This is a genomic window from Cyanothece sp. BG0011 (genome assembly GCF_003013815.1).
Classification (GTDB): Bacteria; Cyanobacteriota; Cyanobacteriia; order Cyanobacteriales; family Microcystaceae; genus Crocosphaera.
The window spans coordinates 57,672-109,119 of the sequence record NZ_PRLH01000046.1; the positions used below are offsets into that span (position 1 = coordinate 57,672).

Annotated in this window: 50 protein-coding genes, 2 pseudogenes and 1 CRISPR repeat array (1 of these 53 running past the window's edge); of the genes and pseudogenes, 25 read left to right on the plus strand and 27 right to left on the minus strand. The window is 38.0% G+C overall.

The genetic code is table 11. The features are described 5' to 3' along the window. The 7 genes from fba to C4E06_RS05775 all read right to left on the minus strand — a co-directional run. Positions 1-830 carry the 5' portion of a class II fructose-bisphosphate aldolase gene (gene fba / locus C4E06_RS05750; RefSeq protein ID WP_107667182.1) on the minus strand. 250 nt of this gene lie to the left of the window's left edge, so the window shows 830 of its 1,080 coding nt (coding positions 1-830); it begins with the start codon at positions 828-830; its stop codon lies off the left edge, out of view. A 269-nt stretch (positions 831-1,099) separates the two neighbouring features. Beyond that, a complete protein-coding gene (locus tag C4E06_RS28635) occupies positions 1,100-1,195 on the minus strand; it encodes a DUF29 domain-containing protein (RefSeq protein ID WP_232826169.1) in 96 nt (31 codons plus the stop codon). Positions 1,196-1,250: 55 nt separating this feature from the next. Continuing rightward, the gene (locus C4E06_RS05755) at positions 1,251-1,448 is read right to left on the minus strand and encodes a hypothetical protein (RefSeq protein ID WP_107667183.1); all 198 of its coding nucleotides are present in this window, start codon (positions 1,446-1,448) and stop codon (positions 1,251-1,253) included. A gap of 197 nt (positions 1,449-1,645) precedes the next feature. Further along, positions 1,646-2,374 carry an SIMPL domain-containing protein gene (locus C4E06_RS05760; protein WP_107667184.1) on the minus strand — a complete coding sequence of 243 codons (729 nt, stop codon included), beginning with the start codon at positions 2,372-2,374 and terminating at the stop codon, positions 1,646-1,648. Between the two features lie 80 nt (positions 2,375-2,454). Next, on the minus strand, positions 2,455-3,882 hold the full coding sequence (locus tag C4E06_RS05765; RefSeq protein WP_107667185.1) for an NAD(P)/FAD-dependent oxidoreductase: 1,428 nt from the start codon (positions 3,880-3,882) through the stop codon (positions 2,455-2,457). Positions 3,883-3,929: 47 nt separating this feature from the next. Continuing rightward, positions 3,930-4,397, minus strand: a complete 468-nt coding sequence (locus C4E06_RS05770) for a hypothetical protein (protein WP_107667230.1) — start codon at positions 4,395-4,397, stop codon at positions 3,930-3,932. A gap of 46 nt (positions 4,398-4,443) precedes the next feature. Further along, positions 4,444-4,770: a hypothetical protein gene (locus tag C4E06_RS05775; RefSeq protein ID WP_107667186.1), complete on the minus strand. Its 327-nt coding sequence runs from the start codon at positions 4,768-4,770 to the stop codon at positions 4,444-4,446. Between the two features lie 175 nt (positions 4,771-4,945). Here C4E06_RS05775 and C4E06_RS27665 point away from each other — a divergent pair, with 175 nt between their 5' ends. The 11 genes and pseudogenes from C4E06_RS27665 (at position 4,946) to C4E06_RS05830 (ending at position 13,085) form a co-directional block, all read left to right on the plus strand. Next, a complete protein-coding gene (locus C4E06_RS27665) occupies positions 4,946-5,188 on the plus strand; it encodes a hypothetical protein (protein WP_198648359.1) in 243 nt (80 codons plus the stop codon). A gap of 240 nt (positions 5,189-5,428) precedes the next feature. Beyond that, positions 5,429-5,737 carry a hypothetical protein gene (locus C4E06_RS05780; RefSeq protein ID WP_107667187.1) on the plus strand — a complete coding sequence of 103 codons (309 nt, stop codon included), beginning with the start codon at positions 5,429-5,431 and terminating at the stop codon, positions 5,735-5,737. Between the two features lie 151 nt (positions 5,738-5,888). Beyond that, entirely contained in the window at positions 5,889-6,083 is a 195-nt protein-coding gene (gene psbH, locus C4E06_RS05785) for a photosystem II reaction center phosphoprotein PsbH (RefSeq protein ID WP_008275802.1), read from the plus strand. A 193-nt stretch (positions 6,084-6,276) separates the two neighbouring features. Next, positions 6,277-6,546: a TatA/E family twin arginine-targeting protein translocase gene (locus C4E06_RS05790; RefSeq protein ID WP_107667188.1), complete on the plus strand. Its 270-nt coding sequence runs from the start codon at positions 6,277-6,279 to the stop codon at positions 6,544-6,546. Between the two features lie 207 nt (positions 6,547-6,753). Continuing rightward, the gene (locus C4E06_RS05795; protein ID WP_107667189.1) at positions 6,754-7,374 is read left to right on the plus strand and encodes a CPP1-like family protein; all 621 of its coding nucleotides are present in this window, start codon (positions 6,754-6,756) and stop codon (positions 7,372-7,374) included. Positions 7,375-7,378: 4 nt separating this feature from the next. Then, positions 7,379-8,788 carry a sodium:alanine symporter family protein gene (locus tag C4E06_RS05800; RefSeq protein WP_107667190.1) on the plus strand — a complete coding sequence of 470 codons (1,410 nt, stop codon included), beginning with the start codon at positions 7,379-7,381 and terminating at the stop codon, positions 8,786-8,788. A gap of 58 nt (positions 8,789-8,846) precedes the next feature. Continuing rightward, entirely contained in the window at positions 8,847-9,101 is a 255-nt protein-coding gene (locus tag C4E06_RS05805; protein ID WP_107667191.1) for a hypothetical protein, read from the plus strand. A 395-nt stretch (positions 9,102-9,496) separates the two neighbouring features. Further along, positions 9,497-10,054: a PEP-CTERM sorting domain-containing protein gene (locus C4E06_RS05815; RefSeq protein ID WP_107667192.1), complete on the plus strand. Its 558-nt coding sequence runs from the start codon at positions 9,497-9,499 to the stop codon at positions 10,052-10,054. A gap of 111 nt (positions 10,055-10,165) precedes the next feature. Then, complete coding sequence (locus C4E06_RS05820; protein WP_107667193.1) at positions 10,166-10,738, plus strand: Uma2 family endonuclease; 573 nt, start codon at positions 10,166-10,168, stop codon at positions 10,736-10,738. A gap of 255 nt (positions 10,739-10,993) precedes the next feature. Next, positions 10,994-11,605 (plus strand): hypothetical protein, encoded by a 612-nt coding sequence (locus tag C4E06_RS05825; RefSeq protein WP_107667194.1) that lies wholly within the window; start codon positions 10,994-10,996, stop codon positions 11,603-11,605. Positions 11,606-11,832: 227 nt separating this feature from the next. Then, positions 11,833-13,085, plus strand: a pseudogene (locus tag C4E06_RS05830) (efflux RND transporter periplasmic adaptor subunit). A 582-nt stretch (positions 13,086-13,667) separates the two neighbouring features. Here the strand turns inward: C4E06_RS05830 and C4E06_RS05835 are convergent. From C4E06_RS05835 to C4E06_RS05845, 3 genes are all read right to left on the minus strand, one after another. Continuing rightward, a complete protein-coding gene (locus C4E06_RS05835) occupies positions 13,668-13,982 on the minus strand; it encodes a hypothetical protein (RefSeq protein ID WP_107667195.1) in 315 nt (104 codons plus the stop codon). A gap of 117 nt (positions 13,983-14,099) precedes the next feature. Then, positions 14,100-14,966: a DUF6671 family protein gene (locus C4E06_RS05840; RefSeq protein ID WP_107667196.1), complete on the minus strand. Its 867-nt coding sequence runs from the start codon at positions 14,964-14,966 to the stop codon at positions 14,100-14,102. Between the two features lie 167 nt (positions 14,967-15,133). Then, on the minus strand, positions 15,134-18,403 hold the full coding sequence (locus tag C4E06_RS05845) for an efflux RND transporter permease subunit (RefSeq protein ID WP_107667197.1): 3,270 nt from the start codon (positions 18,401-18,403) through the stop codon (positions 15,134-15,136). A 157-nt stretch (positions 18,404-18,560) separates the two neighbouring features. On the opposite strand from C4E06_RS05845, the pseudogene C4E06_RS05850 reads away from it, so the two are divergent. Together C4E06_RS05850 and C4E06_RS05855 are read left to right on the plus strand one after the other, a co-directional pair. Continuing rightward, positions 18,561-19,129, plus strand: a pseudogene (locus tag C4E06_RS05850) (Uma2 family endonuclease). Positions 19,130-19,689: 560 nt separating this feature from the next. Continuing rightward, positions 19,690-21,576, plus strand: a complete 1,887-nt coding sequence (locus tag C4E06_RS05855; RefSeq protein WP_107667198.1) for a DNA-directed RNA polymerase subunit gamma — start codon at positions 19,690-19,692, stop codon at positions 21,574-21,576. A gap of 120 nt (positions 21,577-21,696) precedes the next feature. Here the strand turns inward: C4E06_RS05855 and C4E06_RS05860 are convergent, their stop codons facing one another. Genes C4E06_RS05860 through C4E06_RS05895 form a run of 8 tightly spaced genes read right to left on the minus strand, consistent with a single transcriptional unit; the run spans position 21,697 to position 31,747 of the window. Then, entirely contained in the window at positions 21,697-23,169 is a 1,473-nt protein-coding gene (locus tag C4E06_RS05860) for a hypothetical protein (RefSeq protein ID WP_107667199.1), read from the minus strand. 18 nt (positions 23,170-23,187) lie between these two features. Continuing rightward, positions 23,188-25,113, minus strand: coding sequence for an RAMP superfamily CRISPR-associated protein (locus tag C4E06_RS05865; RefSeq protein ID WP_107667200.1), 1,926 nt, complete (start codon positions 25,111-25,113; stop codon positions 23,188-23,190). After that, positions 25,110-25,508, minus strand: coding sequence for a hypothetical protein (locus C4E06_RS05870; protein ID WP_107667201.1), 399 nt, complete (start codon positions 25,506-25,508; stop codon positions 25,110-25,112). Before C4E06_RS05870 ends, C4E06_RS05865 begins: the two co-directional genes overlap by 4 nt. Before the next feature lie 6 nt (positions 25,509-25,514). After that, positions 25,515-26,375, minus strand: a complete 861-nt coding sequence (cmr4, locus tag C4E06_RS05875; RefSeq protein ID WP_107667202.1) for a type III-B CRISPR module RAMP protein Cmr4 — start codon at positions 26,373-26,375, stop codon at positions 25,515-25,517. 22 nt (positions 26,376-26,397) lie between these two features. After that, positions 26,398-27,606: a type III-B CRISPR module-associated protein Cmr3 gene (locus tag C4E06_RS05880; protein WP_107667203.1), complete on the minus strand. Its 1,209-nt coding sequence runs from the start codon at positions 27,604-27,606 to the stop codon at positions 26,398-26,400. A gap of 2 nt (positions 27,607-27,608) precedes the next feature. Beyond that, positions 27,609-28,157, minus strand: a complete 549-nt coding sequence (locus C4E06_RS05885; protein WP_107667204.1) for a Uma2 family endonuclease — start codon at positions 28,155-28,157, stop codon at positions 27,609-27,611. A gap of 6 nt (positions 28,158-28,163) precedes the next feature. Continuing rightward, positions 28,164-30,509, minus strand: a complete 2,346-nt coding sequence (cas10, locus tag C4E06_RS05890) for a type III-B CRISPR-associated protein Cas10/Cmr2 (RefSeq protein ID WP_232826173.1) — start codon at positions 30,507-30,509, stop codon at positions 28,164-28,166. Next, complete coding sequence (locus C4E06_RS05895; protein WP_232826171.1) at positions 30,413-31,747, minus strand: YafY family protein; 1,335 nt, start codon at positions 31,745-31,747, stop codon at positions 30,413-30,415. The genes cas10 and C4E06_RS05895 overlap by 97 nt, the downstream gene beginning before the upstream one ends. Before the next feature lie 170 nt (positions 31,748-31,917). Here C4E06_RS05895 and csx18 point away from each other — a divergent pair, with 170 nt between their 5' ends. The 4 genes from csx18 (at position 31,918) to C4E06_RS05915 (ending at position 35,498) form a co-directional block, all read left to right on the plus strand. Then, positions 31,918-32,205, plus strand: coding sequence for a CRISPR-associated protein Csx18 (csx18, locus tag C4E06_RS05900; protein WP_107667205.1), 288 nt, complete (start codon positions 31,918-31,920; stop codon positions 32,203-32,205). Then, positions 32,202-33,194, plus strand: coding sequence for a CRISPR-associated endonuclease Cas1 (gene cas1 / locus C4E06_RS05905; RefSeq protein WP_107667206.1), 993 nt, complete (start codon positions 32,202-32,204; stop codon positions 33,192-33,194). Before csx18 ends, cas1 begins: the two co-directional genes overlap by 4 nt. Further along, positions 33,191-33,469: a CRISPR-associated endonuclease Cas2 gene (cas2, locus tag C4E06_RS05910; RefSeq protein ID WP_107667207.1), complete on the plus strand. Its 279-nt coding sequence runs from the start codon at positions 33,191-33,193 to the stop codon at positions 33,467-33,469. Before cas1 ends, cas2 begins: the two co-directional genes overlap by 4 nt. Before the next feature lie 263 nt (positions 33,470-33,732). Further along, positions 33,733-34,789: direct repeats of the CRISPR family, unit length 36 nt; unit sequence CTCTCTTTTTATAAGAGAACTTAGTTGAATGGAAAC. 355 nt (positions 34,790-35,144) lie between these two features. Further along, positions 35,145-35,498: a hypothetical protein gene (locus tag C4E06_RS05915; RefSeq protein ID WP_107667208.1), complete on the plus strand. Its 354-nt coding sequence runs from the start codon at positions 35,145-35,147 to the stop codon at positions 35,496-35,498. Positions 35,499-35,538: 40 nt separating this feature from the next. Here C4E06_RS05915 and C4E06_RS05920 read toward each other — a convergent pair whose 3' ends face one another. Together C4E06_RS05920 and C4E06_RS05925 are read right to left on the minus strand one after the other, a co-directional pair. Next, positions 35,539-36,198 carry an energy-coupling factor ABC transporter ATP-binding protein gene (locus tag C4E06_RS05920; protein WP_107667209.1) on the minus strand — a complete coding sequence of 220 codons (660 nt, stop codon included), beginning with the start codon at positions 36,196-36,198 and terminating at the stop codon, positions 35,539-35,541. 88 nt (positions 36,199-36,286) lie between these two features. Next, on the minus strand, positions 36,287-37,132 hold the full coding sequence (locus tag C4E06_RS05925) for a prohibitin family protein (protein ID WP_107667210.1): 846 nt from the start codon (positions 37,130-37,132) through the stop codon (positions 36,287-36,289). Positions 37,133-37,225: 93 nt separating this feature from the next. On the opposite strand from C4E06_RS05925, the gene C4E06_RS05930 reads away from it, so the two are divergent. Further along, on the plus strand, positions 37,226-37,690 hold the full coding sequence (locus C4E06_RS05930; protein ID WP_107667211.1) for a helix-turn-helix domain-containing protein: 465 nt from the start codon (positions 37,226-37,228) through the stop codon (positions 37,688-37,690). Between the two features lie 145 nt (positions 37,691-37,835). Here C4E06_RS05930 and C4E06_RS05935 read toward each other — a convergent pair whose 3' ends face one another. Both C4E06_RS05935 and C4E06_RS05940 read right to left on the minus strand, forming a co-directional pair. Continuing rightward, positions 37,836-39,119, minus strand: a complete 1,284-nt coding sequence (locus C4E06_RS05935; RefSeq protein WP_107667212.1) for a glycoside hydrolase family 10 protein — start codon at positions 39,117-39,119, stop codon at positions 37,836-37,838. 182 nt (positions 39,120-39,301) lie between these two features. Continuing rightward, positions 39,302-39,721: a secondary thiamine-phosphate synthase enzyme YjbQ gene (locus tag C4E06_RS05940; RefSeq protein ID WP_107667213.1), complete on the minus strand. Its 420-nt coding sequence runs from the start codon at positions 39,719-39,721 to the stop codon at positions 39,302-39,304. 148 nt (positions 39,722-39,869) lie between these two features. Here C4E06_RS05940 and C4E06_RS05945 point away from each other — a divergent pair, with 148 nt between their 5' ends. Both C4E06_RS05945 and C4E06_RS05950 read left to right on the plus strand, forming a co-directional pair. Continuing rightward, positions 39,870-40,544, plus strand: coding sequence for a cytidylyltransferase domain-containing protein (locus C4E06_RS05945; protein ID WP_107667231.1), 675 nt, complete (start codon positions 39,870-39,872; stop codon positions 40,542-40,544). A 17-nt stretch (positions 40,545-40,561) separates the two neighbouring features. Next, on the plus strand, positions 40,562-41,809 hold the full coding sequence (locus tag C4E06_RS05950) for a lipid-A-disaccharide synthase-related protein (RefSeq protein WP_107667214.1): 1,248 nt from the start codon (positions 40,562-40,564) through the stop codon (positions 41,807-41,809). Here the strand turns inward: C4E06_RS05950 and C4E06_RS05955 are convergent. The 3 genes from C4E06_RS05955 to C4E06_RS05965 all read right to left on the minus strand — a co-directional run bounded on the left by C4E06_RS05955 (position 41,793) and on the right by C4E06_RS05965 (position 44,322). Beyond that, positions 41,793-42,956 carry a sugar phosphate nucleotidyltransferase gene (locus tag C4E06_RS05955; RefSeq protein WP_107667215.1) on the minus strand — a complete coding sequence of 388 codons (1,164 nt, stop codon included), beginning with the start codon at positions 42,954-42,956 and terminating at the stop codon, positions 41,793-41,795. The two genes, C4E06_RS05950 and C4E06_RS05955, sit on opposite strands and share 17 nt — an antisense overlap. A gap of 170 nt (positions 42,957-43,126) precedes the next feature. Next, the gene (locus C4E06_RS05960) at positions 43,127-43,936 is read right to left on the minus strand and encodes a segregation/condensation protein A (protein ID WP_107667216.1); all 810 of its coding nucleotides are present in this window, start codon (positions 43,934-43,936) and stop codon (positions 43,127-43,129) included. A gap of 5 nt (positions 43,937-43,941) precedes the next feature. After that, positions 43,942-44,322, minus strand: a complete 381-nt coding sequence (locus C4E06_RS05965; RefSeq protein WP_107667217.1) for a DUF4359 domain-containing protein — start codon at positions 44,320-44,322, stop codon at positions 43,942-43,944. Between the two features lie 119 nt (positions 44,323-44,441). On the opposite strand from C4E06_RS05965, the gene C4E06_RS05970 reads away from it, so the two are divergent. Genes C4E06_RS05970 through C4E06_RS05980 form a run of 3 tightly spaced genes read left to right on the plus strand, consistent with a single transcriptional unit; the run spans position 44,442 to position 47,042 of the window. Further along, positions 44,442-45,116, plus strand: coding sequence for a TIGR00266 family protein (locus C4E06_RS05970; RefSeq protein WP_107667218.1), 675 nt, complete (start codon positions 44,442-44,444; stop codon positions 45,114-45,116). A gap of 8 nt (positions 45,117-45,124) precedes the next feature. Further along, entirely contained in the window at positions 45,125-45,817 is a 693-nt protein-coding gene (locus C4E06_RS05975; RefSeq protein WP_107667219.1) for a TIGR00266 family protein, read from the plus strand. A gap of 28 nt (positions 45,818-45,845) precedes the next feature. Next, the gene (locus C4E06_RS05980; protein ID WP_107667220.1) at positions 45,846-47,042 is read left to right on the plus strand and encodes a DNA double-strand break repair nuclease NurA; all 1,197 of its coding nucleotides are present in this window, start codon (positions 45,846-45,848) and stop codon (positions 47,040-47,042) included. Positions 47,043-47,197: 155 nt separating this feature from the next. Here C4E06_RS05980 and C4E06_RS05985 read toward each other — a convergent pair whose 3' ends face one another. Further along, positions 47,198-47,416, minus strand: a complete 219-nt coding sequence (locus C4E06_RS05985; protein ID WP_107667232.1) for a cold shock domain-containing protein — start codon at positions 47,414-47,416, stop codon at positions 47,198-47,200. 433 nt (positions 47,417-47,849) lie between these two features. Next, positions 47,850-49,325, minus strand: a complete 1,476-nt coding sequence (locus C4E06_RS05990; RefSeq protein WP_107667233.1) for a leucyl aminopeptidase — start codon at positions 49,323-49,325, stop codon at positions 47,850-47,852. A gap of 320 nt (positions 49,326-49,645) precedes the next feature. On the opposite strand from C4E06_RS05990, the gene petC reads away from it, so the two are divergent. Both petC and petA read left to right on the plus strand, forming a co-directional pair. Continuing rightward, positions 49,646-50,188 (plus strand): cytochrome b6-f complex iron-sulfur subunit, encoded by a 543-nt coding sequence (gene petC, locus C4E06_RS05995; RefSeq protein ID WP_107667221.1) that lies wholly within the window; start codon positions 49,646-49,648, stop codon positions 50,186-50,188. A 120-nt stretch (positions 50,189-50,308) separates the two neighbouring features. Further along, on the plus strand, positions 50,309-51,283 hold the full coding sequence (gene petA / locus C4E06_RS06000) for a cytochrome f (RefSeq protein ID WP_107667222.1): 975 nt from the start codon (positions 50,309-50,311) through the stop codon (positions 51,281-51,283). The last annotated feature ends 165 nt before the right edge of the window (positions 51,284-51,448 follow it).

Consider the following 51,448-nt stretch of genomic DNA (forward strand, 5'->3'; position numbering starts at 1 on the left):
TCAATATTAACCTTACGAACCCCACTCTTAATACCTTTTTGAATTTCTTCAACAGGTACACCATAGGTTTCGGGAATTTGACCACCGTATTGGTTGATCATATCTAACCATTCTTGAGGGACGGAAGAAGAACCGTGCATCACAATATGAGTGTTGGGAAGACGGTTATGAATTTCTTCAATACGACTAATGGCTAAGATTTCCCCGGTCGGTTTACGGGTAAATTTATAAGCACCGTGGCTGGTTCCAATGGCAACGGCTAAAGCGTCAACTTGAGTGCGTTCTACGAATTCTACTGCTTCATCGGGGTCGGTGAGCAGTTGTTCTTTACTGAGGGTTCCTTCAAATCCGTGGCCGTCTTCTTTGTCTCCTTTTCCGGTTTCAAGAGACCCTAAACAACCTAATTCACCTTCTACACTAGCACCCACAGAGTGAGCAACTTTAACCACTTCAGCCGTTACATTAACGTTATACTCGAAGCTTGCAGGAGTCTTCGCATCTTCTTCTAAAGAGCCATCCATCATAACACTGGTGAAACCGTTGCGGATAGCACTGTAGCAGGTTGCAGGACTGTTACCATGATCTTGGTGCATGGCAATGGGAATATGAGGATAACTTTCTACTGCACCTAAAATTAAATGACGGAGAAAGTTTTCTCCAGCATATTTACGCGCACCACGAGAGGCTTGCAAAATTACAGGACTATCTGTTTCATCTGCTGCCTGCATAATGGCTATGATCTGTTCCATATTATTTACGTTAAATGCAGGAATAGCATAACCATTTTCTGCTGCGTGGTCTAAGAGCAGCCGCATAGGTACGAGCGCCATAGATGTCCTCCTAGTCTATTTCTTTTATTTTGTGAGCGAGTTGTCAAGAAAATTAATTCTCTTATTCGTTAATCTTAAGATAGATTTCACGATTTGACTAATCCTTTTTTATTTTTTTTCAAAGCATACTTTTATATTTTTGTCAAGATGCTCTCCCTGATTTTTTGGGAAATTAAAGGATGTTTAACTTAGTTTTTCTTTCAACAGAGTCCCTAGGATCATCATCAATAGCATCTAGGTTTTTGTAAATATTGATACAATTTACTGGTTCAATATTTTTTTAGTTGATTGCGAAAACTAATAATTTCTGCTTGCCAATGATTTGCATTAACTGTCATTTTTAAAATCAGTAAACTATTATCCATAAAATAGAGGTAATTAAGCCACTACCTCTATGAATACTATCAACCTAATCATCAATTAAGCAGCGGATACTTTATGTTGTTGATGACGGTGAACTTTTCCAGTTTCTTCGCATATCGGACAAGAAACCATATTTTCCTTTCCTTCTATGCTTAATTTTCCCTGACCTTGACATTGTTGACAAGTGATTTTTTCTTGCCACCAATAGTTTTTCAAAAAGTTGTCATCAGTGATATAATTAAAATCTTCGTACATTCAAAATACCTCAGCTATTATTGTTATTTTGGTAATTATTCTCTAATCCCATTGCTTTATTAAACTACTATACCAATAACATTCCTTTCTGTTCTTGACTAGCCAAATTAATATTTTTTAAAGATGTCTAAAAAATCATAAAAAACCTCAATTTTGTATTAATTAATACAGAAAATAACTAAATAATGCTTTTTTTATTAATAACGCATTTGTAAAGTTACCATCGCTTCTATGGTTTGTTCTCCTCCAATGACAGGAGTGCTATCAGCAACCGCACTAGCGGTTCTGAAGTTTTCTGGTGTCTGTCTAACTAAAGGTTGAGGTTCATTAGCACCATTAATGGAAATACTAATAATTTCTTGAGATTGAAAGTTTAAGGTAGATAAAACCGCTTCTGCTTGTGCTTGTGCGTCTGAAGTGGCTAATTTTAAGGCTTCTTTTTGTGCTTCTGAAATAGCTGTTTCTGTTGCGCTAAAACTCACTCTATCAATACGAGTTGCTCCTGCTTTGACTGCATCATCTAATAAACTACCAACTTCCTCCGTTTTCACCCGAAAACTAACGATATTAGTCCCAAGATAACCCACTAAACGTCGTTGATTGTTATCATATTGATAATTAGGTTGTAGACGAATTCCTGTGGTTTCTAGTCTTTCTACTTGACGTGATCGCAAAAAATCCACTAGGGATGAGGTTCTTTGAGCCACATTTTGTTGAACTTCTGCTGCGGTTTTTCCTTGTATTTCTACTCCTAAACTGACATCAGTTAAACTAGTCGGAATTCTTACTGTTCCTTTTCCTGTCACGGTTAAGGTTCTTAAAACTTGTTCTTGTGCCATTACTGGAGTCATGAAAGGTATATTGATAACTGGATAGGTAACTAACGTCAAGATAACGGGTAATAAAGGAAATACTAATTTTTTCATTTTTTATTATTTTATTTTTTTAGTATAACAAATCTTTTCTGATGAATTATGGATTTGATGGAGTTTACTATTCTTTTAATTTAACCCAGCGATCGCCTAATAGCAAAAAACTTACTTAAAATATTTTGTAATCCTTTATTTTGAGAAAATTTTCGTTTCCTCAGTAACAAAGCAGCTTTACTATTCACTTCGGATAAAGTTGGGTAAACATGAATACCCGATAAAGCAGAAACCTTCAAGTTATTCGACATGGCTAAAACAATTTCATGAATTAATTCCCCTGCGGATTTTCCTACCAAATGCGCCCCTAAAATTTCACCATTCTCTTTAACAATAATCTTAGCAAATCCTTGGGTTGCTCCTTCTGCTTGGGCGCGATCTACTTCAGAAAAGTCTTGTTTCAAAACATAAATATTATTCCCATACTTTTCTTTTGCTTGTGCTTCTGTTAATCCCACTCTTGCTAACTCAGGATCGGTAAATGTTGTCCAAGGAATGACATCATAACTGACCTTATTAATAGGCAAAAATAAAGCATTGGTTATAATTGTAACTGCTTCATGGGAGGCTACATGAGTAAACTGATAACCGCCAATAACATCACCACAAGCATAAATCTTAGAATTGGTTGTTGTTTGGAGTTTATCGTTAATGTTAATGCCTTTTTTGTCGTATTCAACCCCTGCTGCTTCTAAGTTAAGAGATTCTACATTAGGCGATCGCCCAGTACAAACTAAAATTTCATCAACAATAATTTCTTGTTCATTAGCCCATAAATGTTTTTTGTTTCCAATTTTTTCTACTTTATTGGCTCTGGCATTTTTAATAATTTCTATTCCTTCTTCTAAAAACTGTTTTTCTATCACGTCTGCTGCTTCGGGATCTTCTTTAGGAAGTAAATGAGAACCACTATTAATCAAGGTCACTTTAGTTCCTAAACGATGAAAAGATTGACCTAACTCACAGCCAATGGGTCCAGCCCCAATAATAGCCAAAGATTCGGGATTATTGGTTAAAGAAAATACCTCTTCGTTGGTTAAATATCCCGTTTCTTTTAACCCAGAAATGTTAGGAATATTAGGACGAGAACCTGTAGCAATAACAAATGCTCTTGCTTTTAATTTTTGGCCATTAACTTCAAAAACATCAGAATTTATAAATTTTCCTGATCCAAAAATAACTTCAACGCCTAACCCTTCAAACCGTTGAGGAGAATCATGGGGTTCAATGGCTGCAATAACATTTTTAACATGATCCATTGCTTGAGAAAAGTTAATACTATAATTATTAGTATGAACCCCAAACCGTTGACTATTTTTTACTTCATAAGCTACTCTTGAAGCATGAATTAATGACTTACTGGGGACACATCCATACCATAAACAATCCCCTCCTAAACGGTCTTTTTCTACTAAAGCAACTTTAGCATTTAATTGGGCGGCAGCCCCAGCAACCACTAATCCTCCCGAACCGCCACCAATGACTACAATATCATAGTCAACTCCCATGATTTTATCTCCCTATTGTTATATAGAATTTTATGAAACGATATTATTTATTGACTTGTTGCTTTTAATGTTTTTTGCTTTCTTTGATTTAAGTAAGTTTGATGATCTAACCATTTTCCTTGTTTAATAAATCCCCAATTTTTTATTCTCGGGCCGCATAAAAATAGACTCCAAGATCCTTGAGAATGAGGAGAAATTTCAATACGATGAAGAGACTGAGGGGAACGAATGCGAAAATGTCCAGGGCCTCGCCAAAATTTACCCTCTGGGGTAATTTCCCAATAACCACCTTTTAAAATTAGGGTGGCATACCACCAAGGATGATCGTGTAAATCATCAGGATCACTTAAACCAATGTAGTGTAACATGAGATTAAAGGGAAGAGATCGCGCGTTTTCGGTTTCAGTTAACTTATCTTTAAACAGTAAATAATAACGGATTAAATAAGGTTGGACACCATTGCGATCATAAATAATCCGTTTACGGCCGAGTTTTTCTAAAAGTGTTAGTAGCATTTTTTCTAATTGATCAATAACGATGAAACCCAATTAATTATAAACCCTAATTTTTATCAATTTTACAACTTGAGTGTCTTTGATCATAACCGCATTGAAGATTGATGATGTCTTTATTGTTGTCTTCTGCACGACATTGAATCCATCCATCATTATTATTATCTTGTGAGTTACATTCAATAGGAGTTAGACCATTTTTTTCGCTAAACAAGATTAAATTTTCTTTAACAACTTTATCAATAACTGGACTATTTTGCCGTTTAATAAATTGGGGTAAAATAAAAGAGGAGACTATTCCAGAGAAAACAATAATAAGAAGTAGCTGCCAAACAGCTAGACCAGCATTTTCGGTTTTTGAGTCTTTTCTATTCATTTTTAGTAAAAATAAGACTTTTTCGTAACCAGTAGCACCATAATTGTAAAATTTTTATTAAGTTTAACTGACAGTGTGACACTTTGCAGGGTTTCACCCAGTCATAGTCATCAGCAAGAAACTCGTAATACAGTAAAAGAGTAATTAGACCCGCTAGTCTAGTTTAACGAGTGTGATGATGATCATCAGGTGGTGTGAGATGTTCGGAAGATTTATCGAAGCGTGTACAATTACGCTAGGACTGTATATCTGTTTACAATTAAGCAGTGTCTCTATTCCTTCTTCTAGTGTTTTATGGTTTAAACTATCTAGATTGAATGAGTTTTCTCTATCTAATCTGCAAGAAACCGTTGAATCTGATAGATGGTTAAGCTGGAGAAATCAGAAAAACTTTAATCCCAGAGTAAATAGATATTAAACCTTCGTTGGCCATGACGAATAAAAGTTTAGGAATACTCACAGAAGTATAGAGGTTTTTGTCGTCTTTTATCAATAAAATTACGGAGTGAATGGGACAAAATTATGGGAATTCCTGAAAAACACTCAAGAATATTACCCAATTTTTGTTTAAATTAACATCAATATCCCTGTTCTTTCCCCTCACCTCACCTATCATCAAATCCGTATTAACTGTTTTATTTGCTTAAGAGTTTAAGTTATGAAAAATTCCCAACCCATCGAAATTCTTTTAACCCATATTAAATTGCAAGCTATTCTCTATCAAGTCGAAGAAACCATTGCCGTCGATTACACCTTACTAAACTTGTATCGAAACACAGGGGAAATTACCAAGCAGGAGTATTATGAAACCCTTTGGGAAATAACGGCAGAAATTGCCCCAACCGAAGCAGTTTGGGATAAGTACATTAATTTTGCTGAATTTGTTACCACCCTAACCAACGAATACTTTGTCGAATACTGGTTTGAGTTAGAAAACTTTCTCAGTCTCTTTCCTTTAAATGAGTAGACAGATATACTTGAACTCGAAAAACCCCAGATAAATGTCAGATTAACTCTTGCTAGAATGCCTGTTGCCTGTTGCCTTAAAATATAAATCTACCATCGGGGGTGCTTCTTTGATAAACTGTAAGTCTTAGATAGATACCGATTAAAAACATATGGCACAACGCACTCGATTAGGAGATTTACTCAGACCCCTTAATTCTGAATACGGGAAGGTTGTCCCTGGATGGGGAACCACTCCTTTAATGGGAGTTTTCATGGGCTTATTTTTAGTCTTCTTGTTAATCATCCTCCAAATTTACAACTCTTCTCTAATTCTTAATGGATTTACCGTCACTTGGGGAGGTTAATCCCTAAGGTGGTGATCCCGAACCAACGGTGATCAAATTTCAGACAATTCTAGAAAAAATATCACCGTCATCCTAAGTTAAATGTTCCCCGACTTTTCGGGGTTTTTTTATCGGTAATGAGTCCGAATAACCCTTACCCTTCAATTCTTCCTGGTATAGGATAGACTGAAAAAAGAATAGATAGGAGAAACTTATGAATGTTTTTGGCATTGGACTGCCGGAAATGGCTTTGATTTTAGTCATTGCCTTATTGGTATTTGGTCCGAAAAAACTCCCCGAAATTGGTCGAAGTCTAGGTAAGGCTATTCGTGGGTTTCAAGATGCGTCTAAAGAGTTTGAAAATGAATTCAAACGAGAGGCCCAGCAACTTGAAGAATCTGTCACCATGAACGCAGAACTTGAAGAAAACAAAATGGCTAATCCCACCCCAACGGATAAGGATAAGACCCAAATGAACACCTAAACACAATTAAACGTGAAACTATTATGGGGAAATATTGTGAAATCTTTTAAAGGTTGTACAACCATCATCTGTTGAGAAAGGATATAATCGATGACAAAATCCCTGTCAACGGTTGAGTCCCCTTAAGGAGCAACTATTTTGACAAACAAAAGCATAACTCTAATAATTTCAGTGGTTTGATGAGGGAAATATGGAAGGAGGTTCTAGATGAGTCAACAAACACCCTATGAAAAGCTTGGTGTCAGTGAAACAGCCTCTTTTGAGGAGATCCAAGCAGCTAAAAATCGTTTAACACAAGAATATAGTAATGACGTGAAAACCGTCGAAGACATTGAAGCGGCCTATGATTCTATCATTATGGAACGCCTCAAACTGCGTCAAGAAGGGAGAATTAAAGTCCCCGATCGCATTCGTTTTGCTGAACGTCAGCGAGAAACGCCCCCAACCCCTCCGTCCCTTTCTTTAAATAATTCTCCCCCCTGGTTACAACAGTTTATTGATACCCCTTCTACTAACGATATTCTCTGGCCCACGGGAATTTTCCTGGTTTTAGCCCTAATCGCTGGCTTTTCTAGTGCAGATTCTTCTTCTATTTCTGTCCTTTTAGCCTTAGGGGTGTTTGCTAATCTTTATTTTCTCAACCGCAAAGAAAATAAGTTCGGTCGCGCCTTATTGATTACCTTCGCCGGATTAGTCTTAGGAATCGTTTTAGGATGGGGAATTAGCCAATTATTACAAGGGGCAAATCTTCCTGGAGAAATCAGTCAATCTGTCATCGGTATCGCTATCTTTTTTATTTTTTGGCTGAGTAGTAGCTTTTTACGTTAAGTCTGTGAATCAATTTCTAGATAATATCGATCGCCTGTTTTCGAGTCTGGTGACTCTGATTGAACGGGTACTTTTTTTTGAGGTTGCCCATTTTCCTGTGATTATCCTTTGGTTACTCATAGGAGGGGTTTTTTTTACCCTACGCATGGGCTTTATTAATATTATTGGCTTCACACAGGCGGTAAAAATTGCCCTAGGCTTATATGATCCACAGGAGGATATCAAAGGAGAAGTGTCGTCCTTTCAAGCCTTAGCTACCGCTTTATCGGCCAGTATTGGTCTAGGAAACATCGCCGGCGTTGCCATTGCCATCCAAATGGGGGGACCAGGGGCCGTGTTTTGGATGACGGTGGCCGGTTTCTTGGGAATGTCTAACAAGTTTGTCGAATGTACCCTAGGGGTAAAATACCGCATTGTTAACCCAGACGGAACCATTATCGGCGGGCCGATGTATTATCTATCCCAAGGGTTAACAGAATTAGGAAAAGAAAAATTAGGCAAAGCATTGGCTATTTTTTACGGTGTGGCTGGTTTAGGGGCTGCCATTGGTGGGGGTAATATGTTCCAGGCGAATCAATCCTTTGCTGCTTTAGCGGTGGTGGTTCCGGCGGTGAAAGACTTCAATTGGCTTTATGGTTTAACCTTAGCCCTATTGGTAGGATTGGTGATTATTGGGGGCATTAGTCGTATTGGGGTGATTACCAGCAAATTAGTGCCGGTGATGGTCTTTTTTTACCTTTTGGGCTGTTCCTGGGTCTTAGTGGCTAATTTTACGGCTATTCCTGCTGCATTTGGGTTGATGTGCAGAGAGGCTTTTTCGGCTTCTGGCATGGAAGGAGGGCTGATTGGGATTTTGGTTCAAGGGATCAGACGCAGTGCCTTTTCTAATGGGGCCGGGTTGGGATCGGCTGCGATCGCCCATGCCGTGGCTAAAACAAAAGAACCGATACAAGAGGGCATTGTCTCTATTTTAGAGCCATTTATTGACACCATTGTTATTTGTAATGTCACCGCTTTAGTCATAATTACCACGGGAATGTATGGGGAGTCGGTGGGAGATCATATTAGTGGGTCTACTTTAGCAGCGATGGCCTTTGGTCAAGTGATAGATTGGTTTCCGTTTGTGTTAGTGGGAATTATCTGTTTATTTGGGTTTTCTACCATGATTACTTGGTGTTATTATGGGGAACAGTGTTGGGCTTATGTGTTTGGTCAACCCAGTTCTATTGTGTTCAAAGTTATCTTTTTAACTTGTATTTTTATTGGTTCTGTGGTGAGTTTAGGGGCGGTGGTTGATTTTAGCGATATGATGTTATTAACTTTAGCTATTCCTAACCTTTTGGGGTGTCTTTTGTTATCAGGAAAAGTGGCTACATGGTTAAAAGAATATTGGCAGAAATCAGCAGGTTTTTAAAATAATTTTAAAAACCTATTTGATAACTATAGAATGGAAATGAAGATTTTTATATTTTATGACGACTTTTGGAGAGAGGCTAACAGAAAAAATGGAACATTTAGTAGAATTTTCAACAAAAGTAAGACAAGGTATGATTGACATACCAGAAGAATACCAACATGAACTTAAAGAAGGAAGTCAAGTTTTTGTTATTATTAAATCTGTTCATGAGAAAAGTAAAACGACAAGATTAATGGATAAATTAGCAGAAAATCCTATTAGCGTAAAAGGGAAAAGAAAACTGACAAGAGAGGAAATTCATGAAAGATAACCATGAGTGAACCGAAAATATTTATTGATTCTAATATTTAGTTATACCGTTTTCTTGAGGATCAAGATACCGATCCTCAAGAAGATGCCAGAAAACGTAAAATAGCAGTGGCATTAACCAATTCTAAAGGTATTGTAGTTAGTACACAAGTAATAAATGAAGTTTGCTCTGTATTCAGAAGATATGCAAGATGGATTAATCATTGAGGAGCAATTGACGATTATTAATCCATTTAAGGTCAATTGATATCATAGTAAAAAATTGCTTTTTAGGTAGAAAATATGGTTATCCCTACAAAAAATATTAAATTTTATAACAAACCTTGACTTATCCCCCCCCTTTGTGGTGTAGTTCGGCCTGACATAATTAATTCCTTGCACACTGAGGAGTGAACAATGAATACAAAATACGCTTTAACAGCGATCGCAACAACAGCTTTATCATTAACTGTTGTTGATGTAGCTCATGCTGCTACTTTCAACTTCTCCTTTAGTGGTGATGATGGTCCAGTTCTCGGTACTGTAATGGGTACTATAGAACTACCTGATGCTGCCTTGACCACTGATGGTAATTATCAGGCAACTTCCGTTATTGTTACTTCTGCACCCACAGAATTAGGCTATTCTTTCCCTTTAGATGTGCTTAACGGAGTGGTTTCGGTTACTGACAATAGCTTTAATGTTATCAATGGTCTGATTGTAGACAGCACTTTTCAAAGTCAAATTACTGGTAATGCTCTATTCGCTCTCAGTGCCGATGTTACCGGTAATAGTTACTTAACTGATATCGGGAATGAATTCACCTTCATAGAGAATACTGGTGTATTAGATAATCTTAGCTCAACTCTCCGTTTTTCTTCTGCAACTGCAACTGTTCCTGAACCGGCTTCTGTACTAGGACTATTAAGTCTGGGTGCATTGGGTTTAGGTTTAAAAGGCAAAAAGAAAGCATAAATTAGTTTAATTTTTTAATAAACCTTTGTAGGGGCTTAATAATATTAAGCCCTTATTAATCATTATTAGCTAAAATTAAAACTAGGGCAATTTCTGAGGTAAAGTAAAGCGATGACAGCAGTAATTTTAAACTTAGATACGGTTAATCTAACGGATGAACAATTTTACCGTCTTTGTCAAGTTAACCAAGATTGGCAACTAGAAAGAACCGCAAAAGGAGAATTAATGGTTATGCCACCGGTTGGGGGAATTAGTGGTAATAGAGAAGCAGATTTTATCATTGACTTAGGACTGTGGAATCGTCAAACTAGACTGGGAAAAGTGTTTAGTTCTTCGACTATTTTTCGCTTACCAAAAGGTGGAGATAGATCACCTGATGCTGCTTGGATAAGTTTAAAGCGTTGGCAATCATTAAGTCGAGAAGAACAAGAAAAATTTCCCCCTATTTGTCCTGATTTTGTTATAGAATTGCGTTCTCGTACGGATTCACTTGAAACCCTTCAAGAGAAGATGCAAGAATATCTTAATAGTGGATTACAGTTAGGTTGGTTAATTAATCCTCAACAACAACAAGCAGAAATTTATCGTCAAAATCAACCTGTAGAAATGAAAACCTTACCAACAGATTTAAGTGGACAAGAAGTATTACCAGGATTTAGTTTATCTTTGTCTTGTTTTGAATAAATACCTGAATTAAGAATAGAGACTAAAAACATCATGAATAAAATCTGACCTGAAAATTTAAAATAGCTTAATGGTGAGTAAAGTTAACCATTGACTTTATTTAAAAATCATCGTATTATGAGCTTAGTAAATATCAATACATCTAGCTAAAGTTAGGGTATATATGGCTATTTATTGAATTTCAGAACTCGTCTAAAAATGGTAATTAAGCGAGATTGAAATTCTTGAAATGTAAATCCTTTTCAGGAACAAATCATGGCCAAAACGAAGAATTCTGTCCCTAGCTTTTTAAGAGATGCTTTTGAGTCCTATGCTCAATATACAGCCGAACAAAAGCAAGATGCTCAACAACGAGCATTAAAATGGTTGCAAACTCATATTGAATCTGACTTACCGGATAAAAGCATTCTGACTCAATTTGCACGAAAATGGCGTACTGGCAGCAATGCACCCTCTGAAGCGGATGACTCTAATCTAAATTGGGCAAATTTACCCAGTTCTTATAAAGGAAATAAGTCAATTAATTCTCATCAAGAAGAAGCACTTAAGTTTTTAGAAGAAACCATTCCTCAAGAACTGCAAGATGACTTTAAAACCAGGTGGGAAGTCAAAACAAAATTAAAAGTTTCTAATGCTTCTGGAACCCCTTTCAAAGTGGATGAAACGGATCTAAAAGTTCTACAAGAAAATGACCCTAATGGTGAGGGTAAAAAATGGTATCAAGTAAATAAAGGGGATGTTTATTATCTTCTTTCTAGTGAAGAAAAAGACGATCATTACCTCATTGTCACAACTGAAGAAATTGGTTCAGAAGATCGCAATACTTGGTATGTTTCCAAGGAAGATGTTAATATCTCTGGTGTTTAATCAGTTATCTTAGTAAGAATTGGGAAACAAGAAATAAATGACCCTGACTTGTAATCAGTCGGGGTTTTATTATTATTTTTCATCGTTTATGGTAGATTGCTTCGGGGTGTTTTTAGCCACAATCAAAGCTTACTGTTTATATCACCCCTCGCAATGACAAATTAAATAAATGCAAAGATTTGTTAAGCTATAAGGAATCAGGGAATATTACAACCACCATAAACTGTATGGTTACTCAAAAGCGCGTTAACGTAACATTAGTATTAGTCAGTTTTTTAATGTTAGGATCAGGAGGATGTAACATCGTCTCTGATAGTGAAGCAAAAGAAGAAGAAACCGCCAATTTTGAAGAAAGAACCCCATCCGTTGATGTAGCGATCGCCCGTACCGACTCCATCCGAGATCCCATTGAATATATCGGAACCACCCAACCGGTGCAAACCGTCGCCTTGCGATCGCAGGTAGAAGGACAATTATTAAGATTAACCGCAGATGTGGGCGATCGCGTGACCCAAGGGCAATTATTAGCCGAATTAGATGATAGTTTATTACAAGCAGAAGTGAGTAGAGCAGAGGCCGAGTTAGCTTCCCTAAACTCAGAAGTGATCAGCGCCCAAGGAGAGGTAAAATCCGCTATTTCTGCCGTAGCATCGGCAAAAGTCGAAGTTGAACAGGCGAAAAACGATGTTGAACGATTAAAAGAACTCTATGAAGAAGGGGCGATCGCCTTACGAGAGGTAGAATTAGCCCGTACCGCTTATCTTACCGCACAGCAAACCCTATCAGCAGCCCAATCTGAGGTTAATGTGCGTCAATCTGCCGTAGAAGCAGCCAAAGGGCGGGTTATTGCCCAACAATCCTTAATTCAACAAGAACAAGAAAGATTATCCTATACTCGTCTTAATTCTCCGATTACGGGATATGTCTTGCAACGGGTGATAGAAACGGGAAATTTAGTGCAACCAGGCAGCGAAATCTTGCGGTTAGGGGACTTTAGTCAAGTTAAGGTGGTGGTTCCCGTTTCCGAGTTAGATTTAGCTAATATTCGCGTCGGTCAGTCGGTGAGAGTGCGTTTAGATGCCTTTCCCCGTGACAGCTTTGTGGGACGAGTTAGTAATATTTCTCCTGCAGCCGATCCCACCAGTCGGCAGGTTCCTATCGAGGTTATTTTAGCTAATCCTGAGCAGAAAATCAGCAGTGGGTTGTTAGCAAGGGTTAGTTTTGGTCAAACCGGTGGTCAACCTGTTGTTATTCCTGAAACGGCGTTGCAGGGTACGACAGGGGACGAGGAACGGTGTTTGTGGTGACAGGAGATAAGGATAATGCAACGGTAAACGAGAGAATGGTGAGGTTAGGGGAAAGAATTGATGGCCAGGTGGAAGTTTTAGGGGGTTTGCGGCCAGGGGAACGGTATGTGTCTAGGAGTAGCGATACTTTAAAGGATAATCAGTCTGTAAACTTGAGTGTTTTGTCTGAGTAAGTTATCAGTGAACAGTGATCAGTGACCAGTGAACAGTGATCAGTTATCAGTGAGTATCTTTAATTATCATTCTGAGGTAAAAAAGGAATCTCAACTAATCCACGCACCTCGGCAAATGGCTGAAACCCTGATTATTGCGTCGACCTGCGTGGGAGCCTTATGTAGAAAGGATTTGAGGGTTATCAATTGTGAAATTTTTCTGGTTGTATTATAGTGATTACAGGGGGTGCGTGGATTTGTGCCTCGAAACCCTCATTATGTCTGGCTCGTCAGACGAACTCTCTCCTTAACCAGGAGAAATTAGTTGAATGGAAACATGGCATTCTGAAGCGTTCCAATTGTCAAGGTGAAACTCTCCTTAACCAGGAGAAATTAGTTGAATACAAACACAAGTTTTAGCCGTAGAAATTCTATGGCTAATCTTTTTTTATGGTTTTTTATGAGAGGGTTTAGAAAATTTTTAAATGTTATATATAATGTGACGTATTATAATTAGAATTTTAATGAGATTCCTGGTTTCTCAGAATGACAATTAAAGATATACAAAACGTCAAACACAAATTTTTATGTAGCTATATCTAATTAACGAGGTAGGTTAAGTAAATTAGGAAAAACTAACTTAATGATTCCAGTGATAAACGCTAAAATAAAGCCAACAGCAACAGAACGATTGATAAATTCTTGAGAGTCTAACCGTTTACTAATCCCTTTAACTTCTGCATCAAGGGTTTTAATATCTCCTTTTACTGATTCTATAGCGACTCTAGTTTCTGTTCTAAAATCACTAACATCTTTCTGCAAAGTATCTATTTTTTGATTAACTTCTTTGATGCTATCTTTAATCTCTCCGAGGACTTCCTCTAAGGAGTAAGTTACTGTAATAGGTTTCTGACTCATCGGCTATACTTTTAACTATCTACTGTTTTTCTGATGCCTTCTTTCATTGTAATACAAAAGAATAAAATATGCGTTTAACCATTCCTGATAATATTATTCAATCAAGTCGTCATAAGCTTAAGGATTACAAAAATTACAATACATGGGATCAGCATATTTGATATTATTGGGATAATCTCTATTTTCTTGATAATTACACTTTTGACATTGATAAATTTCTGATTTAATTAAATCAGTGGGAAAATGACACATCTCACAGGGTAAACCTGGTTTAGTTTCTATAATATCAAATCCAGGAAACTCACAATTAGGACAAGTATTAAGTATTTTTTTTATTAAAGTTTCAGTAGTTTTAGCAATGACTTTCATGCGAGTCGGATTATACATTGCCCTCATATCTGTTTCAATATGGGCTTTATTTTCAGGAGAAGAGTTAAGGGCTATTTCAACAGCATCAATTAACTCTTTTTTGTTAGTAATTCCTTTAAAAATCTTATCGCTTTTTTCGGGTTCAGCCCTTGACATAACCACTAAACCATGCTCAGGAAAACCAATTTTTTCAGCAAAAGATAAGGCTTCTTCTACCGTTTGAATAGAGGCGTGAGAATGATTAGTTTCAAAGGATAATTCTGTGGCGATAATTTCAATGTCGTTGAAGGTATCAAGTAACAAAACTAATTCTCTATTACAGCTAACAAAGGGAATACTCGGATGAGGAAAAAAGCTACCTTCGCTAGTAATAGCAAGGGTTTCTCCTGTGATTTCTAAGGCTTTTTGTGCCTTAAAACGAGCTGCTTCGGTTTGATTTCCTAAACGTTTTATTTCTCTGGTAAATGTACCAAATTGATCGGTATTGAAGTTATCAGGGACAACTATTTTCATTTGTATCTTTTCTTCTAAAAGGGAAGCCATGACTTCTTCTTTTTTGTGCATTGTTGCTAAAATACAAACTCTATTTTTAAACCATGATTTTTCTTTATTCATAAGCATTGAATTGCTTCTAATTTAAAGTAGTATTTATAAAGTAGGGTTGATTAGCATAGTGTAATACACAAAATAATTTATGATGGTGCATTACGGCTTAAATAAAGTATAGCAACTACTTAGAAAATTATAGTTTGCCTAATGCACCCTACTTGACGTTTTAGTTGCTAAAGTTTATCTTTACTGGTGATTTTTTGGTAACTAATTTTATCTATTTTTTCAGGTTCTACAGAAATGGATAAATCAGTTTTTTGGCATTTCTTTTTACTGCTTCCTAGACTAAAGATATCATGAAGCAAGATGTAAAAACAAGGAATAATAAATAGGGTTAATAACGTCGCTAAAGATAACCCAGAAAACACAACAATACCCAACGGTTGTAAAAATTCACCCCCTTCTCCTCCTCCTATTGCTAATGGTAACATACCTAAAACTGTGGTGATGGTTGTCATCAAAATAGGGCGTAATCTTTGGGGGGCAGCTTGAATGATTGCTTTTCGGCGGTCGCAATTTTTTTCGAGTCTAATTTGATTCGCTAATTCTATCATCACAATGGCATTATTAACAACAATACCCACTAATAAAATTGCCCCGACAACTACCGTTGCACCAATAGCAGTTTGAGTCACATATAATCCTAAAATACCCCCACATAAGGCCAATGGAAGGGTTAACATAATCACTAAAGGGTCCACTAAAGAGTTATATTGGACTGCCATAACAACAAAGACTAAAAAGGCAGCTAATGCGCCTAAAATAAGCAAAGCAGATTGTAATTCTTTGCTACTTTGTTCAGCATAACTCGGTAAAACTCTTACCCCTTCTGGCAAGTCTATACTATCTAAAATTGCTTTCATTTCTTCTAATGCGGGTCCTAAGGTGGCCCCTTCGGTTAAATCTCCTTCGATTATGAATACCTGACGCTGATTAATTCGTTGAATTTCGGCAGGAGCTTTTCCTTTCTCTATGGTTGCTACATCTCCTAAGCGAATTTGACGATTTCCTTCGGTAAATAAGGGAATATCCTTTAATTCAGAGGGACTATTAATGACACTGCTATCTAATTGAACTCGAATATCTACGAGACGATTTTCCCTTTGTAAGCGAGTTGCGACAATACCCTGGATAGCAGTTTCAAGGGAATCTTGAATATCAGCAATATTTAAACCAAAAGCAGCTAAACGCTCTATATCTGGTCGTATTTGCACTTCAGGTTGACGAGGATCGCCATCAGGACTAAATTTTGCTAAGGTTGCTTTTTCTCCTAATACTTTTAAAACGCTTTCTCCTGCTGATTCTAAACTATTTTGCTCGTTACCTTGCAAAATTAAATCGATATCGGCACGTCTAACAGGGGAGTTATTTAAACTTATCCCTCGCACCCCATCAGGAAATATTCTTAACCGAATATCAACTAAATTTAATTGATCAAATTTTTCACTAACTTTAGTAATGTAAGCTTCGATATCTGTTCCAGGTTTTAGGGTAATATTCCCCGAACCTCTTAACACATTTTCAGTGGTATTAGAACCAAATAAGAAGCCCCCCGATGTCGTAAAAAGAAACTTAGTTTCTGGTTGTTGCAGTATAATATCTTCTGTTATTTTCATTACCTTGCGATTGGTTTCTAGGGAAGTATTAGGGGGGAAGATAGCAAAGAACTGTGCTTGCCCTGTATTGATTTTCGGTAAAATCTCTTGGGGTATTTGTTGGGCTAAATTTAAACTACTTCCTCCCAAAGCGACAAAAGCAAGAATAACCACTAACCAACGCAGCTTAATTAGTTTTGACAGTAACCAACCATATCCTTTTGTTAATTGTTTAAATCCTTGATTAAACCAGTATAAAGGCCAAAATTTATGTAACCCACTTGACCAACGAATGGCTAATAATCTTGAGGTTAACATAGGGACAACGGTTAACGCGACTAAAATAGAAGCAGCCACAGCAAAACTAATAGTCAAAATTAATTCATTAAATAGTAGTGAAATAAATCCCCCAATCATCAAAAATGGTATTACAGCTACTAAGTTTGTGCTGGTAGAGGCTATTAAAGCAGATTCTACCGTTTGACTACTATTGATTGATTTATTGATTAACTCTTGAGAATTTAACTTACTTTTGCTCTTTTTACCTGGAGTAACGCCCACACCATCGGCAATGGTTTCTAACATAACAATGGAGTTGTCTACCACAATACCTACCCCTAATGCTAATCCTCCTAAACTAAAAACATTGAGAGATAAGCCAAACAGTTTCATTAAAATAACTGCTCCTAAAGTAGCTAAAGGAATAGACACAACAATAATAAAAGTCTGACGCAATGATCCTAAAAATAAGAGAACCGCTAAGGCAGCTAACCCCGTACCAATTAATCCAGAATTAATTACATTTTGGATAGAATTTTCAATAAAAATTGACTCATCTAAGGTCGTCATCAAAGTCATATCATCAGTAATAATATCACTCTCGGTTAAAGTTTTAATCTTTTCTTTTACCCTATCAACCACTTCAATGGTATTAGCATCAGGTTGTTTTTGAACACTCAGTTTAACCGCAGGGGTTCCATTTAAAGAGACAAATATTCTTTGGTCTTCTGTCCCATCAATTACCTCAGCAAAATCTCGTAAATAAACCCGTTGTGATAAACCATTTACATCATTATTATTCACCGCAAAAGATAAATTACGAATTTCTTCGGCTGTTTGAAATCGTCCCACTGCACGGGTTAAGGGTTCACTATTTTCTCCTAATAAACGGCCACCTGCTACGTCTTGATTTCTTTCTTCCAACTCATCTAAAACATCCCCTAAACCTACCCCTAAAGCTTGCAGGCGATCTAAATCAATATTAACTTTAACTTCCTCTTCAACCCCTCCCGAAACATCCACAGAAGCTACCCCAGGAATAACCGTTAATTCTCTGGCTAATTCTTCATCGGCAAACACCCTTAAATCTACATCTTTTTTAATCGATGAAGTTAAGGCAAACTCGTATACTGGTAACTGAGATGGGTCATATTTAAACAGACGAGGGGGTTCTAAATTATCGGGTAAATTATTACTCGCGCGGTTTAACGCTGCTGTGGCATCATTTAAGGATTGATCAATATCCCCACCTACTTTAAAATAAAGGTCTAACCTCACACGATTTTCACGGGTTTGGGAATAAACCATTTCTACTCCTTCCGTTGCTGATAAGGCTTGTTCGAGAGGTCTCGTAATTTCATCAATGGCAACTTCTGGGGCAATACCTGGGGTTTCAATACGCACACCAATGCGAGGATACGTAATAGAAGGAAGTAAGTCAACCTGAATAGTGGTAACAAAAAAGATCCCCACTATCATCACCGCTAAAGTTAACATTAAAGTGCCAATATGTTGACGAATAGCTAAACCGCTAATACCAAGACGTGATGGTTTAAATTTAGAGTTCATAAGGTAAAAAATGTGAGAAAATTAGTCTTTAAAAATGCAGTTGACTAATCCTTTTCAAGGCTGTCAATCTAGATAAAAATATTATGGTATAATTATAACAGCATACTTAAAAATTGTATGGTTAAGAAGAAATCAAAAAAATGCTCACTTAAGAATAATGATAGCAGCGAAAGAGCAATTTCCCAGATTAACCCCTGAAGAATATTTTATTTGGGAAGAAAAACAACTAGAGAAACATGAATATATTAATGGTCAAATTTATGCCATGACTGGTGGTACAGTTAATCATGGTCGCATAGCTATCCGTTTCACGGCTATGTTTGAGGCACAGTTAAACAATACTAATTGTATTATAGGTAATTCTGATATAAAAGTAAAAATGGTTAACGCCCATAATTATAGTTATCCAGATGCTAGTGTTACTTGTGATGAAAGAGATAAAAACACCCCTAACTATATTACTTATCCCTGCTTAATTGTTGAAGTTTTATCAGATAGTACAGAAGCTTATGACAGAGGTCAAAAATTTAGGATGTATCGTCAAAACCCTATTTTACAAGATTATTTATTAGTTAGTTCCACCCGTATTGAAATCGACTTATACCATAAAATGATGCAGGAGAATGGCTTATTATTAATTACCAGCAAGGTGACATTATAGAACTTAAAAGTATAAATTTAAGTTTTCCTATAGAGGAAGTTTACCGTAATCTTTCACTTAACTAAAATAACCCCTATTGCCACCCCCTCTAACCCCTCCTTTTGTGAGGGGGAAAACCCTTGCCTATTCCCCGTTCCCTGATCAACAAAAAACCCCGACATATCGCCGAGGTATTCTAGGAGAACTCAATATCAATGGGAGATACCGAAATCACACGATTTTAGATCGCAAACAAAGCCCCTGTAAATTAAGATTTTGTTTACTGTCCCTGTATTAAGTAATGTAACAAAAATGTTAAATATTGTCAAGAAAGTCTTGACAAAAAGCTTTTTGAGTTAACAGAGGAGCCATTTTGTCGTTATGATATTGATCTGGGTCACCAAAAATGTGTATGATTGCATATTGCTTCATAACTCAACTTAAGGGTCTTGAGATCAATCAAGACTAATTCTATTGTTGTGCCGTTCAACCACAAACTTTTTAAGATATACATACTGATTGAGTCAGCCCTGTTTCCCGTTGCTTATGTCTCCCTAAATGTAACGACTGAGAGATTACATTAAACCATTTTCGTCAAGAAAAGATGAAAATCAATCGTTTTTCTTATTGTTGAGAACCATCAAACATGAAACCAGCACAAGATACAAGATTCGACTATGTAAAAATTGGATTAGCTTCTCCCGAACGGGTTCGCCAATGGGGAGAAAGAACCCTTCCCAATGGGGTAGTGGTCGGAGAAGTGACCAAACCCGAAACCATCAACTACAGGACATTAAAGCCGGAGATGGACGGACTCTTTTGTGAGAGAATTTTTGGTCCGTCGAAAGACTGGGAATGTTGGTGTGGTAAGTATAAACGGGTTCGTCACCGGGGTATTGTTTGCGAACGGTGTGGGGTAGAAGTTACCGAGTCCCGTGTCCGTCGTCATCGCATGGGTTATATTAAATTAGCCGCCCCTGTGACTCATGTGTGGTATCTCAAAGGGATTCCCAGTTACATGAGTATTTTACTGGATATGGCTTTACGGGACGTAGAACAAATCGTTTACTTTAACGCCTATGTGGTCTTAGATCCAGGAAATGCCAGTAATTTAAGTTATAAGCAACTCTTAACCGAAGATCAATGGATTGAAATCGAAGATCAGATTTATGCCGAAGATTCCGACTTATATGGCATAGAAGTGGGGATTGGTGCAGAAGCCATTCAACGGTTACTGCAAGAAATGAACCTAGACGAGATTGCTGAAACGTTACGGGAAGAAATCGCCCAAAGTAAAGGACAAAAGCGGGCCAAACTGATTAAACGCTTACGGGTGATTGATAACTTTATCGCCACCGGGTCATTACCGGAATGGATGGTCTTAGATGTTATCCCCGTCATTCCCCCGGATTTACGTCCCATGGTACAGTTAGACGGCGGTCGTTTTGCCACCTCAGACCTCAATGACCTCTATCGACGGGTGATTAACCGTAATAACCGTTTAGCCCGTTTACAGGAGATTCTCGCGCCGGAAATCATTGTCCGTAACGAAAAACGGATGCTACAAGAGGCGGTAGATGCTCTAATTGATAATGGAAGACGGGGCCGGACGGTGGTTGGGGCTAATAATCGTCCCTTAAAATCCTTATCCGATATTATTGAAGGGAAACAAGGACGTTTTCGTCAAAACCTCTTAGGAAAACGGGTGGACTATTCTGGTCGTTCGGTGATCGTCGTCGGTCCCAAACTGAAGATTTATCAATGTGGTCTCCCCCGTGAAATGGCGATCGAGTTATTCCAACCCTTCGTGATTCATCGTCTCATTCGCTTAGGGTTAGTTAATAATATTAAAGCGGCTAAAAAGCTGATTATTAAAGGAGATCCCAGTGTTTGGAACGTCCTAGAAGAAGTGATTACCGGACACCCTGTCTTGCTGAACCGCGCCCCAACGTTACACCGTTTAGGGATTCAAGCCTTTGAACCGATTTTAGTGGAAGGCCGCGCCATTCAGTTACATCCCTTGGTTTGTCCGGCCTTTAACGCTGACTTTGACGGGGACCAAATGGCGGTTCACGTACCCCTATCTTTAGAGTCCCAAGCAGAAGCGAGACTGTTGATGTTAGCCTGTCATAATATCCTCTCTCCTGCAACTGGTAAGCCCATTGTTGCCCCCTCTCAGGATATGGTCTTAGGCTGTTATTATTTAACCGCAGAAAATCCGCAATCCCAAAAAGGAAGTGGTCGTTATTTTGGTAATATTAACGACGCGGTTAAAGCCTTTGAACATGGACTGGTTGACTTACACGCCTATGTCTGGTTACGTTCAGAAGACCCCAACGAAGAAGTGGTGACAGACCAACCAGATCATGAAGTCCTCAAAACAGAAACCCTAGAAGATGGTAGTGTGATTAAACATTATCGAGAACGTCGCGTTAGGGAAATCGACGGTGAGGTGGTTTCTCAATTTATTCGCACCACACCTGGACGGATTATTTACAATAAAACCATCCAAGATGCCCTAACGGTAGCATAAAGAAAAATCAAGATTATTAATAGGTTTGGTAACATTTTTCACGTTTACCAAACCTTTTGTCTTTTCTAAAACTTAATTTTTGTAAGCATTTATCAAACTATTTTTATTATAGAAGATGGCTTAATGTATTTGTCTAATGCTATAGTTCTTTATTTTCTCCTCTAATAATTGATGTGTATTCGATAGTAAACTTGACGATTTAAGAGTTAAAAAATTCTGGGAAGACAATGAATTAAGACAGCCTAACATTAGGTTTTCCCATTCTTTTTGACTGTTGACATTCCAGGCTTCAAATAATTCGGTTTTATCTAATTTATAAAGTCGGTGAAAGATTTGGTTTCGTATTTCACGAGTTTGAGCGAAATTTTGCCAACAATACTCACGGTTAAGGTGAGGCAGTGATGACTTTAATAACTGTTCCAGTTGTTCTCCAAAAAGCTTAAAAGTACCTTGGTTATTAAAATAAGAGTGCCAAGATTTAGATTCAGAAAAATTGACATCTTTGCAGATAGATTTCTTTAAAATAGGTTGATTATTGTTGCCAATTTCAATATGGGGTTTGTAATATTCAATTGCCCATTCAATCATTAAACCCTCTACTGCACGAAAACTATGGAAAAAAGCTTCTGTTATATGACCTTGTTGGAAACGAATAACCCCTAAGTAAGCAACTTCATAAGCTGTCCACCACCATGTTTTTGTTCTTTGTTGATACTTTGAATCAATTGACTGAGCAAATGACTCAAAATCCGCCATATTCCAGTCAATCGCCATTTGTAGATGGTGCCAAATCATCTCAATGGTTTGATCATCTTCATCAGCATTATCTTTATAAGGACACAAAACTTTTTGAACCGCTGCATAATCCCATCGATTTAATAATGATAACGCTTCGGTTTGTTTAAGTTCCCAGAGATAATTGCGACCTTGAAAGGGTTTAGTATATTGAGAAGGAGAACCTAAAAAGTTTTTTTCAGCATCTTGGATAAAATCATAGAAATAAGTAGATTCTCCAAACCGACTTAAAGCGGTAATTCTAGCAGCCTCGGAAGATTGGTTAACCCCTCCTTTAATACATAAAATAATTTTAGTTTCTTCTTTCGTTTCTTGAGCTATTTCTGACCAAATTTGTTTCCACCAAGCAAACATTACCTCAAAATCGGATGGGTTTTCACCGTTTTTTCCTTGTTCAATAATATCCGTAGGAATTTTATATTTTTTTTCTATCCATAACTTGATAAGATGAGCAGAATATAAAGTATCTTTTTCTCTTTGGGTTACAGATTCAGGTTGATTTGTTCCTACTAAATAAATTTTTTTGAGGTTACGATTTTCGTCTTTCAGGAGTTTACCAATAATAATTGGTTGAATAGCATCTTGATGATCAGACCAAGTTTCGACAAGGTATTCGGTTAATAAACGGAAACTACTTCTTTCTAGACCAAGATGATCTTGTACTAAAGCTTGTTCACTTATACTATCTTTGTTCGGAGAACGATCATTACCTAAATTTAGCCATTCATTTTCAGCAATACAAAAAGCTAGGTCACGGGTTCCAATTGTAGCGATAAGAATTGATTTTTTGCGAGCCATAAGAATAATTGAGTAGATTTATTTACGTTTTTTAAAAAGTGATAAATTACCAAAAACTAACAAAGCTTTTTCTTTTTTAAGTTCTTGAGATAACAATTTTCGATCAGGATGATTAGCCCCAAAAATAGTAATAACTTGATAAGGGGTATCATGAAAAGGAAAAATTGACTTAATCCAAACATAGGAAGGCGTTCCTAATTGTCCCCCTACATTCTGATTGCCACCATCTTTACTTTTTCCTTTAAATCGATTATCACTATATAACAAATTTAATGCCGATCCACGTACATTTTCTTTATCTCCTTGAGTATTCCAATTAGTAACTTTATTTGGTGAAATCTGTTGAGGTGATTTGAGTAACCAAATTTGAGCATGACGATCTAAAACATCTTGTTTTCGTTGTTGATAATGACCTGGAGCGCTAACTTTATCAGAAGTTGAAGAATCAATAGATTGAAACTTTTGATGTAAATCATCAATCAAACTTTTCCACTGTTCTTGATTATATTGTAACGGATAATTATTATCAAAAATTTCCCAATGACAGCCACGCATTCTACCATTTAATAAATGTAGAGGACGACGAGACCCTCTCCCAATACCTCCTAAATGAGATGCTAGAATAAGCAGTTGTTTAGTTAAGTCTAAATATTTTTTTTCACTCGCTTCTATGATAATTTTACCATCATAAAAATAAGGATTTTGTTGGCGAGTAGGATTAGTATTAGTGTAAATATTAATTTTACCTAATTGTCCTAACTTACCAAACAGTTCTTCTTCTTTTTCTAAACAAATATTAGGAGGATATAAACTTAATGCGATCGCACGGAACCAATAGCGTAAAATGCCTCTAATGGCAGTTGGTCGAAATTCTGGGGTTCCTGTATATCCATTAGATTTAGCAGGGGGGTTATATCCATACATTCCTTGAGTCCATAACTCAAAATCGAAAGATTGGGAAAAGTTAGCGGTTGTATGAGTTCCTAAACTCCGTCCGTATCCACTACTAACCCGAGAACCGATACCAGTTTTAAGAGCATTTTCTAGCCATTTTTTTACGGTTTCAACCTGTTCTTTATTTCCTTGGGATGTTGGTCTTAAACCTATCAAAACCTGTGGCTTTTCCATTGTTAATAAAGCATGAGGGTTAGGATTATAAAAAACTTCATTGTCTTTCCACTCCCACTGAGGAGTCGCCACGTCAATTCCTAAACAGGGATTAACTGGAAATGCGTCTAAAAATTCAACTTTAGCCGTGATTGTTTTATTGCCTTCAAGTGTGCCTAATAAATTCTCAATCTCTTGATTACCTTGTTTTTTTGCCCAACTTCTTGCTGCACCTTTGAGGGTAGAAGATGGAATATAAGGAATACCAAAAACAGGATGAAATACAGGTAATAATAATTCTAAAAAACCTCGATTTCCTCCGACACGAACTCGCCAATTAAAATTAACTTTAAAGTTAATTCCCTCTTGACCTGATAAATCAATGGTTCGCTGTTCTAGTTTCTGATAAATAGAAGTACATTGACTTTCTGCTTTGACGGCTGCTTCTAGTACAGACTGATAACTTTGCTGTTGATAAATATTCGGTTCAGTTAATACTAAAGCAGTTAATGGTGTTGATGGTTGTTTATTTTTAGTTGTTCGGGATTGAAGCTGAGATGATTGATTAAGAGGTTTATGTACTTGATTAGAAGCTTTACCAACTTGGAAATCAAACCGATTACAATGGGATAATTGACGGGGAAGCTTAGCTTTTAATTTTCCCCATAATCCTCTTGCGGCTTTACAGTTGTTCTCATCGGAAAAATACAGCGTTAGGGTTTTATTTTCACAGCTAATAAAAACTGATTTTTCAAAACATTTACCTAATTTTGAACCTGTTTTTAACTCAGCTTGAATCAAGTCTTGCCAAATTTCTGACTCAGTTTTTCTGCTCATGATTGTTCGGCTTCTCCTAATATTGTAACTGCCCAAAATGACCATTCTCTTGCAAGTTGAATGGCGAGACGGTTTAAACCTGTATAAGATTTTAAGTCCATTTCGATTAAATCACTGGGATTTGTCGGACTAAAAGAACCTTTACTTAATTGTTGTAAAGTTGTTAAAAATGTCTGAATCGCTTGACCTTTATAGCGAGTTTCTGGTGATTTACTCTCAGCATATTTAACACCATCTCCACTGAGACGATGTAATCCCCAAGTGGAAATATAAGCAGCTAAACCTTGAACTGTAGAACTTGCTTTTCCTTTTTGATCAGGGGGTAATTCTTTAGCTAAATCTTGTAACCCTTGGTATGCTTTTCGACTAAAATCACGGGAATCTAACTTTAACATAATTGTCTATCCTTGTTGAGAAATTTCAATAGTTTTGTTTTCTGTCCAACCTCGACCTAAACCTTCTAAACCGCCAAATTGAAGGCGATCATTGAGAATTTGTTTTAAAGATTCACGTACATTGGCTGTTTTACTTTCATCTTTATTTGCTTTTAATCCCCAAGGAAAAAAGAAAATAGTTTCTGAAGGAATGGCTTCTTCTGAGCGAAAAGATCCACCATCAACAATTTTATTCTCATCTAAGGCAATGCGAACTTCTCTTTGTAAACCCATTTCTACAAAAGTGGCACAGTCATCATTAGATAAAATGAGTAACTTATGCTGTAAATCTAAAATTCCACTGCCATCAGGAATATCTTTAAAACAGTCCCAATAATTACTAGGAATTTCCTCCACATCCTGAGTATTTAAAATCGCTCCTTGTAAGTAAATTTCTTCCTTAGAAATAGCACTAACAGCCATTTTATCGTCTTGATTTAATACAGTTGCACAATACTTTATTAACTCAGTTAATTGTTCATTGTTTAGCCATCGATTCCAACGACTTAACCAAAACGGGCAAGTAATCCAAAGAAATTGATGACTCAAACTTGCCACTGGAAACAATAATAAAGTTGCATCAACAAACCAAACTTCTCCTTCAGTGGGTTGATTTCCATTTTTTATTTTTTCCCCGAATAACATTCCTGCTTCTTTTGGGTTTAATAGTTCTAAGGTAGAACGAATTTTTCCTCGAATAGAAGATGAGGGTAAGTAGGGAAATTCTGTTTGGACTTCACGGGCAATTCCCATTAAATTACCAGCTTGTGAACTTGCCCCTGTATGTAAAGGGGTTAAAAGATAGCTATAGGTTAAGTAAGTTGTCATGATAGTTTTATTCCTAAATAAATTAAATCCACAATAATTGAGAGTAACCTAAATCCAGTAAACGTTTGGCTTTTTGATAAGCTTTAGCATCTGGATCTTGTTTCAAATGTTTAGTTTCGGGGTTATCAGGATCAGCATATAAATAATGAGGTTTGTTAAGATAGTATTGACTGCCAGAAGGGGCTGCAAAAACTTGCGGTGCTGGCATACTTTTTGTTTGTCTAACATCTTCATAAGAATTATTTGTATGTTCTTTATCTTCTCGTATTCGACTACTAATAGGAACAGCTTTGTCAGTTGCCATACTAACTAAAACTCGTCGAGGATCGTCTGGATTTTGATTACTATTAATGATGTGTGCAAGTTTCCATTCCCAAGGATAAGGTTTACACATTGCCTGTCCATTATGGGGTTTTTCAAAGACACCAGGGGTAACTAAATAGGCAATTGCTTTGTGTTCATTTTTAAAGTTTGCATTTGATATTTCTTGTAATTGATTCCATTGTGTATCTAAACTTTCACATCTTTGTAAAATAACTCGATGTCCTTCTCCTCCTAATCTTAATGTTAGTAATTTTTGTGAATTATTAGATAAGTTTTCAAGATTTTCATGGGTTAATTGATCAACGGCGATCGCCAGATGCCATCCAGGTAACATTCTAATAGCATTTTCCACAAAATAACCATCAGCGTCTTTAACTTTTTTACTATCATTTTCAAGAGCATTATGGGAACGAGTTTCTATTGCCCAAGGTTTATCTTCTCCTTTATGTTGAAGTTTCCAATCTTTTTCCTCAATATATCCTGTTTCGAGATAGGTTTTGATCACATTACTAGGGAGATATTGACGGTATTTTTCAGCATCATCTTCTTGATCATCTTGAGTATTTTCTAAACTTTTTTTAATTAAAGGACAAGGTTGGGTTTTATCCCAAAAAATATGTTTTAAGGGTGATTTTTTATGCCATTCAAGGGGAATTAATGGTGTTGATCCAACAAAACCAAGGGGACGGGGAAGATATAAGTCCATTCCATTGGCTGTTTCTCGACAGAAAAATACTCCTTTTATTTTAAGTTTGTCCTTTTTGCCTAAAAGTCCTCTTAATGCCCCTGCAATAGTGTGTCCGTTGGGAGGAAATACACTACCAGCCCAAGCCCTTTCTTGGGGGCTAAAAGGTTTCGCATCTCGTAACATTAAAACGTCAGTGGGTGTTAGGGTGTACCAATACATAATTAACCAAAAATATCAGTAATTGTTAAAGTCATTTCAGAAAAAGCTAAGGGAGAAATAGATTGAACATTTTTCTTTTCTTCTAGATAGCTTTTATCTTGAGGCTGACGATAAACTTCTAAAGTTTTGTTATTCAAATTAATGATCCAAACTTCAGAAATCTTACTCTCGGCATAAAGGGGTAATTTCACATCTTGATCATATTTGATGGTACTGTCAGCCACTTCAATTAAGAGATAAATATCTTCAGGTTCAGGAATTTTACTTTCATAAAAGTCAGAACGAGGTTTTAAAAGAACCATATCAGGCTGTGGTTCAGAATAATTATCTAATCTGATAGAATTTTGTACACTAACAATAACTTTGTTATAAAATTTTTGGCACAATAACTGATTTAATCGATTAACAGTAGCAGCGTGTTTTCGACCAATAGGTGACATGGTAATAATTTCTCCTTTGATTAATTCCACCCTATCTTCTGGGGTTAATATTCCTGTTTCTGCCATTTTGTGATACTCATTAACATTAAATTTTCGAGTCATTAATTGCATAATTGGTTACTCCTGTTTTAAGCTTATTTTACGGTTACGTTTGACAAATGCTGCTAGTTTAAGCCAGTTTTTAACCTCTTTATCTAAGTTATTTTGAGGGGTCGTTATCCATAATCCTTGAATAAAACTGGTTAATATTTTTTGATAGTCTTGTTGTAATTCTTCTCCTATATCTCGACGACTATAAAAGGCTTTTGTCCAGGGTTCAATTGCACTTTGATCAGGGATAGGATGTTGTTCCCAAATGGTAGCAGCTTGTTCAAATAAACTGGGTTCTAAGTCTAATTTTAGCAGTTGTTTCCACTGGTTAAAAATATCAAATTTTGATGTAGATTTTAAGGTGTTTCCATTACCATACAAAACTCGAACTTGTACGGCATCTTTGTAAGTGTCTTTGTTATCTTTTTTGGTGTAATGGTCTTTAGCTTCTTCTTCTGCTTCCCATAAACTTTCTAAAGCGATCGCTAACGGTACAGAGTGATTAGCAATCACAATTCCAAAGCTAATAGTAGCACATTTTCCCATGGTAAATAAAGGTCTTTGGGCTATATTTTTGGGTTTATTTGGTTTATTCCATTGCCAATAGTCACCCTCATTTTTAAACTCATTATAGGGATCTTCTTGACCTTTAAAACATTGACGAATATCCCATAACCAGTTGTCCCATTCCCATAAATTTGTATAAGCTAAAACATCATCACCACCACTATAAATTAATCTTCCTGCGTATCTTTGTTCGGTTAAATAAGGAACTAATTGATTAGAAAAGTCAAGTAAGGCACGACTTAAAGCACTATGGGTTGATGGTCCCATACGTTTTCTAACTTCGAGAAAGTTTTGTAAGGGTTCTTTATATTCTTTAGGAATTTCATCATTACTATCATTAATAATTTTTTCTCTTAATTCATCGGGCAAATATTCACCATAATTTTTTAATTTACTACCTCTTAACCAGTCTCCCATACTATCACCATCACCAGCAACTAAAATATACCAATTGGTAGGATTATTACTAGGATAATATTTATTGATAACTTGTTGTATGGTTGTTCTTTTTGTGCTTAATTCTTCTAATTTTTGCCGATACTCCATATTACTATCATGTGAGATTTCTACATCTTCGAGTAACCAACCTGCATTAAGTAAACGAGGATGATGAATGGTATTACTCAGTCTCAATTCTTTATTATTATTAATCCAAGGAATACCCCAACTTTGGCTAAGGTTATCATTATCTAAAAGCGGTTGAATTTCTTTGTAAATCTTATGACAAGAACGTTTATAATAATCAATTTCTGACTGTTGATTGTTTAATAGTGCATTTTTTAAATAACCGGCGACTCCGGCGGTTAAATCAGGATAATATAAGCTGATTTCTTGTTCTTCATAGTTCAATATCTCAGGTAATAATTTATGTAACACTCGCTTGACAATTTCCGTTGCATTGAGTTTTTCAGTACCATCAAATAAACCGAATTTTTCTGACCAAAACTCGTTAATTTCTTTTTCAGAAATGCGATCTGGTTTCTCTTCATTGACAATAGGATGAACTGCAGAACCCATCCCTGATAAGCTAGAACGTACCGTAAACGCTGTGGGAAGTTCCCAAGTTCTAGCATTTTTAACTGCATTTAAACTGGTTCTTAATTGATCAAAAACATAAGCCCACCATGATCCTACATTTAAGTTAGGTTGCTTACTATATTTTGTTTTTGGCGGTTCATCTTCTGTTTCTATATCGGTTAGTTTAAAGATAGCTTTTAAAAATCGTTCTTCATTGGTTTCAAATAAAGAGTCTTTGGGTTTAGTTAACTGATTTTGTTGATGACACCAAACTTCAAAAGCTTCTTGTTTTTCCTCTGCTGTTTCATTTTTACCCACTCTTAAAGAACAAGTTAAGTCACTCTCAGGATCACCAATAGGAAAGGCTGTATAATAAGTTTGCCATTGACTATTTAACCATTTATCCCAAGTATTTTGGTTAATATTTTGCCACTGTTTACCCCATTTTTTACTATCTTGTAAAAATTCTAAACTTTGATCTCCTAATTTTTGCCATTCTTCTATCAAAGTTGATTTTGCTAACTGCGTGGCTGCATAAATAGGATTATCTTTTAAATCCTGTTGAGATTGATTATTATTAGGTAAAATCATAATAATAACATTGGGAAACCCTGCTGTTAATAATTGGTTAGGATCATGACGTTTTATCCATTCCTTGAAATCATAATAGTCTTTTAATAACCAATTATCAATTAAGGGCTGTTGATACAGACAAGGATAGAGTAAAGTATCAGGCCCGTATTGATTAGCGATCGCATAAGAAACCTTAGCAGAAAGATAATGTAAAATCCAAGATCCTGCCCAAAAATCTCGCATTTTACGACGGTGATATTATCTTTATTGCAGTCATAACGAGAAACTAATGTTAAGGCCGATCGCTGATGTCTCTCCACCAACTCAGACGGGGCCAACACTTGCACGTATTCCCCATAACGGTTTAACCAGAAGTAAAACTCATCTAGCGATCGCAGGGGTAAAGCAACAGAATAATCAATATATTGGGGTTGATGGGTTTGAGGATCAATTTTTCCTCGCTTAATTTTTTGTTTGGGGTGACGGCGTTCCCCTTCTTCTATAAACTGACTGATGGGATAAAAAAAGCGAACTTTTGCTTTAACTAAGTTTAGTTTTCCTGCTAACTCTTGTTTTTGTTCTTCTAAGTTACCTAATTTTAATCCCCATCCATTTTCCAAAAGTTGATAAGCTTTAGTGAGGCTTTGTTTTTGTTTATTGATTCCTCTTCCTGATGGCTTAAGAATTTTACAGTAATTCCCTAAACGGTTAACTCGACTGATAACTAAATGTTCATTTTTATAATCTTCATGAAGTAAATACCAAGCCACATTATGATAAATAAGTTGTAAAGGATAAACTTTCATGATTCCCACTCGTTTATGTTCATATAAATCTTTTTTTCTAGAAATTTCGATAATTTGACCTTCGATAATAGCAGTTTCTAAGATATGAATATGATGAAAGAGAGTTTGACGATAAACCCCTTTTTCCATCATTTCATCAGGATCAGTGTAGTTTATCGCATGATTAAGCTGTTGTCGAACAGGATAAAAAAGTTGCTGATCTTCTAATGCTGCAAAACCTCGTAACCGCTTTTTTAGTTGTTTAGTAATTTTCCGAATTCTGGGATCGCCTTGTTTGATAGCTAAAGATTCTAAGGCATCTAACGCAATTTTTAATTCTAAGGGAGACATCACCCCTGTCCCTAAATAGTAACCCCAACGATACATTCTTTTTTCTAAAATATTGTAATCTTTTAGAGTTTCTAAGTCTTTGCGTAATGTGGCGATCGCTGGATAATCTTCAGGTAAATCGATCCCTAATTGATCCGCTAATTTTTGTAAATAAAACTTGACTTCTTCTAAAGCATTGTGGTGAGTTTCTGTTATATCAAACAAATTGCGATCGCGATAACCGACACCTGGATATTTCACCAATGTTGCTATCAATAATAACAAGCGTTCAAAGCTTTCTAAATCGGAATAACGATGAGGTTTAAACTTACTTTTCATACTGTCAAGTAAAAGACTATTTTTTTATAGCATACCCAAAACCCCATCAAAAACGCTTATTTAGGTTATTTCCAGGGTTTCAAAAATTTATACTCAATATTGTCTTTTTATAGCATCCCATTAACCTTTCTTGTTAACTTAGAAAAAATCAATTTAACAGTATTTTGGTTATGTATATCTCAAAAAGGGCTGCGTTTGTACGAAATATTGCAGCATCTGCTATTAATTGTATTGTTACCCTTACTCTTTTATTAATTGCCCCGTTGGGGTTAGCTGCGGTTATCACTAACACTTTCCTGGTCACACTTTCCACTTTTATTGTATGTTCTATCTGTGATTTAATTGTAGTTTGGTTATCCTTTTCACCTCCACCAAAACGGATTATTAATCAATCGGGAAATCTTACCCGTTGGCAACAATCCCAACAAATTGAACGTAAAAATATTGATAACGAATGAAAACTTTATATGTATCTCAACAAGGCTGTTATGTTAAACTCGATCAGGAAACTTTAAAAGTGGAGAAAAAAAGACAATTATTAGCAGAAATACAATTACCTTTAATCGAACAAGTCCTTATTTTTGGTAAATCTCAAATGACTACCCAAGCGATTCGTGCTTGTCTTTGGCGTAATATTTCCATTGTCTATCTTTCACGGATGGGTTATTGTTATGGACGTATTATGTCCCTTGAACGGGGTTATCGTCATCTTACTCGCTATCAACAACAATTAGATTTTTCTCAACGACTCTTAACAGCAAGAGAGTTTGTCAAAGCTAAACTCAAAAATTGTCGCGTCATTTTACAACGACAACAAAGACGCTTACAGTCCGATAATATTCTCTTTGCTATTGATAGTTTAAACTATCTCATTGAACAGGCCAATCTTGCTGAAACTATTGAGCGATTAATGGGGTTTGAAGGAGTGGGTGCAAGCACTTATTTTTCAGCGTTTGGTGACTGTTTAACTCCGTCTGAATTTATTTTTTTAGCTCGTTCCCGTCGTCCCCCTGGAAACCCAGTGAATGCCATGTTGAGTTTTGGTTATCAAGTATTATGGAATCATTTGTTAGCATTAATTGAACTACAAGGACTTGATCCCTATCAAGCGTGTTTACATCAGGGTTCTGAACGTCATGCCGCCTTAGCATCTGACTTAATCGAAGAGTTTCGCGCCCCTATTGTGGATTCTTTGGTGTTATACCTGGTTAATCGTCGGATTATGAACGCTGACAATGATTTTGAATACCATGATGGCGGTTGCTATCTCAATAACACGGGACGAAAAAAGTATCTAAAGCATTTTGTGCAACGGATGGAGGAAACCGTACAAACCACACCTGATGAAAAGCAACCCCGTTGGGATCTTCTCATGCAGCAGGTGAAACGGTATAAAGCGTTTGTCTATTCCCCTGCTTACGGTTATCAACCTTATTTGATTCGATAGTGTTTTATGTGGTGACTTATGATATTGTATGCGATCGCCGTCGTAAAAAAGTGTCTGATCTTCTCGAAGGCTATGGCCAACGGGTTCAATATTCGGTGTTTGAATGTGTCTTAACTAAAGCGCAATATAAACAGTTATGCAGCCGCATGAAGGAACGAGTCAACTTAGATGAGGATAGCATCCGTTTTTATCCTATTTCTGATCATACATTAGGACAAGTTGAACTCTGGGGAGGGAAAGACCTCACAAAACCCCCGTCGTCTACCATTGTCTAATTGTTCTGGTTTCGTGGCCTAATATTTTGTAGGGGTTAACGGCCGTTAACCCCTACCGAGGATCTAATTTTTGTATCATCAGCTTGCGAGGGATAAGGAAAATCTCTGTAACCCTGATGATCTCGTTCTAACCCTCGCACCCTTATCTGATGCGGATTTCAGCGATTTCACGGAGGTCTTTTTTATGTTCTGAGACTACAATAAAGCTATCCCTCGCAAACCGCTTCTAGACTCTAGTCAGGATAGGGGTTACAGCGAGTACCCTCTCTTTTTATAAGAGAACTTAGTTGAATGGAAACTTTCCTGATTTCTTTTTTATTGTTTACGGCATAAGCCCATAACTCTCTCTTTTTATAAGAGAACTTAGTTGAATGGAAACTCCTTTTTGATTAATTCTCATTAAAACGCCTCCTGCTTTTCTTGCTCTCTTTTTATAAGAGAACTTAGTTGAATGGAAACATATCTTGATCGAAATCACAACGCTGATCTACAGTAAAACTCTCTTTTTATAAGAGAACTTAGTTGAATGGAAACTCACGATTAATAAATTCATCAGTGTATTTATCTGGATAATCACTCTCTTTTTATAAGAGAACTTAGTTGAATGGAAACTTCATTTGGTCTCCTTTAGAGGTGACTTTAGCTGCGGTAGCTCTCTCTTTTTATAAGAGAACTTAGTTGAATGGAAACCACTTAGCTTTACAGCTTTGCCGGGAATAATCGTCAAGCAGCTCTCTTTTTATAAGAGAACTTAGTTGAATGGAAACACTTTTCTTCAAACTTTCATTTGATGATTTTAATTCAATTGTTCTCTCTTTTTATAAGAGAACTTAGTTGAATGGAAACATAATCCCTATTGCCACTCCTCCCAACACTTTAAGTAATCCAGTCTCTCTTTTTATAAGAGAACTTAGTTGAATGGAAACTCGGCGTACACCAATACGTTGTTCATAACACCCTTGATCTCTCTTTTTATAAGAGAACTTAGTTGAATGGAAACTCGTCTAGAGTTGCAACTAGCTCACGGATAGAATTAATGTTGGCACTCTCTTTTTATAAGAGAACTTAGTTGAATGGAAACAAGGTAAGGATATTTCCCTGCTTGATAAGCCTTCCAAGACTGTCCTCTCTTTTTATAAGAGAACTTAGTTGAATGGAAACTTGATACCTACAGGTGTTTTTTGTGCCAGCTGCCCATTAGTTGGGTCTCTCTTTTTATAAGAGAACTTAGTTGAATGGAAACAAGGCCATGTTGTGCGTTTTTTTCGTGAAATATATTGCCTACTCTCTTTTTATAAGAGAACTTAGTTGAATGGAAACTGTTGGGAAGGCAAAGCTGTAAAATATTAACAAACGGGGGACTTTAAACCCCTTTTTTTATCTTAAGATTATCGTCTATCGTGTTTCTCGGACTCATGAGGTACATCTAATGTTTAACTCCTGACTCCTGATACCAAATCCGCTTATTTTAGTAGAGTAACGTTTTTTCTCCGGCGCTCCCTGCTCCGGCGCTCCCTGCTCAGTGTAAACCTGACTCGGAGACTCTTACAATTAGAGCAAAGAGAATAAGCAATAATTGAGAACTGCTAACAGAAAAGAAAAAAACTATTAAGAATATAACCCGTTACCAATAACTTTGTTATAACCGATAAAAAGCTACTGAGTTAATATAAAAATGATTGATCCCATCTTAAGAAAAACCTTCGGTGGTCTTTCTTTAGACTATTATTTTCGCCATCTAATTTTTAGTCTATTTCTAACAATTTTATTTATTTTTTCCGTCGAAGAATATTCTATCGAACTGTTTGCTTTTGCTTTTTTCAATACTTTTCTTTACCCTTATTCACGCTTCGCTTACCGAAGTAGTATTAATTATTTAACAGGAAATGAAGGCTTAATCCTTAATCCTTTCCTGCTCTTGGTGATCAAATTCTTTACTATGTTATTATGTTGGAGTTTGGCTCTATTTATTGCGCCAGTGGGGTTAGTTTTCCTGTTTCTTTATCATACTCAACAAGCGAAAAGTTAATAGTTATTCATTGAAAGCGATCGCTCAATAAGTAAGAACACTATTGAGAAATCTTCTCTTTAATCAGTTGGGGATCACCCTGTTGTACAACCTTTCCCCCTTCCAATAAAAACGCCCCGTCACAGTAATTTAACTCCTCTAAACGGTGGGTTACCCATAAAGCCGTAATCCCTCGACTCTTGACTAATTTTTGTACTTGCTCCACTAATTCAATTTGAGTATCAGGATCAAGTAAAGCGGTAGGTTCATCTAATAATAAGACCGAACAATGACGGGCGATCGCGCCGGCGATGGCAATACGCTGTTTTTGACCCCCACTAAGGGCATAAATAGGTCTTCGTTCTAATTCTAATAGATTGACGGCGGTTAGTGCCTCCCTGACACGATAACGCACCTCTAAGGGGGGTAATTTCTCCTCCACTAACCCGAAAGCAATATCGGCCCCGACTGTCGGCATCACTAACTGGCGATCGGGGTTTTGGAAGACAAAGCCCACCGGCGGAGTCATGGTAATCATTCCACTTTGGGGGGTTAAAAGATTCGTCAGCAGTCTCAACAAGGTCGACTTACCACTGCCGTTTGCTCCCAATAGCATCCAAAATTCTCCTTCTGGCACAGCCAATGAGCAAGACTTTAACACTTGGGCTTTTTCGTGCCAACTGAAGCTAACCTGATCAACATTAATGGCAAAATTGGTCATATGACATAAACACAAGGTGGGCAATGTCTCAAATATTTTCTAGATAACCATTGTAGGCTTTTTCATTGCCCACCCTACAGCTATTTAATTATTGAGTAGCCATGTCTCCTAAATTGAAGAGAAAAGGAACACTACTGTTACTATCTCCTCCCATGACTAACACTTTGGGCATTTGTGCGCCACCTTCTTTCCAAGCTTCAATGGCTTCTTTTTGTAGCACCAATTCACCCCCTTGAGCTTTTAAGGTTTCAGCTAACAATCTTTGTGCTTCGGCTTTACCTTTAGCGCGGTTAATGTCGGCTTGTGCCTCTTGTTCAGCTTCCTGGGCGATATAAACAGCCCGTTGTGCTTTTTGTTCTGCGATCTGTTTATCTTCTACTGCTTTGGCAAATTCAGGAGAGAAGTTAAGATCAATGACACTGGTATCTAGGACAATGATGCCGTACTTTTCTAAACGAGAATTTAGGGCATTGTCAAAGTCTTCTTTGAGTTCACTTCTTTGGGTAATGGCCTGTTCTACAGTGCGTTTAGCCGCCGCAATTTTAAATGATTCTTGGGTTTGAGGAGCAACAATTTTAGAAACAATATTTTGTAAGGTTCCTTGGGTGCGTCGAATGGTCACAACTTGCACAGGATCAAGTCGGAAATTAATGGCAAAACTTGCGCTTAAATCTTGCAAATCTTTGGTTGCACTTTGTGCTGGAACCTCAAACTTTTGCACGGTAACATCGTAAACATCCACAGCAGACACTAATGGGGGTTTAAAGTGAATTCCTTCTAATAATGCTCCATCTTGAGCCTTTCCTAAAATACTTAAAACTCCTGCTTGTCCAGGGTTAATGACCACAAATGAATTAAAACTAATAACGACTAATAATGCCGCAATAATCCCACCTATTAAGGGTTGCAAGCTTGGGGTTGATTGGCGAGTCACAAATATTTCTCCTTTATGTTACCTATCTTCGATCTTAGCGGTTATTGAACAGTTTTTGTATATGATTAAATCTAGCGCTAGGTTATAACTATTATGGTATATGTTCGTATCGCAAAAGCTGCTTATCTTTTAGGTATTTCCCGTCAACGGGTACAACAGTTGTTGTATGCAGGGAGAATTAAGGGAGCGTTTAAGGAGGGGCGATTTTGGCAAATTCCGTTGCTGGAGCATGATATGCCCCAAGTCATACCAGCAGAACGAGGTCGTAAAGGAACCTGGCGCAAGCGTCCCCAACGAGCTACTACTTATATTCATGTTAATACGAGTAGAATTAGGGATAATCATCATAAGACAGAAAGAGAACCTGTTATTTGTGTTAGAGAAGGGATAAAAGAAAGATATTGCGACAAAGTTGAGATTTTAGGGGGTTTATGTACAGTTGTGTATAGTCCTGACCATCCGAAACCCTGTGGGGCGACGGTTTGGATAGAAATTGATCCTGAAATTTTGCGAAGGATAGAGTTATCCAATCCTTTAATAACTCAATGTTTGGGTTGACTGCTAAGACTGACAAATTTGCTCAAATTCCCTTTCCGCTTCTTCACTGGGTAAATTTCCTTAAGACAAAGTTTTCTCGTGTTAGGAGTTACCTATTAAATGGGGTCAAGGTGTTAAGAGAAACTAACACCTATGGTTCAAATGATTAACTTTTCACAAAAGGACGAGTCACAGTGGTAGGAAACATTTGTTTAAACATAAATTGACGTTCATTGGCTGATTTTGGTCCAAAGTTCCAGAGACTTTCATAGAAAAAGAAAGAAACACCAGAAAACTTTTGATTACGGGTTTCTTTGACTTGGTCATTAATGCGCTGCATAGGCACCGGACGACCTTTTAAACCGGATAAAACACCAACAGCAAAGGGAATGTGTTCCTTAGCTTGTCTTACTTCAGGTTGATTAATTTCCCGTTGAAAATCCACCATATTTTGTCGATAAACTTGTAAGACTAATTCTTCTATCAGTCCTTTTCTTTCCCAACTTTGCCAGTCTAAAAGAAAACAATTTTTTGAGAAGGTTTGAGGGTTAGGAGAAACAGAAACGATAATATCAGGTTTAACTGCTTTGACGGCGGCAAAAACCTCTCCCATATATTCAGTAATTTTATTATTTCTCCATTCCGTCCATTCCGTCCAAGCTGCATCTTGTGCTAAACAATTATTCCGTCCCATTTTTAAATAACTAGGGGTTTTCGGGGGCATTTTCCCGTTATGTTCTTGTTGATAAAGTTGCACCGTCGCCTCATCATAACCGAAGTCGAAGGGGATACCGAAATGATCATCCACTTGAATGCCATCAATATCGTAATTCGTCACAATTTCTACTAATAAATCAGTTAAAAATTGTTGGACTTCAGGGTTAAAAGGACTTAACCAAACTCTGTCATGAACATTCCCTTCCACCCAAACCGTACTATTATCTTGCCGTTTCGTTAACCAATCTTGATGACGTTTGGCCAATTCAGAATCAGCCGGTGCCATAAAACCAAATTCAAACCAAGGAATGACAGACATTCCTTGATCATGGCCTTGTTTAACAATTTCTTTTAAAATATCTCGACCTTGTAAACCTTCTGTGGGGTCTAATTCTTTACCTACTACAGATTTAGCAACCTGGGAAGGATATAACGTATAACCCCAATTCCAAACCGTAGGATATAAGGTATTAAAGTTTAGTTCAGACAGGGTTTCAATGGCTTCTGTCAGGGTTTTTGGATTGAATAAAACTTCACTATCAATATTCGTTAACCACACCCCTCTAATTTCTGCTGGTTGACTACGAGACTGGGCAGAAAAAGGCATAGTAAAAGGAATTAAAGTTAAAAATATACCAAAAAGAACCAGAAAAATGATCCAAGTTTTACGACCCCAACGACGGCTAAATGTAACCAGTGCATCAGCACTTTTATCAAATAAGTTTTGTTTCATGATTTTAAGCAAAAAGAAAATAAACAAAGATAGAAATAACAAGGCAGAAGGCAGGGGGTGAAATTAGATTGCCTATTGCCACCCCCTCTAACTCCCCCTTTTGTTAGGGGGAGAACCCTTGCCTGTTGCCCATTCCATAAAAATAGAAAAATTTGTAACTCACTAGCAGAAAAATGGCTATTTTATTTACCATTAATATGAACAACCACTTGACGCTGATGACTACGTTGACGATGTTCCCATAAGTAAATACCTTGCCAAGTTCCTAACACTAATCGACCTTGAGAAATGGGAATTTGTTCCGAGGTTTTAGTTAACATTGAACGAATATGAGCAGGCATATCGTCAGGGCCTTCTGTGCTATGAACATAAAGTTTAGAATCTTCAGGCACTAACTTAGAAAAGAAATGACTTAAGTCTGTGAGAACATCAGGATCAGCATTTTCTTGAATAATTAAAGAAGCCGAAGTATGTCGGACAAAAATGGTACATAATCCTGTTTCAATCCCCGATTGATTAACGACATTTTCAACATCACGGGTAATGGGATGAAAGTCTTTTCCTCTGGTTTTGATGGTCAATGACTGTTGATAGTAATTCATAAATTGGCCAAGTTTTCATACAGAATAAACGACAGAGAATGTTATAGAATAAGCCAATTTTTCGACAAAATTGCTCCCTTCTGGTTTAACATAATTGCTATGTTCTCATGTCTCTCAAGATAAACAACCTAACTATTTTAAAAGTTTAATGACCATTATCGCCATTATTCCGGCCCGTGGAGGATCGAAAGGGGTTCCCCGTAAAAATGTTCGTCCCTTAGCAGGAAAACCCTTAATCGCTCATTCTATCGAAGATGCTCAAGAATCAACCTTGATCGATCAAGTGTATGTGTCAACGGATGATCAAGAAATTGCTACGGTTTCCACTCAATATGGGGCAAAAATTATCGATCGCCCGGCTAAGTTGGCCAATGATACAGCCTCCTCTGAGTCAGCTTTAATTCACGCCATAGAAACCTTAGAAAAGCAAAAAATTAAGCCAGATTTAGTGGTATTTTTACAATGTACCTCCCCCATTAGAACCGGTGCGGATATTGATCAAGCGATCGCAAAATTAAAGGCCCAAGAAGCTGACTCTCTCTTATCGGTTTCCCCGTCTCATCGCTTTCTCTGGGAAGAAGTTGACGGGGTGGCTAAGTCCCTTAACTATGATTATCGTCAGCGTCCCCGTCGTCAGGATATGAACCCCCAATATGTAGAAAATGGGTCTATTTATGTCTTTAAACCCTGGGTACTCAAAGAACATCAAAATCGACTCGGAGGGAAAATATCTCTCTATGTCATGGGTGAAATGGCTGCCTTAGAAATTGATTCAGTCAATGATTTTCAAATGATAGAATTTTTAACAGAGAACAGGGAATAGGAAATAGAGTTAAAAATATGGAAATTTTAGTGATTAGTAATGGTCATGGAGAAGATGTTATTGCCCTGTCGATTATTAAAGCATTGAAGCAGTTTCCTAAGGTTGCTAAAATTTCCGCCTTACCCTTAGTCGGGACAGGTTACGCCTACGAAAAAGCCAATATTCCGATCATAGGAACAGTCAAAACCATGCCATCAGGAGGGTTTAACCAAGAGTTTAATCAATTATGGCGTGATGTTAATGGAGGGTTATTAACCCTGACGTATCATCAATATCAAACCATTAAACAATGGGGACAAAAAGGGGGCAACATCTTAGCCGTAGGGGATATTCTTCCTTTGTTGTTTGCTTGGTTGAGTGGGGGAGAGTTTGCCTTTGTGGGAACCGCTAAATCAGACTATTATCTACGAGATGAAACCGGGTGGCTAACCTCTACATCCCCTATTGAACGTTGGCTAGAATCGATGTATTTTCCCTGGGAACGCTGGTTAATGACTCGTTTGGCTTGCCGAGGTGTTTTTGTCAGAGATAGCCTTACCGCTCAAATTTTGCAAAAATGGTCAATTCCTGTCTATGACTTAGGCAACCCCATGATGGATCAGTTTTCGGTTAACCCATCTGTTACCGTTCCGTCTGACACTGAACCGTTAATTATCCTCTTATTACCTGGGTCAAGAATGCCTGAAGCGCAACAAAATTGGCAATTAATCCTAGAAGCGGTTAAAGGTGTCATAGAAGCCTCTTCTAAGCGATCGCTCTTATTTTTAGCAGCCATTACCCCTAGTTTCAATACGGTCCCCTTTCAAGAAGATTTAATTGAGAAAGGTTGGACAAAAGAAGGCGATCGCATTTGTCCTCTATCCATCCGAGATCCTCAATCTATCTTATTCACTCAGGGGAACGCTACGTTAATAATTAGCCAACAAGCTTATCAAACTTGTTTACAATTAGCCCATATTGGTATTGCTATGGCCGGGACGGCCACCGAACAATTTGTCGGTTTAGGTAAACCCGTCATTACTTTCCCTGGAGAGGGTCCCCAGTTCACCCAAAAATTTGCCCAGAATCAAACCCGTCTCTTAGGTTGTTCTGTGACCTTAGTCGACACCCCCCAACAAGTTGGCAATAGCATCACTCTGTTAATCAATGATCCCCAACAACTGCAAAAAATTGCTGAGAATGGCCAAAAACGGTTAGGGACTCCAGGGGCCGCCCAAAGAATTGCCCATTGTTTGGTTAATGAGTGTTTTATCGATCTTGATTGAGTAATTCTGCGATCGCTTTTTGTTTAACTTGATCGTCATGGGGAAAGGTTTGACGCGCATCCGTAATCAACCAATCTAAGGCTGCCGCTTGCACATCAATGGCTGCACCGGTTTTATCCACACAGTACCGTCCAAACACTAACTTATCCACCAAACGCACCCCAGGACCGAGGCGGGAATATTCAAAGATAACGCTATTATCCACCGTTGCACCGCTACAAATCCAACAATTGGGGCCAATCATACTCGGACCGATAATGGTCGCCCCATCTTCAATATGGGTCATGGCACCAATGTAAACGGGGCCTTGAATATTGACCTTATCCCAATTCACGGCCACATTTAAGCCAGTATAAATGCCTGGTTTGACTTCAATGCCTGGAATTTGTACATTTTTAATATCTCTTTGGAGTACCGCTCGGATAGCGTGCCAATAATCAGGAACTTTCCCAATATCCACCCATTCAAAGTCCATATTCACCGCATAGAACGGCGCACCTTTTTCGACTAAGCGAGGAAATAACTCACCCCCGATATCATATTTTTGATTAGGGGGAATATAATTAATAATTTCCGGTTCAAAGATATAAATTCCTGTATTAATATTCGTACTAAGGGCTTCATCGACGGAAGGTTTTTCTTGAAACGCTTTAATTTTCCCCTCCTCATCCGTTACCACCACCCCATAACTCGAAACCACTTCTTGAGGAACCGATTTTGTGATAATCGTGGCGATCGCCCCTTTTTCTCTATGATATTTAACTGCAGCCGTCAAATCTAAATCAATGAGAGCATCTCCACATAAAACGATGAAAGTATCGTCAAAAAAGGGATTAAAATCTTGAATTTTTCGTAACCCCCCGGCTGAACCTAAGGCTTCTCCCACTAAGTCCCCATCGACAATTTTTCCTTCAAACGAATAGCCGATTTGTACACCAAACCGTTGACCATCCCGGAAATAACTTTCAATTTCTTCGGCCAGATGACTAACATTGACCATGATTTCATCAAAGCCATGTTGTCGTAGGAGTTCTAACAAAAACTCCATGACAGGTTTTTGCAAAATAGGAATTAATGGTTTAGGTATGGTATGGGTAATGGGACGAACGCGAGTTCCTTTCCCGGCGGCCAGAATCATGGCTTTCATGAATACGCTTTCCTCAATCTTCGCCATTAAGTGTTTAGGGTGACAATGCTTAGTGTACCATTATCTTTTGCTAAATCCCGATTCTCTTCTTAAATTCAGTTAACAGTTATCAGTGAACAGTGACCAGTTAAAAAAGCAGTCAGTGTTATAAAAATATACCTGACAGCTAGTTATAGCACTTCAATGGTTAGGTCTTGATAAAATTCTGCTTGGGATAATTCCACTTTTGATTGAGAGGAGAGCAACAATAATGCCCAAAATACCCCCACTCTATCTTGTTGATGATGCTCACCAGGGGAAGGCTTCACTTGATGCCATCGCTTCAATAATTCATCTAAATTCAGTTTTCGTTCTGTTTGCTCAGGGTTTGACCATTGTTGTTGAAAAAATACCTCTAATTCTTGAGCTAATTCCGTTAAATTTTCTTGGTGTGCCAATTGAGTTACCATTTTCATGGCTTCTCGTTGAGAATGGGGGCGAGGGGTTGGTTTGCGACGACGGGACGGTGTCGCTGTTTCTATTTCTTGAGCAATTTCCTCAATATGAGTAATTAACTCTTGCAGGGTAACCCGACGTTGACGAGGGGGTGGGGCGGCACTGCGACGACGAAGATGTTTTTCTAAGTCGGAGATACGGAACTGTCTGTGTCCTTCCTCCGTCATCTCTTCTAGTTCGTCGGGGAGTTCTTCGCCATTTGGATCGGTTTCTAGTCGTTCTAAAGAGTCGGCCTTAAATCGGACTAACATCGATGCCCATAAAAACGCTTGGCCTGATTTGGGTAAGGTGGCCTGTTCATAAATATTATCGGAACATTCGCTGATACCCAATTCACTTAAAAAACGATCAATCACCTCAATTACTTGAACGTCCCAGGGATCAATTTCTCCCTGTTGGGCTAAAGTGATCAAGGTTTCAATCACCTCAGTAGCCGAGGAACTGGCCGTCGAAGTTAGACTAGGGCTGTTACTGTTAGGAGTCATCGTCACTAAAATTGATCGGCTTGATAGGTGTAAAATTGCTGAAAGACCCCAATCGTCCCAAACTCATAGTTAGGGACGGGAGAGGGCAAAAGAAATTCCGTTTCGTAAATACTAAATAATAAATAATTCTGACGAACGGTTTTATTCGCGATCACTTGTTTAATGTGAGGCTTTCCGGTATCGACTAAGGTTTTGCAATGACTCGCTAGAAAACTGGCCAACCCTCCCGATGCTTTTGAACAAACTTCTTGTTTTAAATAACTGGTTAAGGTATCCGTTGCATAACTTTCATAATCTCGTTGTCCAGGGTTGGTCAATACCATACTGGTTCCTAAGCCAATCGCACTGACTCCCCCAATGATTTTGACTAAGTGTGAGATATTCATGTCATTGTTCCACCACAATCATTTCTTTGAAATTACTTTAAATCATTTTTTCCGTTTAATTATAACTTTGTTCTTTAGTCTCTGCTGTCTCAGTCAAATTTCCCCCTAAAATGACAGACATGAAAGTTAAAATTTTAGACGAGCGAGAAACTTCGATTGCTCGTATTTTGTTAAAGGAGAATGAGTTATTAATGGCTCAAGCCGGAACTTTATTGGCCATGCGGGGTAATTTAACCATGAATACTATGTTTCGCCGAAGGGGATCAAAAAGTAACTGGCAAAATTCGGGAATAATGGCCACAGAATCCCTTTTTTTAACAGAATTTCGCGGAGTCGACCCTAAAAATGAGGTTTGGTTGGCTCCTTCGATGATGGGTAATATTATGGTTCATCAAATGACTAACTATAAATTAATCGTTGTTTCTTCTGCTTATTTGGCCTGCGATGGAGCGATGAATTTATTTTTTGGGGTTCCAGATATCAAATTGCCACAGAATAATCAGAGTTTAACCTTATTAAGTATTACGGGGAATGGTCAAGTATTGCTCAATGGCTTAGGAGCCATTTATACCATTAATGTTGAGGGAGATTATTGGGTTAATCTGGACAATTTAGTAGCGTTTGAAAATAGTTTAAAATATGAAGTCACTCAACAAAAGGTCAAAGGATTGAAAAGGTGGTGGAAAAAATCAAAAGTGTTGATGAAATTTACAGGAGAAGGTAAATTATATTGTCAAACTCATCAGGCTAAAGATTGGGGTCATTTAATCGCTACAGAACTTAAATCTAAGTAAACCAGCCTATGAATAGTTATCAACCCCTTGACTACATAATTGAAAATAATCCAGATTCTGGGTATTTAGTCATTAATTTAAAACCGTCTCAAAAAGTTTTTGTTAAAGAATCTAGTCTATCAATTAAAGATTATTCTATCGAAATCGGTCAATCAATTACGACCCAAGGTTCACAATTAGATGTTAATGTTTCTCTGAGTGCTAATTTAAGTATTAATGAAGTCATCGCCCCTAAATTACCGGGTAGTATTTATCTCATTCCTGATGTTCTTGGCAGTGTCAAACATTACGCTTTAAAAGGAAAAGTGGGAATTATTACTAAAATTTTTTCATTTTTAGCTTGTAGTGAAAATATCCAATTAAGACTCATGTCATCTCCGATTATTAAACAAGTCAGTGAACAGGATTCTTTCTTTTTATACCTAGCAGGAATAGGAGATTTGTGGTTAAATTATTACGGAAACATTCAAGAAATTTCCGTAGCAGGAAACTACCTGATCAATCTGAGTTATTTAGTGGCTTTTGAAGATACACTCAACTATGAAATTAAAGAGCTTAAAGGATTATCGTTATCAGGATTACATATAGGAAGCATCGGAGAACATAATCTTTTTTGTCATTTTCAAGGAAAGGGGAAAATTTGGATACAATCTCGTCATCGTTATGCTTTACTCAATTTTTTCGCCCCTTTTATTCATTAAAATATCCTGTGATTGAGGAGAATCTATTATGTTAGACATTGCTAAACTAGCGGGAAAAATCCCAGGCATTAGTGAACATTTTCAACAGGAAATCAGTGCCAGTTCCCAACGACTCGAACAAGCAAAAACTATCGTACAAGAAGCCCAAAGGCAACAAGACGAATTAATAGAACGTTACCACACCTGGCGCGATCGCCTCATTTTCTCGGCCGCCATTCCCATCGAACCCTTAGACACTCGGATCGCCATTCGTCCGCCTTCTGATCGTCATAGCGTCTTCGCCACCGATGGGTCACAAATTGCTCCATCTCACCACGAAATTGCCTATTGTTATTTAATCAATGTGGGACGAGTCATGCTTCATTACGGACAAAATTTACACCCATTACTCGATAGTCTCCCAGAGGTGTATTACCGTCCCGAAGACCTTTATGTATCGAGGCAATGGGGTATTCGTACCGATGAATGGTTAGGGTATCGGCGAACCGTTTTAGAAGCCCAGTGTTTAGCAGAAATGGCCTGTGGTTGGGTGAAGCCTCCAGGGGCCCACCATGAACCTAATTTAGCCATGGTAGACGGTTCTTTAGTCTATTGGTTTTTAGATGGATTGGCCTATGAGGCTCGTGATTTAATCTTACTGCCCATTCAAGAAGCGTGGGAACAATTACGGGAAGCCCGTATTCCTTTGATGGGCTATCTGAGTGCGTCTCGCAGTGTGGAAGCCATTAACTTTTTACGTCTCCATAATTGCACTTTTGACACCCCTAACTGTACCCTCAACTGTGTGGATTTAGACCAAGAAAGAACCCCTTGTCAAGGGATTGAACCCCTACGAGATACAACCCTCTGGGGAGAAAGTTTGCAACCCGGACAACGGGGCCCTCTCTGGCAAAGTTCAGCCCGTATTCTTGACCTTTACGACGAAGCCCAACGCATCTATTTCTGTTACGTTAATGTGGGGACAGAAATTGCTAGGGTAGAAGTGCCGGCTTGGGTGGTTGAGGATCAAACCTTATTGAATCAGGCTTTGGGTATTATGTTAGCCCAGGTCAATAAAGGGTTTGGTTATCCAGTGGCCTTGGCCGAGTCCCATAACCAAGCGGTGATCCGAGGAGGCGATCGCGTCCGTTTTTTCGCTTTACTCGAACAACAAATGATTCGCGCCGGTTTACAAAATGTGGGGACTTCCTATAAAGAAGCTAGAAAACGGGGCAGTATTGCTTAAACTGATATCTTGCACGCCTTACAGAAAAACTGAACAACCAAAAAAAGAAAATCAATTCTTAGGTAGTTAGAGTCAAAATAAACCCCTACACCCTACACCCTACACCCCACACCCTTTCACTACTAGCCAATTGTGAACAAGATGCAAGATGTCAGTTAAACATCATAACGAAAATCCTTAATATTAATGGCTTCTATCCTTCCGGCCTGGTCTTGAAGTTCAAATTCAACCACTTGCCCTTCTACTACGGTTTTGTTAGGGGTTTGGATAGCCGTACAATGAAAAAAAATGTCTTCTGTGCCATCGGCGGGGGTAATAAACCCAAAACCTTTATTTTGACTCAAATGGGTGATAATTCCTTGAATTTTTGTGATCATGTTAATTTTGTTGATAAGTTAGGACAATTTTGTTCTTGAGAAACCTAATTTTCGGAAAAGATAGGCTTTCTGGCAGAACAGAGTGGCAACTTGGTAAGCTATTGAGAACCTAAATTGCCAGTTAAGAATCAAGGGAAGCAGGTTGACACTGAGACTTCGGCATGAGATGAGACGACCCCTTAGTCGAAGTGGAGCAAGGATCGCGGGCAAAAGTCCGTGCATTTGGACTAAAACTGATATATTAAGTGTTTTCAACACACACAGTTTTAGTCAGTAATCATCAACAAACATTATAGCTGTTAAAGACAATTTAACCTATCTATCAAAAGGAATAGTTGCATACTAAAAAAAGTCTCCCTGCATCGATTTACAGGGAGTTTCAAGCACTGACTAATTTTAACCAAGTCTTAATTAAAACTTCAAAAAGTGATTAGGAATTCAAGACCCAATTCACCAAAGTTCTCACAGGAAAACCAGTGGCACCTGCATTATTCACCCCATTTTCTTTGTCAGCCCAAACGGGTCCAGCAATATCTAAATGGGCCCAGGGCGTTTCTTTAATAAACTGTTTCAAGAATAGGGCTGCAGTAATGGAACCGCCCGCGCGAGGTCCCGTATTTTTCATGTCTGCAATGGGAGACTTTAACCCTTCAAAATACTTCTCTTCCATGGGCATCACCCAAAACTTCTCCCCGGCTGTTTCAGAAGCGGTTTTAATTTCTTCTGCCAGGGTGTCGTCGGTACTCCATAACCCAGAAATATTATCCCCTAACGCCACAATACAAGCGCCGGTTAAGGTGGCTAAATCAACGATCGCATCAACGTTTAATTCTTCGGCAAAGACTAAGGCATCGGCTAAGGTTAACCGTCCCTCAGCATCGGTATTATTCACTTCAATGGTTTTACCATTGGAAGCGGTTAAAATGTCTCCGGGGTGCATTGCCTTACCACTGATCATATTTTCTGTAGCCGCACAAACAAAATGAACTTCCACATCGGGCTTTAATTGAGCAATGGCTTTGGCTGCCCCTAACGTCGCTGCACCGCCGCCCATATCCATTTTCATGGTTTCGATGCCACTGCCGGAGACTTTTAAGTTTAAACCGCCCGAATCAAAGGTTAAACTTTTGCCCACAATAGCGAGTTTCCGTTTAGGGGTTCCTGTGGGTTTATAGGTTAAATGGATAAATTTTGGCGGTAAATCTGAGGCTTTAGCCACCCCTAAAAAAGCCCCCATTTTCCGTTTTTCACATTCGTCTTTTTCTAAAATTTCGATGTCTAAACCGTACGCTTGGGCTAAGTCTTGGGCGGTTTGGGCAAAGGTCACAGGGTCCACCGTGTTGGCCGGGGCTGCGACTAATTCCCGTGCTAAAATTACCCCAGAACAAAGGGTTTGAGCCTGATGAACTGCTTCGTTTTGCTCCCCAACCCCTAAAATGTCAACGGTTTCAAGTTTCAAGGGGTTGTCTTCGGGTTCGGACTTAAAACGGTTATCTTGATGTAAAGAAAGAATGATCCCTTCTGCGATCGCTGCGGTGGTGGAACTGGCATCATTATCCACCACAGGCAAATTAATGCCTAAGGTTTTTACTTTTTCTGTTTTCCCTAAACGGGCAACGGTGGCAGCGGTTAAACGTAGGGTATCGAGGGTTAATTCATCTTTTTTTCCTAAACCCACCAGCATCAGTTTACGAATGGGACTCTTTCCTGAAATACGAGTCACCACACTACTGCCTGATTTTCCTTCAAATTCCGCTTCTTCGATGAACTCTGCGATGGTTCCTCCGAGTTTTTCATCTAACTGACTTAAGTCTCCTGCTAAAGCTGTTTCATTTTCAAACAAGCCTAAGGCGATCGCATCCCCACTCCAATCTAATAGGGGGGTATCGGTTCCACGAATATCCATATCCATTGTTCCCAAGTATCTGATAAAAAATAAACCTTCAATAATTTTATCGGACTCAGGGGAGAGCCACCAAGAGGTCACTCAATTTTCAAGCCTCGATTAAAGTTCTTATGTATTGTTAACGAATTTCTGTAATAATTTAAGGTGGACTTTGTAGACTGCTTAATTCTCTCGATGGAGAGAAAAGAAAATTTTAGTAATCTGCTTGTCTAAAACATGGTTGCCATCATATTCTTTTAACGTACAACCTGTAATGATCGCTGAGATTGAATTCTCAACCGATTAACTGACCTACTAGATCCATCCATCCATCAATCGTTATGACACAAGTCTCTGGTTCCTCCGATGTCCCCGATATGGGGCGTCGCCAATTTATGAACTTACTCACCTTTGGAACCATCACCGGCGTTGCTGCTGGTGCTTTGTATCCTGTGGTGAAATATTTTATTCCCCCTTCGAGTGGTGGTGCCGGCGGTGGAATTACTGCTAAAGATGCCCTCGGTAATGACATTACGGCCAGTAGCTTTCTGGCAGAGCATAATGCAGGCGATCGCGTTTTGGCTCAAGGGTTAAAAGGTGATCCCACCTACCTAGTGGTAGAAGGAGAAAATGCCATCGCTAACTACGGTATTAACGCCGTTTGTACTCACTTGGGCTGTGTGGTTCCTTGGAATGCCAGCGAAGACAAGTTTATCTGCCCCTGTCATGGTTCTCAATACAATGCTCAGGGTAAAGTGGTAAGAGGCCCGGCTCCTCTGTCTTTAGCGTTAGCCCATGTGAATGTGAGCGAGGGAGATAAAGTGGTATTCAGTGAATGGACTGAAACTGACTTCCGCACCGAACAAGATCCCTGGTGGGCTTAGAACAGAATTAAGAATGTAGAATGCAGAATGTTTAATTAATTCTCAATTCTCAATTCTAAATTTCTGATAACTGATTAACCCCCCCTTACTGTTTAAGAATTACATAAATTTGACTGAGCAATGAGAATATCCGATTTTTCGGCAATTTGGTCTAAGGGTAAGCACATTTTACTGCGATCGCTCTTGATCGCTTTAGTAACGGTTACCGTCTTCATCGGTAATGTCCAAAGTGCTAACGCTTATCCTTTCTGGGCCCAAGAAACTGCCCCAGAAACCCCTAGAGAAGCAACAGGGCGCATCGTTTGCGCTAACTGTCACTTGGCAGAAAAAGCTGCTGAGGTAGAAATTCCTCAATCTGTTTTACCTGACACCGTGTTTAAGGCTGTGGTGAAAATTCCTTATGATCTCGACTCCCAACAAGTTCTAGGAGACGGTTCAAAAGGTGGCCTCAATGTTGGGGCTGTTTTAATGTTACCTGAAGGGTTCAAAATTGCTCCCGATGAGCGCATCCCTGAAGACATCAAAGAAGAGATGGGTAGTGTCTACTTCCAATCCTACAGCGAAGGCCAAGAGAATGTGGTTCTCGTGGGTCCTTTACCGGGAGAACAATATCAAGAAATTATTTTCCCTGTGTTATCTCCTGACCCCTCTAAGGATAAAAATGTTAACTTCGGTAAGTACCAAGTTCACTTAGGGGCTAACCGGGGCCGGGGTCAAATTTATCCCACAGGACAACCGAGTAATAATAACGTCTTCAAAGCTTCTAACGCTGGAACTATCAGCAAAATTAGTGATCAAGAAGGTGGTGGTTATGTGGTTACCATTGCCACTGCTGAAGGGGATATAGACGAAACCATTCCCGCCGGTCCTCAATTGATGGTGTCTGAAGGCATGGAAGTTGAAGCCGGACAAGCGTTAACCAATAATCCCAATGTGGGTGGTTTTGGACAAAAAGATACAGAAGTTGTCTTACAAAGTCCTGGCCGCATCAAAGGGTTAGTGGTCTTCTTAGCTGGTATCATGTTAGCCCAAATTCTCTTAGTGATTAAGAAGAAACAAGTCGAACGGGTCCAAGCTGCTGAAATGAACTTTTAATTAAGTTTAATCTCAGTTTCACTTTGTTTTAACAGACGGGTTCACCCCTGTCTGTTCTTTTTATGCTTTAATGGTGATAATGATTATTGTTCTTGTTTTAGCCTTAATCTATGAAATCTTCTCAGAAGTGGTTATCAATCGTCCTTTTGACTGTGATCCTAGGGG

Excerpts from the sequence above, each read along its gene's own strand:
- C4E06_RS28635 (WP_232826169.1), bottom strand. The coding sequence starts at position 1,195 with ATGGATAATAGTTTACTGATTTTAAAAATGACAGTTAATGCAAATCAT.
- C4E06_RS05755 (WP_107667183.1), bottom strand. The coding sequence starts at position 1,448 with ATGTACGAAGATTTTAATTATATCACTGATGACAACTTTTTGAAAAAC.
- C4E06_RS05760 (WP_107667184.1), bottom strand. The coding sequence starts at position 2,374 with ATGAAAAAATTAGTATTTCCTTTATTACCCGTTATCTTGACGTTAGTT.
- C4E06_RS05765 (WP_107667185.1), bottom strand. The coding sequence starts at position 3,882 with ATGGGAGTTGACTATGATATTGTAGTCATTGGTGGCGGTTCGGGAGGA.
- C4E06_RS05770 (WP_107667230.1), bottom strand. The coding sequence starts at position 4,397 with ATGCTACTAACACTTTTAGAAAAACTCGGCCGTAAACGGATTATTTAT.
- C4E06_RS05775 (WP_107667186.1), bottom strand. The coding sequence starts at position 4,770 with ATGAATAGAAAAGACTCAAAAACCGAAAATGCTGGTCTAGCTGTTTGG.
- C4E06_RS27665 (WP_198648359.1), top strand. The coding sequence starts at position 4,946 with ATGATGATCATCAGGTGGTGTGAGATGTTCGGAAGATTTATCGAAGCG.
- C4E06_RS05780 (WP_107667187.1), top strand. The coding sequence starts at position 5,429 with ATGAAAAATTCCCAACCCATCGAAATTCTTTTAACCCATATTAAATTG.
- psbH (WP_008275802.1), top strand. The coding sequence starts at position 5,889 with ATGGCACAACGCACTCGATTAGGAGATTTACTCAGACCCCTTAATTCT.
- C4E06_RS05790 (WP_107667188.1), top strand. The coding sequence starts at position 6,277 with ATGAATGTTTTTGGCATTGGACTGCCGGAAATGGCTTTGATTTTAGTC.
- C4E06_RS05795 (WP_107667189.1), top strand. The coding sequence starts at position 6,754 with ATGAGTCAACAAACACCCTATGAAAAGCTTGGTGTCAGTGAAACAGCC.
- C4E06_RS05805 (WP_107667191.1), top strand. The coding sequence starts at position 8,847 with ATGACGACTTTTGGAGAGAGGCTAACAGAAAAAATGGAACATTTAGTA.
- C4E06_RS05815 (WP_107667192.1), top strand. The coding sequence starts at position 9,497 with ATGAATACAAAATACGCTTTAACAGCGATCGCAACAACAGCTTTATCA.
- C4E06_RS05820 (WP_107667193.1), top strand. The coding sequence starts at position 10,166 with ATGACAGCAGTAATTTTAAACTTAGATACGGTTAATCTAACGGATGAA.
- C4E06_RS05825 (WP_107667194.1), top strand. The coding sequence starts at position 10,994 with ATGGCCAAAACGAAGAATTCTGTCCCTAGCTTTTTAAGAGATGCTTTT.
- C4E06_RS05835 (WP_107667195.1), bottom strand. The coding sequence starts at position 13,982 with ATGAGTCAGAAACCTATTACAGTAACTTACTCCTTAGAGGAAGTCCTC.
- C4E06_RS05840 (WP_107667196.1), bottom strand. The coding sequence starts at position 14,966 with ATGAATAAAGAAAAATCATGGTTTAAAAATAGAGTTTGTATTTTAGCA.
- C4E06_RS05845 (WP_107667197.1), bottom strand. The coding sequence starts at position 18,403 with ATGAACTCTAAATTTAAACCATCACGTCTTGGTATTAGCGGTTTAGCT.
- C4E06_RS05855 (WP_107667198.1), top strand. The coding sequence starts at position 19,690 with ATGAAACCAGCACAAGATACAAGATTCGACTATGTAAAAATTGGATTA.
- C4E06_RS05860 (WP_107667199.1), bottom strand. The coding sequence starts at position 23,169 with ATGGCTCGCAAAAAATCAATTCTTATCGCTACAATTGGAACCCGTGAC.
- C4E06_RS05865 (WP_107667200.1), bottom strand. The coding sequence starts at position 25,113 with ATGAGCAGAAAAACTGAGTCAGAAATTTGGCAAGACTTGATTCAAGCT.
- C4E06_RS05870 (WP_107667201.1), bottom strand. The coding sequence starts at position 25,508 with ATGTTAAAGTTAGATTCCCGTGATTTTAGTCGAAAAGCATACCAAGGG.
- cmr4 (WP_107667202.1), bottom strand. The coding sequence starts at position 26,375 with ATGACAACTTACTTAACCTATAGCTATCTTTTAACCCCTTTACATACA.
- C4E06_RS05880 (WP_107667203.1), bottom strand. The coding sequence starts at position 27,606 with ATGTATTGGTACACCCTAACACCCACTGACGTTTTAATGTTACGAGAT.
- C4E06_RS05885 (WP_107667204.1), bottom strand. The coding sequence starts at position 28,157 with ATGCAATTAATGACTCGAAAATTTAATGTTAATGAGTATCACAAAATG.
- C4E06_RS05895 (WP_232826171.1), bottom strand. The coding sequence starts at position 31,747 with ATGAAAAGTAAGTTTAAACCTCATCGTTATTCCGATTTAGAAAGCTTT.
- csx18 (WP_107667205.1), top strand. The coding sequence starts at position 31,918 with ATGTATATCTCAAAAAGGGCTGCGTTTGTACGAAATATTGCAGCATCT.
- cas1 (WP_107667206.1), top strand. The coding sequence starts at position 32,202 with ATGAAAACTTTATATGTATCTCAACAAGGCTGTTATGTTAAACTCGAT.
- C4E06_RS05915 (WP_107667208.1), top strand. The coding sequence starts at position 35,145 with ATGATTGATCCCATCTTAAGAAAAACCTTCGGTGGTCTTTCTTTAGAC.
- C4E06_RS05920 (WP_107667209.1), bottom strand. The coding sequence starts at position 36,198 with ATGACCAATTTTGCCATTAATGTTGATCAGGTTAGCTTCAGTTGGCAC.
- C4E06_RS05930 (WP_107667211.1), top strand. The coding sequence starts at position 37,226 with ATGGTATATGTTCGTATCGCAAAAGCTGCTTATCTTTTAGGTATTTCC.
- C4E06_RS05935 (WP_107667212.1), bottom strand. The coding sequence starts at position 39,119 with ATGAAACAAAACTTATTTGATAAAAGTGCTGATGCACTGGTTACATTT.
- C4E06_RS05940 (WP_107667213.1), bottom strand. The coding sequence starts at position 39,721 with ATGAATTACTATCAACAGTCATTGACCATCAAAACCAGAGGAAAAGAC.
- C4E06_RS05945 (WP_107667231.1), top strand. The coding sequence starts at position 39,870 with ATGACCATTATCGCCATTATTCCGGCCCGTGGAGGATCGAAAGGGGTT.
- C4E06_RS05950 (WP_107667214.1), top strand. The coding sequence starts at position 40,562 with ATGGAAATTTTAGTGATTAGTAATGGTCATGGAGAAGATGTTATTGCC.
- C4E06_RS05955 (WP_107667215.1), bottom strand. The coding sequence starts at position 42,956 with ATGAAAGCCATGATTCTGGCCGCCGGGAAAGGAACTCGCGTTCGTCCC.
- C4E06_RS05960 (WP_107667216.1), bottom strand. The coding sequence starts at position 43,936 with ATGACTCCTAACAGTAACAGCCCTAGTCTAACTTCGACGGCCAGTTCC.
- C4E06_RS05965 (WP_107667217.1), bottom strand. The coding sequence starts at position 44,322 with ATGAATATCTCACACTTAGTCAAAATCATTGGGGGAGTCAGTGCGATT.
- C4E06_RS05970 (WP_107667218.1), top strand. The coding sequence starts at position 44,442 with ATGAAAGTTAAAATTTTAGACGAGCGAGAAACTTCGATTGCTCGTATT.
- C4E06_RS05975 (WP_107667219.1), top strand. The coding sequence starts at position 45,125 with ATGAATAGTTATCAACCCCTTGACTACATAATTGAAAATAATCCAGAT.
- C4E06_RS05980 (WP_107667220.1), top strand. The coding sequence starts at position 45,846 with ATGTTAGACATTGCTAAACTAGCGGGAAAAATCCCAGGCATTAGTGAA.
- C4E06_RS05990 (WP_107667233.1), bottom strand. The coding sequence starts at position 49,325 with ATGGATATTCGTGGAACCGATACCCCCCTATTAGATTGGAGTGGGGAT.
- petC (WP_107667221.1), top strand. The coding sequence starts at position 49,646 with ATGACACAAGTCTCTGGTTCCTCCGATGTCCCCGATATGGGGCGTCGC.
- petA (WP_107667222.1), top strand. The coding sequence starts at position 50,309 with ATGAGAATATCCGATTTTTCGGCAATTTGGTCTAAGGGTAAGCACATT.